Below are 47,444 nucleotides of genomic sequence, written 5' to 3'. Positions count from 1 at the left end.
AAAGTGACCCCACTTACACTGGGGACTGGCGCACTTCGTTGTTGAAACCGCCGCCTCAAAAGTACGGTGACAGGTGCTTGGCCATGCGCTTGTGGGAACGCATGGCCATTCGCACATCACACCTTGTCGAGTGCCTGCGCCAGGTCCGCCCGCAGGTCGTCGATGTGCTCGATGCCGACCGACAGGCGCACCATGCCTTCGCTCACGCCCGCCTTGGCCAGCTCTTCAGGATTGAGCTGGCGATGGGTGGTGGACGCTGGGTGGGTGGCCAGCGACTTCGCATCGCCGATGTTCACGAGGCGCGTGAAGAGCTGCAGCGCATCGAGGAAACGGGCGCCTGCCGCACGTGGATCGGCGTCGCTGTTCTTCACGCCAAAGCTCAGGATGCCTGACGCCTTGCCGCCTGACTGGCGCTGCACCAGCGCGTGGTCCGGGTGGTCGGGCAGACCGGCGTAGCGCACCCATTCGACCTTGGGGTGGCTTTGCAGGTACTGGGCAATGGCCAGCGTGTTGTCGCAGATACGGTCCATGCGCAGCGCCAGGGTTTCGATGCCTTGCAGGATCAGGAAGGCATTGAGCGGCGCCAGCGCCGCACCCGTGTTGCGCAGCGGCACCACGCGTGCACGGCCGATGAAGGCGGCGGGGCCCAGCGCCTCGGTGTAGACCACGCCGTGGTAGCTCACGTCGGGCTCGTTCAGGCGCGGGAAGCGTGTCTTGTGCTGCGCCCACGGGAATTTGCCACTGTCCACAATCGCGCCGCCCACGCTGTTGCCGTGGCCGCCCAGGTACTTGGTGAGCGAGTGCACCACGATGTCGGCGCCGTGCTCGATGGGGCGCAGCAGGTAGGGGCTGGGCACGGTGTTATCCACGATCAGCGGCACGCCGTGGTCATGCGCCACCTTGGCGATGGCCGCGATGTCGGTCACGTTGCCCAGCGGGTTGCCGATGGACTCGATGAAGATCGCCTTGGTGCGCGCATCGATGTGCTGCGCAAAGCTGGCCGGGTCACGCGGGTCGGCAAAGCGGGTGGTGATGCCCTGCTGGGGCAGCGTGTGGGCAAACAGGTTGTAGGTGCCGCCATACAGCGTGCTGGCTGACACGATGTTGTCGCCCGCCTCGGCAATGGTCTGGATGGCGTAGGTGATGGCTGCCATGCCCGAGGCCACGGCCAGCGCGGCGATGCCGCCTTCGAGCGCCGCGACGCGCTTTTCGAGCACGTCGGTCGTCGGGTTCATGATGCGGGTGTAGATGTTGCCCGGCACCTTCAGGTCGAACAGGTCGGCGCCATGTTGGGCGCTGTCAAATGCATAGGCTACCGTCTGGTAGATGGGCACGGCCACGGCCTTGGTGGTGGGGTCGGGGCTGTAGCCTGCGTGGACGGCCAGGGTCTCGATTTTCATGCAGCTTGTCTCTTTCGTTGAAGGGAAGGGAGTTGGGGCAACCGGCCTCCACCCATGCTGGGGCGGAGCCGAATGTGCCGATGGCGCGGGCCATTCTGGCACCGCTGGCCCACGGCGTCATCGAATCGTTGGCTATGTGCTTATGACGTTCTTGCGTGCCGGGAGTGCCCTCAGGTCGCAGGCTCGTCCAGGGCGCTGTCGCTGGACTCTGGCGTGGTGCGCCGCTGTGGGTGGCTGCGTCGCCAGGCCTTCTCGATCTCGACCACCACCAGCACCACCAGCGCGGCGCCGATGCACAGCGCCAGCTCGCCCAGGCTCAGCGGCTCGGTGCGGAAGATGGGGTTGAGCCAGGGCACATAGATGGTGGCCATCTGCAGCGCAAAGGTGAGCAGCACGGCACCCAGCAGCGGGCGGTTGCTCAGCAGGCCCAGGCGCCAGATGGGTTCGGATTCGGAGCGAATGGCGATCACATGCGCCATCTGCGCCAGCGTGAGCACGGTGAACACCATGGTCTGCCAGTGTGTGTGGCCGGTGTGCAGGGCCCAGGCCTGCACCGCCAGGCACAGCCCGCCGATGAGCAGGCCCACACCCAGGATGTGCTGCCACATGCCGTGGGCAAACAGGCTTTCGCGCGGCGCGCGGGGCGGGCGCTGCATGATGCCGCGCTCGGCCGGTTCGGCCGCCAGCGCCAGGCCGGGCAGGCCGTCTGTGACGAGGTTGACCCACAGGATGTGGATGGGCAGCAAAGGGATGGGCAACAGCAACAGCGGCGCCAGGAAGATGGTCCAGATCTCGCCCGAGTTGCCCGTCATCGCGTAGCGCACAAACTTGCGGATGTTGTCGTAGATGCGGCGGCCCTCACGCACCGCTGCGACGATGGTGGCGAAGTTGTCGTCCAGCAGCACCAGGCTGGACGCCTCGCGCGCCACGTCGGTGCCGCCCTGGCCCATGGCCACGCCGATGTCGGCGCGCTTGAGCGCCGGGGCATCGTTCACGCCATCGCCCGTCATGGCCACGAAGTGGCCCTGGGCCTGCAGCGCTTCGACGATGCGGATCTTCTGCGCCGGGTCCACGCGGGCGTAGACCTGCACCTGCTCCACGCGGGCGCGCAGGGCAGCATCGTCCAGTGTGGCCAGGTCGGCGCCGGTAAGCACCGGGGCATCGCTGCTCTTCACAATGCCCAGGCGGTGCGCAATCGCGCGCGCAGTCGCAGGATGGTCGCCTGTGATCATGACCGGAGTGATGCCCGCGCTGATGCAGTCGCGCACTGCGGCCTGGGCCTCGGCGCGGGGTGGGTCGATGAGGGCGATCAGGCCCAGCAGCTCCAGCTCGTTTTCTACTGCGTCGATGTCGTTGGTGTCGGGCAGGCGGGCGTGGCTGCGGCGGGCGAGGGCCAGCACCCGCAGGCCCTGGGCGGCGAGTTGCTGGGCGGTGGCGAGGACCTTGGCGGTGTCGAGCGCGGCAGCGCCTTCAGGCGTCCAGTGGGCGGTGCAGCGGGGCAGCACGGATTCGGGCGCGCCTTTGGTGTAGGCCACAAAGCCTGCGGCCGCGCGGTGGAAGGTCGTCATGCGCTTGCGGTCGGAGTCAAACGGTTGCTCCTGCACGCGGGGGCTGGCGGCGTCGAGTTGGGCCTTGTCCAGCCCGCCCGCGTGGGCGGCCAGCACCAGCGCGGTTTCGGTGGGGTCGCCCAGCCACTGGGTGCCTGACGGACCCTCTTCGGCCTTTGCCTGTAGCGTGGCGTCGTTGCACAGCGCGGCAGCGCGCAGGGCCTCGGCGTGGGCGGGGCCGGGCAGGGGGTCGCCGGGCACCCAACGCACGCCGTGGGCCAGCAGCAGCTCGGCGTGCATGCGGTTTTGGGTCAGGGTGCCGGTCTTGTCCGAGCAGATGGTGGTGACCGAGCCCAGAGTCTCCACCGACGGCAGGCGCCGCACCAGCGCATGCACGGCCACCATGCGGCGCGCGCCCAGGGCCAGCAGCACCGTGACTACGGTGGGCAGGGCCTCGGGGATGGCGGCCACGGCCAGGCTGATGGCGGTGAGCGCCATGAGCAGCGGCGCCTCGCCACGCAGCACCCCCACCACAAAGATCACCGCGCAGATGCCCAATACCGCAATCGCCAGGCGCTTGCCAAACGCGGCCAGGCGCAGTTGCAGCGGTGTGCTGCGGTCGCCGGTGTCGAGCAGCGTGGCCACCTTGCCCAGCTCGGTGTGCATGCCGGTGGCTACGACCAACCCGCGCGCCCGGCCATGGGTAGCCGTGGTGCCCTTGAAGGCCATGTTGGTACGGTCGCCCAGCGCGCCCACGTCTTCGGCCGCCAGGGCCTCGGTCTGCTTGGCCACGGTGACGGACTCGCCCGTGAGGGCCGATTCATCCACCTGCAGCTGTGCAATCTCGATGAGCCGCAGGTCGGCCGGGATCTGGTTGCCAGCCTCCAGCAGCACGATGTCGCCGGGCACCAGCTCAGTAGCGGGCAGGACCTGTACCATGCCGCCGCGCAGCACGGTGGCGTGCGCCGCCGCCAGTTGCCGCAATGCAGCCATGGCGTGGTCGGCGCGCCAAGCCTGCACAAAGCCGATGACGGCGTTGAGCACCACGATGACGAGGATCACCAGCGTGTCGGTGACCTCACCCACCAGCCCCGAGATGACGGCCGCGCCCAGCAGCACCAGCACCATGAAGTCTTTGAACTGGTCGGTCAGCAGACGCCACCAGGGGCGGTCTTGCGATACGGCCAACTCGTTGGCGCCGTGGGTGGCGCTGCGGCGCAGGGCTTCGTCGGCATGCAGACCCTCGTTCAGATCAACGGAGTGCTCGCGTGCAACGTCCTGAGCTTCGCGCAGGTGCGGGTGGTGGTGTTTTACGGCATCAGCTTCCATGCAGAAAGACCACGTAAGTGTTGATCAGGTACACCGCCGCCATCCCGATGCTGACCATGCCCACGGCACGCAGCACGCGGCTGCGCGGGCGAAAGAACAGACCCACCACTGCCAGCCCGGTCATCACCACGGCCGATGCGGCGGTGATGGCATGCACCGGCGACACCTGGGCCAGCAGATCACCGGGGCGGTAGAACAGGTCGTCAATGGCCACGATGGCCACGTTGAACAGGTTGCTGCCCAGCAGGTTGCCAATGGCCATGTCCAACGCTCCGAGGCGCAGGGCGGACAAGGTGACCGCCAGTTCAGGCAAGGTGGTGACCAAGGCCACAAACAGGCTGCCCACAAAGCTGCGGTTCCAGCCCATGGTGGTGGCCAGGTTGGCGGCCAAAAAGGGCAGCCACATGCCCGCCCCCACCACGATGGCCGCGGCGATGGAAAAGCGCACGACCGCTTGCCGGAGGCTGGGCAAAGACCTTGGCGCTTCTTTGGTGGAGGGGGGCAAGTCTGCCTGTGGTGCGGCGGGGTGGTTTCGTTCGTACGCAAAGACGGTTCGCATCGCTACCAGATACAGCAGCAGGATGACGGGCGTGAGCAGACCCACCCCGTGCTGAGAGGCGTTGCCAAGGCTGGTGGAGGTGTTGGCCACGGTGCCCAGCTGACCCATCAGCAGCCCCAGCAGCAAAAAGCCGAGCAGCACCACGCCAAATGCGCCTGCCAGCACATGGCCATGGGCGGCGCGCGTCCATACCGGTGCGGGTCGGTGCAGCAGGTCGATCACTACCAGAAACACCAGGTTGAGCACGCAGCTGCCCAAAGCGTTGCCCACGGCGAGATTGGGGGTGTTGGCGATGGTGACGCTGGTGATGCCGGTGGCGAGTTCAGGAAGCGATGTCACGCTGGCCACCAAGGTCAGACCGATCCAGCTGCCCGACAGCCCAGTGCGCAGGGCAATGGCATCGCCATGGCGTGACAGTTGATAGCCCGCAGCGCCAATCAGCACTGCGCAGGCCGCAAATTGCAGCCACACGAGCAATGTGGCCGTCATGGTGCCCGCCCCCTGGGCGGATATGAAAACGTGTCAGTGTGCATGAGGCAGTGCAGGTAAGCATGCCGCATGCAGGTGCATCAATGTGCTTTGTGCGGCCGGGCTTTGTAGAACTGGAGCGGGGCTTCTGGCACCTGGTTCAGCACCTGGCGCTTGATCTTGCCCACCACGTGCATTTCACAGGGCTTGCAGTCAAAGCGCAAGGTCAGCTTTTCCTTGCCGTTGATCAACATCAAGGGTTCGGCCTTGATGGTGCCCTGCACGCCCGTCACGCCCTTGGCCTGCTTGGGGCACAGGCTCATGGAAAAGCGCACGCAGTGCTTGGTGATCATGAGGCTGACTTCGCCTTCTTCTTCATGCGCCTCGTAGGCCGCAGCGATCACCTTCACGCCGTGGCGCACGTAAAAATCGTGGGCCTTGTGGTTGAACACATTGCCCAGGAAGGAGAGCGTGTCCTCAGGGTAGGGCACAGGCGGCTCCACCGGTGTCGCACGCGGCAGGCGGGCAAAGTTGCGGGCCCGGTTGGCTTCCAGGTCGGCCACGGCATCGCGGCGCAGGGCGTTGAGCACCGAGGCGGGCACAAACCACGGCTGCGAGAGCTGCAGCGCAATGTCGTGCACCGCAAACACCGTGGCGCCAAAGCGGCCCAGTTGCTCGCGCAGGCTGGCTTCGGCCTTGGCCGCATCGGTGGCGGGTTGGTGAGGCTGCTGCACGTCGGCACTGCCCACGTTGCCATCCTCGTCCGTCAGCATCAGGCTGAAGCCGGTGGGCGTTTCGCTCAGGTGCGCCCACAGGCCGATGCGGCGGTCGCTGGATTTTTTCTCCAGCGTGCGCACCCAGTCCATGTCGCGGTTGCGGTTGACTTCGGTGCCCTTGCGCAGGTCCTTGAAGCCTTCCATAGGGTCCTTGGGGTACACGCGCCACTGGCCCACGGACCGTGCCGACACCGGCTCGGCCACGTTGATGGCCATGCCCACCAGCTCCTTGTGCAGGTCGTAGTAGCACAGGCCATCGCCGTTGTGCAGCACGGTGGCGGGGTCGCTCATTTCCAGCTCCACATAGTCGGGGCCCACCTTGGTCACCCAGCCGATGGCCTGGCCGGGGTTCTTGGGGGTGTCGAAGGCGCCGATGTCTTCCTTGCGGCCGGTGACAAAGTAGTCGGTGAACTCGCGGTTGAAGTTTTGCAGCGGGTCGGGTTTGAATGTGAAAGTGGTGCGCCCGCTGGACGAGCGCGACAGCGGGCGGCCCTGCGCTTCGCGCTCTTCGATGATTTCGTCCAGCAGCGTGCGGTAGTGGGCCGTGATGTTCTTCACATAGCCCATGTCCTTGTAGCGCCCTTCGATCTTGAAGCTGCGCACGCCCGCGTCGATGAGGGCGCGCAGGTTGTCGCTCTGGTTGTTGTCCTTCATGCTCAGCACGTGCTTGTCGTGCGCGATGAAGCGGCCCTGTGCGTCCGTCACCTGGTAGGGCAGGCGGCAGGCCTGGCTGCAGTCGCCCCGGTTGGCGCTGCGGCCCGTTTGCGCATGGCTGATGTTGCACTGGCCGCTGTAGGCCACACACAGCGCTCCGTGGATGAAGAATTCAATGTTGGCGCGGCCGGGGGCATCCACCGGGCCCAGCGCCTTGTGCACGGCGGCAATCTGCTGCACCGTGAGCTCGCGCGCCAGCACGATTTGCGACAGGCCTGCGTCTTGCAGAAAACGCGCCTTTTCAGGCGTGCGGATGTCGGTTTGGGTGCTGGCGTGCAGCTGGATGGGGGGCAGGTCGATTTCGAGCAGGCCCATGTCCTGGATGATCAATGCATCCGCGCCCGCCTCGTACACCTGCCAGGCCATCTGGCGCGCGGCTTCCAGCTCATCGTCGCGCAGGATGGTGTTGAGTGTGATGAAGATGCGGCTGTTGAAGCGGTGCGCGTGCTTGACCAGGCGCTCGATGTCCCGGATGTCGTTGCCCGCGCTGGCCCGGGCGCCGAAGGCCGGGCCGCCGATGTAGACGGCATCGGCGCCGTGGTTGATGGCTTCGATGCCAATGTCTGCGTCGCGCGCAGGCGAGAGCAGTTCGAGCTGGTGGGGCAGGAGGGACATGGGGCGTGATTATCCCAGCGTGCCTTGCCGGGCGGTGGGCGCCGGACTCATTAGCGTGGTTAATGCCGGAGCAAATTACTAAGTTTGCTTAGTAATTTTCCAGAAATGAGGGTTCGGGTGGCTACGATGCAGGGTTTGTTGTGTACAAGTTCGGTGCACAACAGGATGCTTTGACCGACCCAGGAGACTTTGTACTGTGCTGCGCCCCGTTTTCGCTTCTTCGCCCCTGTTCCGTATTTCTGCCCTGACCGCCCTTGCGCTGGCGGCCAACCTGGCCTCCGCCCAGGACGTGCAAACCGTCAAGATCGGCCACGCAGGCCCGGTGTCGGGCGGCATTGCCCACATCGGCAAGGACACGGAAAACGGCGTGCGTCTGGCCATTGACGACCTGAACGCCCAGAACCTCGTCATCGGCGGCAAGAAGATCAAGTTTGAAATCGCGGCCGAAGACGACGCGGGCGACCCACGCCAGGCCACCGCCGTGGCGCAGAAGCTGTGCGACCAGAAGGTGGCAGGCGTGGTGGGCCACCTGCAGTCGGGCACGTCCATTCCTGCGTCGGCCGTCTACGCCAAGTGCGACCTGCCCCACATCACGGCCTCGGCCTCCAACCCCGACTTGACCAAGCCCGGCCACAAGACCACCTTCCGCCTCATCGCCAACGACAACGCGCTGGGCGCTGCGCTGGCGCTGTTTGGCGCGGACCACCTCAAGCTCAAGAACGTGGCCATCATCGACGACCGCACGGCCTACGGCCAGGGCGTGGCCTCGGTCTTCAAGGCCACGGCGCAACAAAAGGGCCTGAAGGTGGTGGCCGAGGAGTTCACCAACGACAAGGCCACCGACTTCATGGCCATCCTCACCGCCATCAAGAACAAAAAGCCCGACGCGATCTTCTACGGCGGCCTGGACGCGCAGGCGGGCCCCATGCTGCGCCAGATGGAGCAGCTGGGCCTGGGCAACGTGAAGTTCTTTGGCGGCGATGCCCTGTGCACCGAGAAACTGCCCGAACTGTCGGGCAAGACGCCCGCGCTGAAAAACGTGACCTGCGCCACGGGCGGCGCCTCGGTGGACAAGATGCAAGGCGGCTCGGACTGGAAGAAGCGCTACGACGCCAAGTTCCCCGGCCAGTTCCAGATCTACAGCCCCTACGCCTATGACGCTGCCATGGTGTTGGCCGACGCGATGAAGCGCGCCAACTCGGTGGACCCCAAGGTGTTCACGCCTTTCCTGGCCAAGACCGAATACAAGGGCGTGACCGCCAACATCGCCTTCACCGCCAAGGGCGAGCTGACGACGCCCGCCGTGACGCTCTATACCTTCAAGGACGGCAGCCGCGTGGCGTTGAACTGAGGCCGTTGGCTTCGGCGGCTCGACCGACTCTTGCCCCAGCGGCCGCTTTGTGCGGCCGTTTTTGCATTCGGCGTTCATGCAGCGTTTGGCTTTACAGTCAGGCCCCATCGCAAGAACCCGCGGGCCGCCGGTGCCCGCCAAGGAGCCCAGGTATGCGCGCACTGTTTGGATTGGTTGGACTGGTGGTGGTGCTGGCCATCGTGGGCCTGCTGGCCAAGAAGCAACTCGCGGCCACGCGTGCCCCCGTGCCTGCGCTACAGACCGCCACGGGTGCGGCGGCCCCTGCTTCGGCACCCAGCGGCACGGTGCGTGAGCAGAGCCAGCAGGTGCAGCAACAGGTCAAGCAGCAGGTGGAAGGCCTGATGCAACAGGCACGCCCCATGCCCGAAGACGAGAAAAAGTGAGCCAGATTGCTTCTAAGCGCTCATATTTCAAGCCTTGGCTGCTATTGAAAATATAGTAATGAAGATGGCCGACGACGCGCACTGGATGCGACTGGCCCTGGCCGAGGCGCAAGCCGCAGCCAGCGCGGGCGAGGTGCCTGTGGGCGCCATCGTGGTCAAGGACGGCCAGGTCATCGCCACTGGCCGCAATGCCCCGGTGCAAGACCATGACCCCACGGCCCATGCTGAGATCGCGGCCCTGCGCGCTGCGGCCCAGCGCCTAGGCAACTACCGGCTTGACGGCTGCAGCCTGTATGTGACGCTGGAGCCCTGCGCCATGTGCAGTGGCGCCATGCTGCACGCGCGGCTGGCGCGGGTGGTGTATGGCGCGCCGGAGCCCAAGACCGGGGCGGCAGGCTCGGTGCTCAACCTGTTTGGGCATGCCGAGATCAACCACCAGACCGAGGTGCAGGGCGGAGTGCTGGCCGAAGAATGTGGTGGCCTGCTGAGCCACTTTTTTGCGCAGCGCCGCCGTCAGCAGCGCGCCGAGGCATTGGCCCGCCACCCCCTGCGTGACGACGCCCTGCGAACGCCCGATGCGGCGTTTGCCCACCTCCCTGGCTACCCCTGGGCTCCCCACTACCTCAGCGACCTGCCGAGTCTGGCGGGCCTGCGTCTGCACTACCTGGATGAAGGCCCGCGCGATGCCCGCCGCACCTGGCTGTGCCTGCATGGGAACCCGGCCTGGAGCTACCTCTATCGCCGCATGCTGCCCGCCTTTCTGGCTGTGGGCGACCGCGTGGTGGCGCCCGACCTGATCGGCTTTGGCAAAAGCGACAAGCCCAAGAAGGAGGGGGCGCACCAGTTCGAATGGCACCGCCAGGTGCTGCTGGAGCTGGTCGAGCGGCTGGATCTGCGCAATGTCGTGCTGGTGGTGCAGGACTGGGGCGGCATCCTGGGCCTCACGCTGCCCATGGCGATGCCTGATCGGTTTGGCGGCCTGCTGGTGATGAACACGCTGCTGGCCACGGGCGACGCGCCGTTGCCGCAGGGCTTTGTGGACTGGCGCGCGATGTGCCGCGACAAGCCTCTGTACGGGGTGGGGCGCCTGTTGGCACGCGGCAATCCGCACCTCAGCCCTGCTGAGTGCGCGGCCTACGATGCACCTTTCCCCGACAAGGGTTACCGTGCCGCGCTGCGGGCGTTTCCCGAACGTGTCCCCGCCGCTTTGGACGACGCCGGCGCGGCGCTATCGCGTGCAGCCCGCGATTTCTGGCACCACCAGTGGCAAGGCCGCAGCCTGATGGTGGTGGGTGCGCAAGACCCGGTGCTGGGGTTGCCCACCATGCGGGCGCTGCAACACCACATCCGTGGATGCCCCGAGCCGGTGGTGCTGCCCCATGCGGGCCACTTTGTTCAGGAGCATGGCGAGGCCATCGCCGCACAGGCTGTGGAATACTTCAGCCATTGATGTGTCCGCTGCCGCCGCCTGACTGCATGGGGCGCCGGGCATTCCCCCTGTTTACGGAGCAGACCCCATCGGGGCCTGAGCGCTTTGCACGACCACCATCACGACCACTCCCAGTGCGACCACGACCACGGTCCCAAGCACATCTACATTTATTCGCCTTCCAGCGCTGTGCGCGACAAGCCGGCCTTCAAGCGGGGCATTGCCCGGCTCAAGGCCCAGGGCCATGAGGTGGAGGTGGATGTGGACGCGCTGGCCACGCACACGCGTTTTGCGGGTGACGACGCCACCCGGCTGGCTGCCATCCACCGTGCAGCGGCCAGCGGCGCCGATGTGGCGCTGATCTCGCGCGGGGGCTATGGCCTCACGCGCATCCTGCCGGGCATCCGCTACAAGGCGGTGGCCAAGGCCATCGAAAAGGGTACGCACTTTGTGGGCGTGAGCGACTTCACCGCCTTCCAGCTCGCCGTGCTAGCCAGAACCGGGGCCACCACCTGGGCGGGGCCCTCACTGGGGGCCGATTTCGGGGTGGAGGGCGAGCCCGACGACATCATGGAAGCCTGCTTTGACGACCTGCTGACCGGTCACGGCGAGGGTACCGGCTGGCGCATGCACAAGGAAAAGCCCCATGCCACCACTGGCAAGCCGGCTGTGCCCAACGTGTATGTGAAAAGCGCCACCCTGTGGGGCGGCAACCTCGCAGTGCTGGCATCGCTGGTGGGTACGCCGTATTTCCCGCAGGTGAAGGGCGGAGTGCTGTTTGTAGAGGATGTGCACGAGCATCCCTACCGCATTGAACGCATGCTGACCCAGCTGCTGCACGCCGGTGTGCTGGCCCAGCAAAAGGCCGTGGTGCTGGGCCAGTTCACCAATTTCAAGCTGGCGCCGCACGACAAGGGCTACAAGCTGCAGTCGGTGGTGGACTGGCTGCGCACCCAGATCAAGGCCCCCGTGCTGACCAACCTGCCGTTCGGGCATGTCGAGACCAAGGTGTTGCTGCCCGTGGGCGCTACGGTGTCGTTGTCAGTGGAAGAGCGGGATGCGCTGATCTATTGGGGGCACCAGCACTGAGGGGGTAGGGCCTCCGCTGGGGCGGCCCTGACCGTGGTGCCAAACGTGAACGGGCCCAGACGCTCAGGGCCGCAATTTCAGAATGTCAGAGGTGCGCGCGGGGTGCGTGCGGCATTTGCGGCACCCGCAGCGACAGGGGCAACTGTCCCTGGAACATCGGCGTGATCCGGTCCAGCACCGTCTGCGCGATGGCCTCGCCGCGCAGCAGGGTGAGTGTGTCGAGCAAATCGCTGCGCAGGTACCACAGCGCTTCAATATCGCCCGCGTAGCGCAGGCGCATGTTCATGCGCGCCACTTCGCACCCGGTCAGCCCCATCAGGCTGTGCAGCATGGCACGCCGCACCTCTTCCAGACCCTGGTCGCGCACCCACGCCGTCGAAGACGGCTTGTCACGGCCCAGCAGGTCGTGCAGGTTGTTGCGGAGATTGGGCTTGTTCCAGCGCATATGCGGAGGGAAGTGCGGTTTTTGTAACAGGGTCGATCAAAGTAAGCGGGACTCAGGATTGACGCAAGGGTGGCGCTCCTGTTTTTGCATAAAGACAACACGATGCCCCGGTTTGTTGCGAACTTTTACGCATTCCGCACGAATGTTCGCGGGGTCCAAGTGTGGCTGGGGCGGCCGAGCCGTTGTGCAGCCAAAGACGAGGGTGGGAGCGCTGGAAGGTGGCCGCTCCGGCGCCCTCATGGAGCGCCTCCGAACCGATGGCCGGGTCGCGGCGGCAGGCCTCTCACGCTTGCAAAGACCCTGGCAAAGGATTGTTGACGCTTTGTTAGGTGCGTCTTCGTTGAGCTTGCACTAAACTGATTCACATGATGTTACTTATCGGCCATCGTTCATGAGTGTGTTGTCGACGGTGGTCTTCGCAGACATCTCGGGCAGCACCTCGTTGTATGAAACGCTGGGCAACGAGCGTGCCACCGAGGCAGTGACCCAGGTCACGCAGTGGATCAGTGACACCATCGAGGCGCATGCGGGCCGCGTCGTCAAAAAGCTGGGCGACGGGGTGCTGTGCGTGTTTGGTGACGCGGCCAGTGCCGTCACCGCCACCACCCACATGCTGCGCCAGCACCAGACGCGTCTGGACCGGTGGCCGCAGCCGTTGCGCATGGACATCCGTGTGGGGGTGGCCAGTGGCGAGGTGGTGGATGTGGACGGCGACTGCTATGGCGATGCCGTCAATGTGGCCTCCCGCCTGTGTGAGCGCGCGGGCCCGGCTGAAATCTGGGCCACCGAGACAGCGGTGCTGCTGGCAGGGGCGGCGGCCGATGTGTGGTACCGCAAGCTCGGCCTGATGGAGATCCGTGGCAAGGCCGAGTTGCAGATGCTTTACCAGGTGGAATGGCGCGAGAACGAAGAGCCTGACTCACTCACCATGCAGGCGGCGCTGGTCAGCAGTTTTGCGCCGGCCGATTCCATCCTGGGGCAGATCCAGTTTTCCTGGCATGGCGTGGACATGTCGTTCACCTCGTCGGACGCGCCCGTGCATGTGGGGCGTGCCACCCATGCCCAGCTGTGCATCAACGACCCCCGCGTCTCACGACTGCATGCGCGCATCGACTGGCGCAACAGCGGCTTTGTGCTGACCGACATGAGCAGCTTTGGCACCTGGGTGCGGTTTGACGGCAGCGACTCGCCCGTGCGGCTGCGCCGCGATGCCTGCATCCTGCATGGCACGGGGCAGATTGCGCTGGGGGTTCCTTTCACCGAGTCCAGTGCCCCGGTCATGAACTTTCAGGTGTCCGGCACCAGCGTTCATCTGGGCTGAGGCCTTGGGCCGGGGCCGCTGGCTGTTGCTGTGCGGCGGGCTTCTGGTCAGCGTGCAGCCCTTCTCACTTCCCAACCAATACAAACAACCCAGAACAATCAGGAGACACGAGACATGGCGTGGATGAAGCGAACGGCCGTCGGGCTGGTGGTGGCGGCCTTGCTGGCTGGCACGGGGGCTGCCGTGTATGTGCAGCGCAGCTTTGCGACGCTGGATGGCAAGTTGGTCGTGAAGGGCCTGCGCCAGGCCGTACAGGTGCAGCGCGATGGCGCCGATGTGACCCACATCCGCGCGCAGAGCCCGCAGGATGCCTGGTTTGCCATGGGCTACGTGCACGCGCAGGAGCGCACTTGGCAGCTGGAGTTCAACCGCCGCGTGATGCATGGCGAGCTGTCCGAGGTGTTCGGGCCCGCCACGCTGGAGACCGACAAGCTCATGCGCACGCTGGACATCATGGGCACGGCCAAGCGGCAGTACGCAGGCCTGCCGTTGTATGCCCGGGAGGCCCTGCAGGCCTACAGCCAGGGCATCCATGCCTTTCACCGGAACCGCCCCCAGGCGCTGCCGCCGGAGTTCCATATCCTGGGCGTTCAGCCCGGTGGGGCCACCGGTGCCGTGTGGGAGCCTGAAGACAGCGTGGGCTGGGCGCTGATGATGGCGCTGGACCTGGGCGGCAACTGGGGCAACGAGTTTGCGCGGCTGTCCATCGCCAAAACGCTGGATACCGAGCGCCTGTGGCAGCTGATGCCGCCGTACCCGGGCGAGCGCCCCGCAGCCTCGGCCGACCTGGCCGCGTTGTACCGGCAACTGGGGGTGTACCGCGCCACCGATGCCAACGCTTCTGCTGTACCGTCCGCGGCCACAGCGTCGGCCGATCGGGAGGCTGCAACTGCCGCGCTGGGTGAAGGGCCTTTGTCCCGCCAGATCAGTGCCGGCATGCTGGCCTGGGCCGACGAGCTGACCCGCAATGCGGGCACCAACGAGGGCAAGGGCAGCAACAACTGGGTGCTGGCGGGCACCCGCACCGTGAGTGGCAAACCGCTGCTGGCCAACGATCCGCACCTGGGCCTGTCGGCACCCGCCATCTGGTACTTTGCGGGCTTGCAGGCACCGGCAGGCCAGGCGTCTGACGGCACCCCCATGGGCGCCATCGATGCGGTGGGTGCCACCTTGCCCGGCATGCCTTTCGTGGTGCTGGGCCGCACGGACAAAGTGGCCTGGGGCTTTACCAACACGGGCCCGGACGTGCAGGACCTGTACCTGGAGCAGATCAACCCCGCCGACGCGTCGCAGTACCGCACGCCCGAGGGCTGGGCGCCCTTCACGGTGCGTAACGAAACCATCCGCGTGAAAGGGCAGGCCGATGTTGCCCTGAAGGTGCGCAGCACGCGGCACGGCCCCGTGTTGAGCGACGCGCAGAAGTCGCATGCCGACGTGCTGGACCTCGGCAAATACGTGCTGGCGCTGCGCTGGAGCGCGCTCGATGCCGACAACCAGACGGTGCTGGCGGGCCTGCAGACCAACCAGGCGAAATCGGTGGACGCGTTGTTCGCGGCCCTGTCGCACTACCACTCGCCGATGCAGAACGTGGTGGCGGCCGATGACCAGGGCAACATCCGCTTCAAGGCCGCAGGCCGCGCGCCCGTGCGAGACCCTGCCAACGACATCCGGGGCGTGGCGCCGTCACCGGGCTGGGACGCCCGGTACGACTGGAAGGGCTGGCTGCCGTACGACCAGACGCCGGAGGACAACGGAGCCCGGGGCTGGATAGCCACCGCCAACCAGCGGGTGACGGCGCCCGACTATCCCCACTACCTGACCCAAGACTGGGCCTTGCCTTACCGCTACGAACGCATTGCGCAGCTGATAGAGGCCACCGACAAGCACGATGCCGCAAGCATGCAGGCGATCCACCGCGATGTGACCTCACTGGCCACGCGCAAGCTGCTGCCCTACCTCCAGCAGGCCAAGTCATCGCACCCGCTGGCAGCGGCTGCGCAAGAGCAGCTCAAGGGCTTTGACGGCGTGATGGATGCAGGCAAGGCAGCGCCCCTGGTGTTTGCCGCGTGGACCGACGAGTTGGCGCGTGGCCTGATCGTGCCGCGCATCGGCGAGGCGCGGTTCACCGCCACCTATGGCAAACGCGACTACCGGGCCGCGCTGGAGGGCATTCTGGAGCGCAACGACTCCTGGTGGTGCCAGCCTTCCTCGTGCGCAGAGCAGTCGGCCGCAGCCCTGGGCCGTGCGCTCGATCGGCTGCAGGCCGCCTACGGCGCCGATCCCGCGCAATGGCGCTGGGGCGCGGCGCACCCGGCACTCAGCGTGCACCGGCCGTTCGGCAATGTGCCTGCGCTGGCCCGCTTTTTTGACGTGAGCGAACCATCGCATGGCGATTCCTACACGGTCAATGTGGGGCAATACAACGCGGGCGAAGCCAAGGGCCCGTTTGTGAACCGCCATGCCGCATCGCTGCGCGCTGTGTACGACTTGGCCGACCTGGAGCAGTCGCGCTTCATTTATCAGACCGGGCAAAGCGGTCTGGTGTTTTCGCCACGTTACCGCGACATGAGCAGTACCTGGGCGCAGACGGGCTACCGCGCGTTGCAGCGCCAGCCTGCAAGCTGGGCCCATGAGTTGACGCTGGCCCCCGCACCGGCAGCGCCTTAACCACGCTGGAGATCACCATGGGTTTTGTTCCATTGATCGAGGTGACCCGGGGCCACCTCGCCGAATGCCAGCATTGGGGCGCCGTGGCGGTAGCCGACCGCAACGGCCGTGTGCTGGCGCAGGTGGGCGACCCGTACACGGTCACGTTCACGCGCTCCGCCATCAAGGCATTTCAGGCCCTGCCATTCATGCAGTCCGGCGACGCCCAGGCGCTGGGCTGGGGCGCGGATGAACTGGCGCTGCTGTGTGCCAGCCACAACGGCGAGGCCATGCATGTCGAGCAGGTCGAGCGCATGCTGGGCAGTGTGGGGCAGAACTACCGCGCCCTGCGCTGCGGCTGCCACCGGCCGCTGTTTGCCGAGCTGGGGCTGGGTTCGCTGCCAGACGGCTTTGTGCCGGACGAACGCCACAACAACTGCAGCGGCAAACACGCAGGTTTTGTCGCCCATTGCGTGCAGCAGGGCTGGCCACTCGACAACCATCTGGACCCTGCGCACCCGGTGCAGCGGGCGATTCGTGAGCATGTGGCGCAGGCTGTCGGGCTGGAGCCCGAGCAACTGGCCATGGGCATCGATGGATGCTCCGCCCCCAACTACGCCATGCCGCTCGCGCACCTGGCGCGGGGCTATGCGCGCCTGGCGGGTGGGGCGCCCGACACGGATCTGGACCAGAGCCTGACCGCACTGGCCGACGCCATGGTGCAACGCCCGGAGCTGGGCTCCGGCACCGGGCGGCATGATCTGGATTTCATGCGGGCAGGGCGGGGGGACTGGGTCTCGAAGACCGGAGCCGACGGGGTGCAGGTGGTGGGCAGCCGCAGCCGTGGCGAGGCCTTTGCCCTCAAGATCATGGACGGCAACATGGTGGCGCAGGTGGCGGCGGCCGTGGAGGTGATGGACCAGTTGGGATGGCTGGATGCAGCCCAGCAGGAGGCCCTGGCGCCTCGCAGAAACGCCGTCATTCGCAATGCAAAGGGGCTGGCGGTAGGCGGCCGCCGGCCTGTCTTTGGCCTGCAGCGCGCAACAGCTTGAGCCGGGGTGGCATATGCGTGGCTACTGCCGGAAGCGCCAGCGCATGAGCCCAAGCCGTATTGGGCAAGAATATTGAGTCAAATGGGTCGGTAGCGCACTATTCATATGCGCTAGCTGCTTCAAAAAATGTAGCAAAAGGCTCGGTGTCCGGCAGCACGTAGACCACCCCGGGTGCCTGCCCGAACCAAGGCGCGATGAACTGGTCGTAGAACGCGGCAGGTGCGTTCACGCAGCCGTAGCTGATGCGTTTGTCCCGCGCGCCGGGGCTCGCCAGGCGCTGCAGGCGGCGCTCAGCGGCGCTCACGCTGCGCACCCGGTGCAGTGAGACGGCAGCGTCGTAGTCGATCCACACAATGTCGTCACCCTGCAGGTTGCGGCCGGGCTCGGTCACAAAGCGGCCTGCGGGGGTGGTGCGTTCGTGCGGGCGGATGTGGGCCAGGGGCTTGGCCCCGATGCCCGGGGCTGAGCGGTCACCCGCAGCGGCCCCCAGCAGCACGGGCGCGCTGCCCAGCCATTGGGCCTGTGCGGAAAACACGTGGATGCGCGCGGCAGGCTTGTCGATCACGGCAAACGGCAAGCCCTGGTGGTCGGCCGTTGCAGTGGACCAGCGCACCAGCTGGCGCACCCGGGCCGATGCGTCGTCGGGCAGCGCCAGGGCAGTCCCCGGTGCGGCTAGCGCACCAGACAGGGTGATCAGGGCAAGTCTGCGGTCCATGAAGAAGAGTGGTGTGTGGGCTGTTCACTTCGCAGCCATTGACCGCCCCCCAGGCAGTGGTCGCGCCTGCCGCTCCCCACGGCTTATTACGGTCAGGGTGAACAAGCTCACAGAAGGTGTCGGTCCAGTTTGCTGCAGAGGCCAATGCCCCCAATAATGCCCGCATCCGTGACTCCCGCGAAGCCTGGGGCTTCGAATTGCCATGTTTGACCGTCTTCGCAAAGCACTGCATCTGCCCGGCGGCCCGAATGCCGCGCGGCCCGTGTCCAACCAGGAGGTGGTGCGTTGGGCGGCCACCCAGCGCCTGGCGGTGGTGCCGCAGGCGGTGGACGGGCATTTTGACCTGGGGGGCGACCTGAACGGCCACCCGTGGCGGCTGGAATGTGGCAACCCCACGCGCGACTACGTACGCAGCCTGGAGTTGCGGGGGCGCGCCGACCTGGGGGTGGATCCGGACGCGGCGGTGATGGTGCTCAACCGCCCCTTGCAGGAGTCGCTGGAGGGCAATGCCTACAACGCCATCACCGACACCCTGCAGACCACAGTCAATGCCAGCCTGCCCGAGGAAATGCGCTGGCTGGCCATGTTTGAAGAGGTGACTTGGCCGGGGCTGCCGGCCTCGTTCCGCCAGCACTTTGCGGTGGTGGCCGAGCGCATCGAGACCGCACAGCGCTGGATCCATGCGCCGGTGGTGTCCCAGTTGCTCAATATCGTGGAAGGCGAGGGTGGGGCGGTGCGGACGCAGTCGCCGCTGCTGTTGATGCTGGTGCGCGGCAAGGTGTACCTGCGCATGGAGCACACGCAGCGCAGCCTGACGGAGATCGCCCAGGCCACGCAATTGCTGCTGGCGGCTGCCCAAGGGGCATTGCAGAACCTGCCGCCCCCTGCGGCCACAGGCGGGCCGATGGAAGGCGCTGAAGACCCGCAGTAGAGCGTCTGCGGGTCCCGTGCCCTGTGCCGTGGAGCGTCAGCTACCGCGCGTCACCGGCACGGCGGCATCGCGGCCGTAGGTGCCGTACTTGCCCAGCTCCCACTTGGCAATGGCATTGCGGTGCACTTCGTCCGGGCCGTCGGCAAAGCGCAGGGTGCGCGCACCGGCGTAGGCATAGGCTAGCGGAAAGTCGTCAGACATGCCGCCACCGCCGTGCACCTGCATGGCCCAGTCGATGACCTGGCAGGCCATGCTGGGGGCCACCACCTTGATCATGGCGATTTCTGTCTTGGCGACCTTGTTGCCGGCCACGTCCATCAGCCAGGCGGCCTTCAGGGTGAGCAGGCGGGCCATGTCGATCTTGCAGCGGGCCTCGGCAATGCGCTCTTGCGTCACCGTCTGCTGCGCCACGGTCTTGCCGAAGGCCACACGCGAGGACGCGCGTTTGCACATCAGTTCCAGGGCGCGCTCGGCGAGGCCAATGAGGCGCATGCAGTGGTGGATGCGTCCGGGGCCCAGGCGGCCTTGGGCGATCTCGAAGCCACGGCCTTCGCCCAGCAGGATGTTGGAGACGGGCACACGCACGTTCTCGAACGTCATCTCGACGTGGCCGTGCGGCGCATCGTCGTAGCCCAGCACGTTCAGCGGGCGGATGATCTTGATGCCGGGGGTGTCAGCGGGTACCAGCACCATGCTTTGCTGCGAGTGGCGGGGTGCGTCGGGGTCGGTCTTGCCCATGGTGATGAACACGGCGCAGCGGGGGTCGGCGGCGCCGGAGATCCACCACTTGCGGCCGTTGATCACGTACTCGTCGCCCTGGCGCTCGATGCGCGTCTCGATGTTGGTGGCGTCGCTCGATGCCACATCGGGCTCGGTCATGGCGAAGGCCGAGCGGATCTTGCCTTCGAGCAGTGGCTTGAGCCAGCGGGCCTTGTTGGCCTCGTCACCGTAGCGGGCAATGGTTTCCATGTTGCCGGTGTCGGGTGCGGAGCAGTTGAACACCTCGCTGGCCCATGGCACGCGGCCCATGATTTCGGCCAGCGGTGCATATTCCTGGTTGGTGAGACCCGCACCCGAATAGCCCGAGGCTGCAGCGCTGTCGACGGGCAGGAACAGGTTCCACAACCCGGCCGCCTGGGCCTTGGGCTTGAGGTTTTCGATGGTGTTCAGCGCGCTCCAGCGCTTGCCTGCGGCGGTGTTGGCGGCCAGTTCATCCTTGTAAGCGGACTCGTTCGGATAGATGTGGTCATCCATGAACTGGAGCAGCTTGGCCTGCAGTTCCTTGGTTTTGGGCGAGTAGTCAAAGTCCATGGGTTTCTTCTCCGTTGGTAATCGTGGGACGGCGCTGGGGTTGCGTCGTGTGTTCAGCCGCGCTGTGCAAACGACCAGGCCAGCTGGGCCATGGGCCGTGCGGTGTCGCCCGAGGCCTTGGCCTGGGCGCTGGAGGCTGTGCCGGCCTCTACCCGCTTGGCAATGCCCTGCAGAATCGCGGCGATGCGGAACATGTTGTAGGCGAGGTAGAAGTTCCAGTCCGCGCGCAAGGCTTCGGGCGTGGCGATGCCAGTGCGCTCGCAGTAGCGGCGGATGTAGGTGTCTTCGTCGGGAATACCCAGTGCGCCCAGGTCCAGCCCCGCAATGCCACGCCCGAGTGATGCGGGAATGTGCCAGCTCATGCAGTGGTAGCTGAAGTCCGCCAGAGGGTGGCCCAGCGTGGACAGCTCCCAGTCCAGCACGGCAATCACGCGGGGCTCGGTGGGGTGGAACATCAGGTTGTCCAGACGAAAGTCGCCGTGCACGATGGATACGTGACCCTCATCCCGCGCGCTGGCGGGCATGTTGGCGGGCAGCCATTCCATCAGGCGGTCCATCTCTTCGATGGGTTGCGTGATGGACGCCACGTACTGCTTGCTCCAGCGGCCGATCTGGCGGTCAAAGTAATTGCCAGGCTTGCCGTAGTTGGCCAGGCCACGGTCCGCAAACTTCACGGTGTGCAGCGCTGCGATCACCCGGTTCATCTCGTTGTAGATGTCACCGCGTTCAGCAGGCGTCATGCCCGGCAGGGATTGGTCCCACAGCACGCGGCCCTGCATGCACTCCATCACGTAGAAGGCACGCCCGATCACCGACTCGTCCTCGCACAGCACAAACATGCGGGGCACGGGTACGTCGGTGCCGTACAGGCCACTCATTACCGCAAACTCGCGCTCGATGGCATGGGCCGACGGCAGCAGTTTGGCCACGGGCCCGGGCTTGGCGCGCATGACGTAGCTGGCGCCGGGTGTGATGAGCTTGTAGGTGGGGTTGGACTGCCCGCCCTTGAACATCTGCACCGTCAGCGGGCCCGCAAAGCCCTCCATGTTCTTGGAGAGCCATGCGGTCAGTGCTTCGATGTCAAAAGCATGCTGATCAGAAACAGGGCGGGTGCCGACGAAATGGTCAAAGTTGCTCATGGAGGCGGATGAAAGGTCGTGCAGTCAGTGATGGAGTTGTTGGCTCAGTTGTCGGCTTCTGCGATGCGCATGAGGGCTTCGCGGTCACGCACCACCAGGCCGCCCGGCTCGATGCGGATCGCGTCTTCGCGTTCCATGGCCTTGAGCTCCTGGTTCACGCGTTGGCGTGATGCGCCCAGCAGTTGGGCCAGTTCTTCCTGCGCCAGTTGCAGGCTGATGCGCATCTCGCTGCCGTCCGATAGGCTGGGTACCCCATAGCTGCGCACCAGATGCACCAGCTGTTTGGCCAGGCGTGAGCGCAGGGGCAAAGTGTTGAGGTCTTCCACCAGCCCGAACAGCTGGCGAATGCGACGCGCATGCAAGCGCAGCATGGCCTCGTACAGCTCGGTGTGCACGGCCAGGATCTTGCGAAAGTCGGCCTTGGCCACGCACAGGATCGTGGTGTCGCCATGCGCGTAGGCGTCGTGTGTGCGCCGGTCCCCGTCGAAGATCGCCACGTCGCCAAACCAGATGCCCGGCTCCACGTACGTCAGCGTGATCTGCTTGCCCGAGATGGAGGTGGAGCTCACCCTCACCGCACCCCGTGCGCAGGCAATCCACTCCTCGGGTGGATCCCCACGTGCGGCAATGAGGCCGCCGTCCTTGAAGCGTTTGACGTATGCACATCGGAGGATGTCGTGGCGTAGCGAAGGTGAGAGTGATGAAAACCAGCGACCGGAGTTGATCGCTTCACGTTCTTCGATAGTAAGAATCGGGTCGTCCATGGCCTGTCTTTTGGGTGACTAGAAACAGGCCCATTGTCGCGTCAGGGACCTGCGCAATGCGTCAGGGTTGTCACCTGCGTGTCTGCGCGTAAGCGCGCGTTGGCGGGTCACTGCGAGATCACAAACACGTTATGGGGCAATAAAAAACCCCCGGCGCTGGGTGGCAGCGTGCCGGGGGTTGATGTGCCTGTGACGGTGGATCGGCCGAGGCGTTTGAGGCGCAGCGCTATTCGTAGCGCGGCACGCGCTTTTCCAGGAACGCAGAGATGCCTGCGCCGCCATTGGCGTGGTGCAGGTTCTTCACGAAGTGGTCGCGCTCCTGGCCCAGGTGGTGCGTGAGCTGGGCCTGCGGGGCTTCGTTCAGCAGTTCCTTGATGCTGGCCAGCGCATTCGGAGCATGGGCGTTGAGCTGCTCGGCCAGCGCGAGGGCTGTATCGAGTGCGCTGCCTGCTTCGGCAACGCGGTTGACCAGGCCCATTGCATGCAGGCGCTCTGCGCCGATGCGGTCGCCACACATGAGGATTTCGCTGGCCAGCTGGCGCGGCAGCGCCTGGGCCAGGCTCCAGCTGGCGCCGCCATCGGGCGACAGGGCCACATTACTGTAGGCCATCACAAACACGGCATTGCGCGCCGCCACGATGAAGTCGCAGGCCAACGCCAGCGAAAACCCGGCCCCGGCCGCAGCACCTTCCACGGCCGCAATCACCGGCTTGGGATAGGTGCGGATGGTCTCGATCCAGTTGTGCAGGCCTTCGATGCTCTGCGCCTGCACCTCGGGCGGCTGTTGCCGGTTGGCCAGCAGCCGCTGCAGGTTGCCGCCCGAGCAGAACATGCCGTCCGAGCCGGTGATGACCACGCTGCGGATGTCAGGGCTGCTTTCGGCCACACCCAGCGCTTCCACGCCGGCGGCGTACATCACCGGGTCGATAGCGTTGCGCCGCTCGGGGTTGCGGAGGGTCAGGATCAGGGTCTGTCCCTGGCTGGTGCTCTGGAGTTCTGCGGGCATGGCGGTCTTGGGTGAGGTGGCCGTGGTGCTGGGCGATCAGGCTTCTTCGACGTGGCTCAGGCTCAGGCCGATGGCTCCGCGCCGGCGCAACCAGGGGCTGGGGCGGTAGCGCGTGTCGCCGTACACGGTCTGCATGTTGAACAGCACCTCCAGGATGTTGGTGGGGCCCCAGCGGTCGCCCATGGCCAGCGGGCCCAGCGGGTAGCCCAGGCCCAGGGTCACGGCGGTCTCCAGGTCCTTGGGGGTGCAGATGCCTTGCTGGCAGATGTCGCTGGCGATATTGACGATGGTGGCCACCACGCGCTGCGTGACAAAACCGCCGCTGTCACGGATCACGCTGACGGCCTTGCCATCGCGCGCAAACAGCGCATGCGCCGCGTTGCGGATGTCGACGCGTGTGGCGGGGTTGGTGGCCAGCACGCGGCGCTTGGTGGCGGCGTCATCGATCAGCATGTCGATGCCGATGGTGCGGGCCGGGTCCAGCCGCTCCACCACCGCCACGGTGGTCACGTCAAAGCCCAGCGGGGCCACCAGCGTGATGGCCTGGGGGGAGGGCGATTGACCGGTTTCGATGGTGGCCCCCAGGTCCTTGAGCAACTGGTACAGCTCGGCCCGGCGTGCAGCGCGCGGGGACACCCACACCGGCGGAATGTCGTTGACGACGGGGACGGGTGCCTCGGCGGGCACCTGGGCCACGCCGTCCACGTAGCGGTAGAAGCCTTCGCCCACCTTCTTACCCACCACGCCCCCTGCCAAGCGCTGGGCCGTGATCACGCTGGGGCGGAAACGGGGTTCGTCGTAATACTGGCGGTAGATGGATTCCATGACCGGATGCGACACGTCCAGCGCCGTCAGGTCCATCAATTCGAAGGGCCCGAGCTTGAAGCCGACCTGGTCGCGCAGGATGCGGTCGATGGTGGCGAAGTCGGCCACACCTTCGCCCACGATGCGCAGGGCCTCCGTGCCAAAGCCGCGCCCGGCGTGGTTCACGATAAAGCCTGGGGTGTCCTGTGCCTGCACCGGGGTGTGGCCCATGGCCTTGGCATAGGCAGCCAGCGCCGTGCAGATGGAAGGATCGGTCTTGAGGCCCGCAATGACCTCCACCACCTTCATCAGCGGAACGGGGTTGAAGAAGTGGAACCCCGCCAGGCGTTCCGGGCGCTTGAGGGATGCGCCAATCGCCGTCACGGACAGGGAGGATGTGTTGGTCGCCAGCACCGCATCGGCGCGCACCACCCCCTCCAGTTCAACGAAGAGGGCCTGTTTGGCATCCAGCCGCTCCACGATGGCCTCCACCACCAGGTCGCAGGCCGCCAAGTCCGCCACCGTTGTGACGGGGTGCAGCCGTGCAGTCAGCGCGGTGGCTTGGTCAGCTTCGATCCGGCCCTTGGCGACCAGCTTGTTCCATTGTTCCTGCAAGGCGGCCCTGGCGGCGTCGGCGGCCCCGGGGTTGGCGTCCAGCAGAAAAACCTGGCTGCCAGCCTGGGCAGCAATTTGCGCAATGCCCCGGCCCATGGCGCCGGTGCCCACGATGGCGATGTTGGGAAACTGAATTTTCATAGCGGCATTATGGCTCTGGCCTTATCTGGGACTTATGTGCAAGAATCCTTCGGACCGAAAAACAGAATTGATTGTGAAAATCCGTAACACCATTTTTGGACCGGGATTGTGGGCGCTTGCAGCCGGTGCTTCGGCGCTGTCCCTGGGCAATGGTAGTGGTACGGTGGTGTTGGGCTCCCCGGTCGATCTCTCGTTCGAGTTGCAGCCCGACCCTGGCACCGATGTCGCGTCGTCCTGCGTCACGGCCAAGCTGGTGGCCGGCGACAACGCCATCAGCGACAGCAAGGTGCGCGTGATCCCATTGCCCGAGGTGCGTGGGCGTCCGTCGGGCGTTCGCGTGCTGGCCTCGGTATCGCTGGATGAACCTGTGCTGACCGTCACCCTGTCTGCAGGGTGCAATGGCAAGACCACGCGCAGCTACACCTTCCTTTCGGACTTGCCGACCACCGTGACCCGATCTGCCTCCGCGTCGCCGGTGGATGTGACGCGGCTTCCCTCCGCCGCCACCCGCACAGGCGCGGAGTCACAGAGTTCTCCTGCCGTGGGTGGTGGCAGTTCCGCCGCATCTGCAGCAGCCACCAGCATGGCGCAGGCTACCCGGCCCAGCGACAAGGCGGCGGCACCGGCAAGGACTGTGCGTCCGCAGTCGGCGGACCGCAGCGCGCCAGGGGCTGCAACCGCCCCACGGCCTTCAGCGCGCGTAGGCGCGGCGGCTCCCGGTAAATCAGCGGTAGGTGCTGCACCGGCCGTGCGTTCCCGTCTGGTGGTGGAGCCGCTGGACACCTGGCTGGACAGCCCGGTGGCACTGCGCTCCACCAGGCAACTGCCCACTGCGCCGTCCGAGGAAACATCGGCTTTGCGAGCCCAGGCCGCTGCGTTGTGGAAGTCGCTGAACACCGCGCCCGAAGATCTGCAAAAGGACAGCGAACGGCTCAAGGCCCTGGAAACAGACACAGCCGCGCTGCGTGCACAGGCCGCCAAGGACCGCGCCACGGCCGGTCAGTTGCAGCAGCAGCTGGAGCTGATGGAGCAGGAGCGGTTCCCTGCAACAGTGGTGTATGCCCTCGGAGGCCTCTTGGCCCTGGCGCTGCTGGGTGTGGCATGGATGTGGTCGCGGATGCGCAGCGCGTCGGACAAGGCGGTGCGGTCATGGCGCGATTCCGTGGCCCTGGGCGCGCGCGCCGAGGCCACATCGGCCCATGACGAGGCGCTGGGTCTGACGCCCCATCCTGGCGATACCTGGCTGCCGTCAGAAACCCAGCCCCACGCTGTCGCTGCCGGCCCCGAGCCTGGTGCAAGCCCCCTGGGCAAAGCCGCCCCGGTGGCGGTGGAGCCACGCTTTGTGGCAACCAGCCCAGCGGCCAGTGCGCCTGCCCCGTTGCAGGCCAAGGCTGCTGCCCCGTCCCCGGCGCCCTCCGTGGCAGCCCACATCGTCAACCCTGAAGAGCTGTTTGACATTCAGCAGCAGGCCGAATTCTTTGTCTCGGTGGGCGAGCACCAGCAGGCCATCGAGGTGCTGAAGCACCACATCGCCGAGCACCGCGAGACCTCGCCGCTGGCCTACCTGGAGCTGTTGCGGCTGTATCACACCCTCAGCCGTGTGGACGAGTTTGCGCAGTTGCGCAGCCAGTTCATGCAGTTCTTCAACGCACAGGTGCCGGAGTTTGCGGGCTTTCACCGCACAGGCCGCATGCTGTACCACTACACCGACGCGCTGGCCGAGATCGAGGCCGAGTGGACAACGCCTGCGGTGCTGGGCTTGCTGGAGAAATTCCTGTTCCGTCGTTCGGGCGCCGAAGCGGTGGAGCCGTTTGATCTGGCAGCTTATGACGATCTGCTGCTGCTCTTGGCGGTGGCGCAGACCACGCCTGCCAGTGCACGGGGTGCGCCGCCGCCTCGCAAGCGGACGACCCCGCTCGCACCTCCCCGGTCTGAAACGCTGGTCGCTCCCTCGGGTCCTGCCCCCGCTGCGGCGGCGCTGCACGACGACTTGCCGCTCGATTCGCTGGCCGCCAGTCTGGAGTTCGAATTTGCGATGAAGGCCCAGCAGGAGCCGGCACCTGCGCCCGCTCCGGTTGCGCCCTCCAGGCCCTCAGCGTCTGTGGGCGAGGACTCGCGGGGCATTCCACTGGATCTGGATCTGTCGGACCCTCCCCACCTTACGCTGAGCGATCTGCCTCCGGTGCCCGTGACGGCGCCGCCACCCGCAGGCCAGCCGGTCGGCTTTGGCATGGAGAACGATCTCATGGAGCTTCGCCTTGAGCTGGAACAGATGAAAAAGCCTGACCGCAAATAGCGGGTTGCCGTCCCATCGACCGCCCCGGCGGTGGTCAAGCGGCGCGGCAATTGCTGCAGCCCCAGCCGCTGCGCTGGAGCCATTCAGCCATCACCGCATCACTGCATCAGGGCCATCAGCGCTGCTGCCGATGCTTCAGGGTCTGGTGCGTTGACCAAGGCCCGCACCACCGCCACGGAACCCACGCCAGTGGCCAGCACCGTGGGGAACTGCTCGGCGCTGATCCCACCAATCGCCACCTGCGGGTAGTGCCGCATCAGCCGCGCATACACCCCCAGCTTGCCCACGCCTTGGGGTGCGGTGGCCATCTTTTTCAGGGTCGTAGGGAACACGGCACCCATCGCGATATAGCTGGGCCCCACGGCGTCGGCACGAACCATTTCGGCATACCCATGGGTGCTCACGCCCAGGCGCAGGCCGGAGCGGTGGAGCGTCTGCAGCTCGTCGGCGGTGAGTGCGTCCAGGTCTTCCTGGCCCAGGTGGATGCCGTAGGCGCCCGCATCGATGGCATCCCGCCAGTGGTCGTTGATGAACAACAGCGCGCCCGTACCTTGCACTGCCTCGACGGCGGCCTGGACTTCGGCCCGGATGGCGCGGGCGTCGTCCGATTTGAAGCGCAACTGCACCGTGGGCACTCCGGCGCGTGCCATGCGGCCCACCCACTGGGCGTCAGGCAGTACGGCATACAGGCCCAGGCGCTCGGGGCACGCGGCAAACTGCTGGGCGCGTGGAAGGCGCTGCAGGCCAAAGTCCTGGGGTTCGTCGGGCCACTGCTCGGGCTGTGCGCTGCCGGTGCGCAGCGCGCGCGCCTGCCAGGCGCGGGCCAGGCATTCGGCGTCGTGGGCAATGAAACCCAGCTGGCTGCAGGCCTGAAGCGCGGCCAGGTAGACAGGGTCCTGCGACGTGGGTGTGGGCACGGGCTCGGGCGCAAACCCTGCAAAGGTGGCCGCGTGGCGGCTCAGGATGGCGTTCGCCAGGGCGGTGGTGTCATGCATGGGCGTGGTGCCAGAAAGGGGTGCCCAGCACGGGGGTGCTGGGCTGGGCGGCGTCTTGTGCGGCCATGGCACCCGCCAGGCGGGCTGCACGCCCGGCGCTCACGGCATCGGCGAAGGCGCCAGCCATGGCCACCGGGTCTTGGGCCAGGGCCACGGCGGTGTTCAGCAGCACGCCGTCATAGCCCCATTCCATGACCTGGCAGGCGTGCGAGGGCAGGCCCAGCCCGGCATCGACCAGCATGGGCACATTCAGGCGCTCGCGCAGTGTCTGCAGCGCGTAGGGGTTAACCGGGCCGCGCCCGGTGCCGATGGGGGCGGCCCAGGGCATCACGGCCTGGCAGCCCACATCGACCAAGCGCTGACACAGCACCAGGTCTTCGGTGCAGTAGGGCAGCACCTGAAAGCCTTCCTTGACGAGGTGCTCGGCCACGCTCACCAGGTTCAGCGTGTCGGGCTGCAGGGTGTAGTCGTCGCCGATCAGCTCCAGCTTGATCCACGGGGTGCTGAACACCTCGCGCGCCATCTGCGCGGTGGTGATGGCCTCTTGCGCGCTGTGGCAGCCGGCGGTGTTGGGCAGCACGGGCACGTTGAGCTTGCGCAGCAGCTCCCAGAAGCTGCTGCCGCTCTCGGCCGGGTTGCTGCCCTGGCGGCGCAGCGAGGCCGTGACCATGGCGGGCCGGGCGCGCAGCACGGCGGCTTCGAGCACGGCGGGCGAGGGGTAGCGCGAGGTGCCCAGCAGCAGGCGGCTGGCGAACGTCTGGCCGTACAGCACCAGCGGGTCTTGGGGCGTCGGAGTGGTCATTGGATTACTATGATTTTGATAGCTGTTGGCGCATGCTTTGTATGCACTAGCAGCCATTTTGATTGAGTTCCTGTTACCTCAGCCGCCGGTGACCGGCGAGATGATCTCCACCCGGTCGCCAGACTGCAACGCATGGGCGGCGTAGCGGGTGTTGGGCACAAAGGTGGTGTTCACGGCCACGGCAAACGGGGGGCGCGCTTCGATGGCGGCCACAGCATCGGCCACGGTGGCGCCTTCGGGCAGTTCGTGCGGGACTTGGTTGATCGAGATGTTCATGCAAATGCGGGGGCGGCAACGCCGGTCGGGGCGGGTGCGGTGGGCTCCAGTTCCAGCCGGAGGTCAAAACGTTCGGACAGGGTCGATTGTCCCGTGTTCAGCACCTCCAGGGTCACGTCCAGCATGGCGGGCGAGATCATGAAGCCGTGGCGGTACAGGCCGTTGATCTCCAGCACGCCCCGGCGGGTCTGGCGGATGGCGGGCAGGTTATCGGGCAGCGTGGGGCGGCACTGCGTGGCCAGTTCCAGAATCCGCCCTTCGCCAAAGCCGGGGTGCACGGCGTAGGCGGCGCTCAGCAGCTCCAGGGTGGAGCGCACGCTCGCAGGGGAGCGGTCGTCGGACTCGATCTCGGTCGCGCCGATGACGAACAGATGGTCTTCCTTGGGCGCGATGTAAATGGGGTAGCGGGGGTGCACCAGTCGGGTGGGGCGCTGCAGCGTCACGTCGGGTGCGTGGATGCGCGCCACTTCACCGCGCACGCCGCGCAGCGCGCTCCACTCGCCCCTGGCGCCCAGGCCCCGGCAGTCCAGCACTCGGTCGGGCTGTCCGGGTGCGCCGGGCGTGAAAGCATCGGGCGACTGGGGCGTGTGCCAGTGCGCCCGCACTCCCAGGCGCTCCATTTCCACCACCAGGGCGGCCAGCAACTGGCGGTTGTCCAGCTGGCCCTCGCCGGGCAGGTACAGGCCCTGGTTGAAGCGGTGCGCAAGGGCAGGCTCCACCTGCTCCAGGGCGCCGCTGTCGAGCTTTTGCAGGGCGGGCAGCTCGGGCAGGCTGCGCTGGTTGTTTTCCAGCTGGCGGGTGAAGCGCTGGGCTTCGGCCACGTCCTGGCGGTGCCACACGATCAGCGTGCCAGCCTGCTGAAAAAAAACGGGTTCTGACAGGGCTGCCAGCAGCTCGGGCCAGCGGGTCAGCGCGTGATGGCCCATGCGGACCACGCCGGGTTCGGTGATCGCGGACTCTGCCAGCGGGGCCAGCATGGCCGCAGCCACCGTAGCCGCCGAGTTCTCGGCGGCGGTGCCGCCCGCGTCATAGATGTCCACGCGATGCCCCTGGCGCGCCAGCTCCACGGCCAGCAGACGGCCCATCAGGCCTGCGCCCAGGATGGCAAAGGAAGAAGGTTGAAGTGACATAGATCCGTCAGTGTGTCCGTGGTGTGGCAAGCGGCCATGGACAAAACGGGGTCACCGTTGATGGAAACTCCCCACGCCAGCATGACCTGGATCGGGTAGCGGGGCTCCTGCTGCGGTCGCAGTGCACAGGGTTCTGTACAGGCCCCAGGGTATTTCTCAGTCGCACGCCCAAGAACAGCATCTTGATGGCAGGACACCCCTGTTTCGTCCGGAAAATGAATTACAGCACATCCCCCATGTGCCCCGTTTTGACGTGGCGCATAGGCCATAATTTTTGCCATGATTTCACCGACGACCTCCTTGCCCTCGACGGGCCACCGCTACGCACGCGTGCTCTCCATCGCAGGGTCTGACAGCGGCGGCGGCGCGGGCATCCAGGCCGACCTCAAGACCTTCAGTGCGCTGGGCTGCTACGGCATGACGGCCATCACCGCCATCACGGCCCAGAACACCTGCGGGGTGACGGGCATCCACGGCATTCCGCCCGAGATGCTCAAGGCCCAGATCGATGCGGTGGTGCAGGACATTGGCGTGGACGCCGTCAAGATCGGCATGCTGCACTCGCCCGACGTGGTGCATGTGGTGGCAGACGCCATTCGGACCTACCAGCTGCCGCACGTGGTGCTGGACCCGGTGATGGTGGCCACCAGTGGCGACCGGCTGATTGCGCAGGAGACGGTGGCCGTGCTGGTCCGAGAGCTGTTTCCGCTGGCCGAGGTGGTCACGCCCAACCTGGACGAGGCCGGTTGGCTGCTGGGGCGCCGTATCGAAGGCGTGGAGGCGCTGGAGCTGGCCGCGCAAGACCTGCTGCGGCTGGGCGCCCGCGCCGCATTGCTCAAAGGCGGGCACTTGCCGGGCGACTGGGTGGTGGATGTGCTGGCCGTGCAGGGTGGTGCTCAGGGTCACCGGTTGCAGTCACAACGCATTGCCACCCACAACGGGCATGGCACGGGCTGCACCCTGTCGTCTGCGATCGCGGCCCACCTGGCGCTGGGCCTACCGCTGGAGCAGGCCGTGGAGCAGGCACGGGCCTACATCCTGGGGGCCATTGCTGCCGGAGCAAATGTCACCACCGGCCGGGGCCACGGCCCCCTCAACCACGGCTACGCGCCGGTGGCGCAGCGGGTGTTTCAGGCGCTGTAGAGCGATTTTTAGGTGTTTTGAGGCGCAAGCGCTAGTCAACCATGCGCCAAATGCTCATCTTTTAATAGTGTCTTGGCGGCGACTCAGCGTGCCTTCGGCCGTGTCGCCCAGGCCAGCACAAAGCTGAACGCCAGCGCGGGCAGGGCAGAGCCCGCATCAGGCAGCACCTTGGGCGCCAGGTGGTACACCGCGATGCCGGCCAGCCAGATGGCTACGGGCGCCACATTCACCTTGCGCGCTGTCGCCAGCAGGGCGGGTGCATCGGTGCCAAAGGCCAGGCGTCCGAGGATCACGCCAAACAGCGGCACAAACACCGAGCTGAGCAGCAGCAGGAACGGTTCCAGGCTGTGCATGGGCAGCACCAGCGCCAGCCCGGTGCACAGCGCGGCCACCAGCAGGCCCCAGGCGCGCACACCCCAGCGCGGCAGCAGGCTATGGGCCGACACGGCGCCTGAATACGCATCGCCATAGGCGTTGTCCACCTCGTCGATCAGGATCAGCGACAGCGCAATCAGCCCGCCCTGGGCCAGCAGCAGCGCCTGCACCAGGTCCTGGCTGGGCAAGGTCAGTGCCACCAGCACACCCAGGCTGTAGCACCAGATGTTGGCCAGCGCATAGCCCAGCCAAGTGCCGCGCAGTGCAGAGCCACCGTTCTTGCCATGGCGGGCGTAGTCGGCCACCAGTGGCAGCCACGAAATGGGCATGGCGATCACCAGGTCCAGCGCGGGCAGCACGCCCATGCCGCCTTCGCCCTTGCGCGTCCACAGCGCTTCAAAGCCTTGCGTTTGTGCCAGCGACAGAAACTGCCACGATAGCCACAGCAGCGACAACACCACCAGCGGCAGCGCGATGCGCGCAATCAGCTTGCGCACCAGCTGCACCATCGATCCGCTGATCAGCAGCATCACCACGCCGCCCCACAGCAGCGTGGCCAGCACGGGCCAGTGGGCTCCCGCCATGGCGCCCGACTGCTGGCCAATCGCCACGGTGGCGTCACGCATTACCACCAGCTCGAACGTGCCCCAGCCCACCAGCTGCACGATGTTCAGGATGATGGGCAGGCTGGCAAACGTGCGGCCATACACCGCGTGCATCAGCCCCGCACTGGCCAGGCCGCTGTCGCAGCCCAGCTTGGCCACCCAGCCCAGCAGGCCCGCACCCACGATGGAACCGGCCACGATGGCGATCAGGGCCTCTTTGGTACCCAGTGCAGGCATCAGATAAGCACCCACCTGCATGACCAGCAGTCCCACGCCCAGGCTGAACCAGAGCGAGGCATGGTCATGCCACTGGAAGACGCGGCGGTCGGGGGAGACAGGGGCCAGCGCTTCGTTGGCGGCGTGCGTTGCGGGCGATGAGGACATGGAATGGCTCCGTAAGCAGATACAGAGCAGGGGCGGCCCGCCGGTGCGCCCTGACGTCTTCAGAGCCATGCCGTGGCGGACTTGCTTCCCTGCGCGAGGATGATCTCAATCAGGTTCAAAGGGACTCTCTCAGTCGAGGCGGGCGGGCCCACATCGACACCCCTAGCGGTAGCGCTTGCTAAAGCAGCGCGCTGCGGATTGTAGTGGTGTGCGGCCGTCGCGCGCCCAGTCAGGCAGCGGTGGCCGGGGCCACACCCAGCAACTGGTGCAGGCGCGGGCTGGTGGTGGTGTATTGCAGTGCCACCTTGTCGCCCTTGAGCGCTTCGGCCGCGCCAAAGGCGGCCAGCGTGGCCTCGTGGAAGCCACACAGAATGAGCTTGCGCTTGCCGGGGTAGGTGTTGATGTCGCCCACGGCGTAGATCCCGGGCACGCTGGTGCGGAAGGCCTCGGTGTCCACCACTAGCTGTTTGCGATCCATGGCCAAACCCCAGTCCGCAATGGGCCCGAGGCGGGGCGAGATACCCAGCACGGCCACCAGCAGGTCCAGCGCCAGGGCGCGGGTGCTGCCATCGGCGTCCACCACCTGCAAGGCCGTCAGCTGGTCGCCAGCGGTTTCAATGCCGGTGATCTGTGCGGCCTCGACGTGGATGCGGCCCGCATCGCGCAATTGCTGCAGGCGTTGCAGCAGGGCTTCAGGCGCCTGGAACACGTCGCGGCGGTGCAGCAGGCTGACGCGTGCAGCCTGGCCTTGTTCGGCCAGTTCCACGGCGCGGGCCACGGCGGGCTCGTCGCCGCCGTGCACGACCACGTGGCGCCCGGTCACATCCACCGTCGCGGGCAGGCTTTGGTAGTGGACCTGGGTGCCGACAAACCGCTCGATGCCGTCCACCTTGAGCGTGCGCGGCACAAAGGCGCCCACGCCTGCGGCAATGAACACGCTGCGGGCCAGCAGTTGCGCACCTTGCGAGGTTTCGACCAGCAGGCGTCCATCGGCCTGCACGGTGAGTGCGGACACCAGCGCGTTCAGGTGCCACTGGGTCTTGAACGGCGCAATCTGCTGAAGCAGCAAAGCGGCCAGCTCACGCCCTGTGCACACCGGGATGCCCGGGATGTCGTAGATGGGTTTGTCGCCGTACAGCTCGACGCACTGGCCGCCCGCATGGGGCAGGGCGTCGATCAAGTGGGCGGTGATGCCTTGCAGGCCCAGCTGGAAGACCTGGAACAGGCCCACGGGACCTGCGCCGATGACAACGGCGTCGGTCTCGACCACGGTGGGCGCTTGCAAAGTCTCGGTCACCAGTGGGGCGTGCGGCGGGTTACTTGATCAGTTCGTTGACCTTGCCCGGCTTGCCGTTCCACTCGTCGGCGTCGGGCAGTGCGGGCTTGCGCTTGGTGATGCTCTTCCAGCCGTCGGCAAAGGCCAGGTCGGCGTTGAGCTTGATGAAGGCGATCTGGTCGGCCGGCAGGTCTTCTTCGGCAAAGATGGCGTTGGCCGGGCACTCGGGGATGCAGACGGCGCAGTCGATGCATTCGTCAGGATCGATGACGAGCATGTTCGGGCCTTCGCGGAAGCAGTCCACGGGGCACACGTCCACACAATCGGTGTACTTGCACTTGATGCAGTTTTCGGAAACGACGTGGGTCATGACAGGAGTTGTGTGGGTCGGTGAAAACCCTCGATTTTAGAAGCTTTCACCGACCTTTGGTTACAGGGCCCCTTGCTGCGAAGGGGTGTCTCGGGCGTGCGGAGGCTGATCTGGGTCAGTGGCCCATCAGTTGACCAGCACGGCGCCCGCAGTTTTGTGGCTGGCGGTGTCCACCAGGATCAGCGATCCGAGCACGCGGGCCTGGGTGAACGGCGCAGCGGGAATCGCCTCTTGCAGCAGCAGTTCCACATGGCCGATGGCGTTGGGGTCGAGCTGCGTGGCAGCTTCTTCGGCCAGCGTGTTGATGTTGAGCTTGTGCACCACGGCCTTGACCTTGGCCTTGACCCAGCGGTGGCCATGCAGCGCCCAGTACACGCGGCCAGCGACCAGGGGCTCGTCGTCCATCCAGGCGATGGTGGTGCGCAGCTCGCGGCTGGCGGGCCAGGCCGGGGCGGCAGCGGGCGTGTCGCCAAAGTCGTCGTCGGCAACCGGCGCTGCAGCAGCTGTGGGCGCGGCCAGAATCCAGTCACCGCGCGATACGTCCACCTCGCGGTCCAGGATGATCCCGGCGCTGGTGCCTGCGGGCACGTCCTTGGGGCGGCGGGCGTGGTCCAGCACCTGGGCCACGGTGGCCAGCTGGCCGCTGGGGAAGATCTGTACGGCCGTGCCGGGCGCGAAGGTGCCTGCAGCCACACGGCCCCAGAACACGCGGCGGCCTTGGCTGGTGTCTGACGAGGACGAGAACTTTTCGACCCACTGCACCGGGAAGGCCGGTGCCAGTGCTGTGTCGGCGGGGGTGTTGGGCAACTCTTCCAGCACTTGCAGCAGTGTGGGGCCGGTGTAGCCGCACCAGCCGGCGTGGGCATCGACCACGTTCCAGCCCTTCAATGCAGACACGGGCACCGTGGCGCGCACGGTGATGCCAGCGGCCTGGGCAAAGGCTTGCAACGCGCCCTGGATGTGCTTCCAGGCCAGTGCGGGGTCTTCCACGGCGTCGAGCTTGTTCACGGCAAAGACCAGCGAATGCACGCGCAGCAGGTGCACCAGCAGGCTGTGGCGGCGGGTCTGCGGCAGCAGGGCCAGGCTGGGGTTCTTCCAGTCGAGCTTGGTCGCATCGACCAGCACCACGGCGGCGTCGGCGCTGCTGGCAGCCGTCACCATGTTGCGGGTGTACTGCTCGTGGCCGGGCGCGTCGCCAATGATGAACTTGCGCTCTTCGGTGGCGAAGTAGCGGTAGGCCACGTCGATGGTGATGCCCTGTTCGCGCTCGGCGGAAAGGCCGTCGGTCAGCAGGGCCAGGTCGGTCTCACCCTGGCGCTGAACGCCGGCCAGGTGGTCTTGCAGCACGGCCTTGCTGTCCACCAGCAGGCGGCCGATCAGCGTGCTCTTGCCGTCATCGACGGAGCCGCAAGTGATGAACTTGAGGGCGGAAATATGGTCGTTTTGGCCGGTAGCGCCAGTGTTGTTTGTGCTAGTAGCTATTGAATTGATAGCGGTCATCAGAAATACCCGTCCTTCTTGCGCTTCTCCATCGAAGCATCCGATGTCTTGTCGTCCATGCGCGTGGCGCCACGCTCGCTCACGTCGGCGGCCAGTGTCTCGATGACGATCTCGGCCGGGGTGGCTGCGGTGCTTTCCACGGGGGCGGTGCAGGTGATGTCGCCCACAGTGCGGAAGCGCACATCGCGCGTTTCCACCACATCGCCCTCACGCGGCGGGGTCAGCTCGGTCACGGGCATCAGCAGGCCCTTCTTGTCCACCACCTGGCGCTTGTGCGTGTAGTAGATGCTGGGCAGGCCGATCTGCTCGCGGTCGATGTACTGCCACACGTCCAGCTCGGTCCAGTTGCTGATGGGGAACACGCGGAAGTGTTCGCCGGGCTGCAGGCGGGTGTTGAACAGGGTCCACAGCTCGGGGCGCTGGGCCTTGGGCTGCCATTGGCCAAAGCTGTCGCGGTGGCTGAAGATGCGCTCCTTGGCGCGCGCCTTTTCCTCGTCGCGGCGGGCGCCGCCGATCAGCGCGTCGAAGCGGAATTCCTCGATGGCCTCGAGCAGAGTGACCGACTGGTGCACGTTGCGCGACTCGCCGGGGTGGGCCAGGCGCACGGTGCCACGCGCCATCGAATCTTCCACGCTGCGCACGATGAGTTCGGCGCCCAGTTCCTTGGCCCGGAAGTCGCGGAAGTCCGTCACTTCAGGGAAGTTGTGGCCCGTGTCGATCATCAAGAGCGGGTAAGGGATGCGGCCCGCGCCAAAGGCCTTCTCTGCGCACTTGAGCATGACCAGCGAATCCTTGCCGCCCGAAAACAGCAGGGCGGGGCGCTCGAAGGCGGCGGCGACTTCGCGCAGGATGAAGATGGTTTCTTCTTCCAGGGCGTCGAGGTGGGAGTTGTTGAGGTGGTAGCTCATGTTGTTGGTTTTCTCAAGCAGCGCTGAGTCGGTGCGGGCGTTCATCGTCGGACCTGGGGTCAGTGGGCAATGTGCAGGCCACACTCGCGGTTGTCTTCCCCCTTGGTGGGGTCCACGTAGTCGAAGTTGTTGGGCAGGCCGTGTTTCACGCAGTACTCGTGCAGGTCTTTGGACGACCAGTGCAGCAGTGGAGCCACTTTGATGAGGCCGTCGGGGTTGATGCTCACCGGGTCCATCTGCGCGCGCACGGTGGTATCAGTGGCGCGCAGCGCAGTGAACCAGACTTGCGGCGCGGTCTCGCGCAGGGCGCGGGCAAAGGGTTCCAGCTTCACCTCTTCGGTGAAGGCGGCGTGGCGTGGGTCGTCCAGCGCGGGCGTAGGGCCGTCCACCGCTTCGCGGTGGGCGCGCGAGCGCAGGGGCAGGTAGATCTTCAGCTTCAACCCCAGCTGCTGGGTCACTTCGTCGGCAAAGCGGTAGGTGGTTTCGGTGTTGTAGCCGTTGTCCATCCAGACCACGGGCACGTCAGGATTCACCTGCGTGACCATGTGCAGGATCACGGCTTCGAAGGGGCGGAAGTTGGTGGTGACGATGCTGGTCTTGCCCAGGCCCAGGGCCCATTCCACCAGGGCGGGTGCGTTGCGTCCCAGGTCGGTGTTGATGCGTGCGAGATCGATTTGGCTCATGGTGAGGGGACTCGTGTTTTGGTGCAGCGGGCGCGCGGGCAGTGCGCCTGTCAGGCGGCCTGGGCGGCAAACAGGGGTTGGGGGTTCACGGCGTCGCCCTGGTAGAAGCCAGGGAAGCGTTCAAACTGGCGCTGCGCATCGGCAGCGTCCACGCCCTCGCGCAACACAGCGCTGGAAAAACCCGTGCGCTGCATCTGCACCAGCTGGTCGATCAGCACATCGCCGGTGGCGCGGATTTCGCCCTTGAAGCCACGGCGGCGGCGCAGCAGGAAGGCCTGGCTGAACGCGCGGCCGTCGGTGAAGTTGGGGAAGTGCAGGTCCACACGCTCCACGCCGTCAAGCGTGAGGGCCAGGGCGTCGGCATCGTTGGCCAGCGCCACCGCGCGGGCGTCGCCTTCTGCCGGGGGCTGGTGTTCGTGGGATGCGAGAAGTTTCAGGTTCATCATCGTTCCGGGATCGGGGGAGCGGAGTAGCTCGGCTTCAGGCCGTGGCCAGGGTTTCGTCTTTGTGGCGGGCCTGCTTGGCGGCTTCCTTGAAGGGGTCCAGGCCGGTGCGGCGCACGGTGTTCTGGAAGGTCTCTCCGCTTTCGCGCAGGTCGCGGTAGGTGTTCAGCACGGCCTCGATCACGTCCGGCACTTCGGCGGCCGAGAACGAGGGGCCGATCACCTTGCCGGCCACGGCAGCGCCCGACAGGTCGGAACCATCCGAGCCGCCCAGCGTGACCTGGTACCACTCCTTGCCGTCTTTATCGACGCCGAGGATGCCGATGTGGCCGCTGTGGTGGTGGCCGCAGCTGTTGATGCAGCCGCTGATGTGCAGGTCGATCTCGCCAATGTCGTCCAGCTCGTCCAGGTCCTGGTAGCGCTGGGTGATGGCCTCGGCAATCGGCAGCGAGCGGGCGTTGGCCAGCGCGCAGAAGTCGCCGCCGGGGCAAGCGATCATGTCGGTGAGCAACTGCACGTTGGCGCTGGCCAAGCCCAGGGCCTTGGCTTCTTGCCACAGGTCGAACAGACGGCTTGCGTGTACCCAGGGCAGCAGCACGTTCTGGTCGTGGGTCACGCGGGCCTCACCGGCGGAATACTTGTCCACCAGGTCGGCCAAGGCGATGAGCTGGTCGCTGGTGGCGTCGCCGGGCGACTGGCCGGGGCGCTTGAACGACAGCGTCACGGCGCGCAGCTGCGGGTTCCGGTGCGGGTGCACATTGCGCTGCAGCCAGCGGCCAAACATCACGTGCTCTGCGGCCTGGGCGTTGAGCTGTACTTGCAGGGCCTCTGGCGCCACGTCGGCAATGTCAGCCAGCTTCGGTGCCACAAAGCAGGCGGCCACGCGGTCGAACTCGGCCTGCGGGATGGTGTGGGGGCCACCGTCGATCTCCAGAATCTGGCGGTATTCGGCTTCCACATCGTCGATGTACTGCTGGCCTTCAGATTTCACCAGAATCTTGATACGGGCCTTGTACTTGTTGTCGCGGCGGCCGTGCTCGTTGTACACGCGCACGATGGCCTCGATGTAATTCATGATCTGGTTCCAGGGCAGGAACTCACGGATCACGGTGCCAATCACCGGCGTGCGGCCCATGCCACCGCCCACAAACACCTTGAAGCCGATCTCACCCGCATCGTTCTTGACCAGGTGCAGGCCCACGTCGTGCCAACCGGTGGCTGCGCGGTCGTCCTTGGCGCCGGTGATTGCGATCTTGAACTTGCGGGGCAAAAATGCGAACTCGGGGTGCAGCGTGGACCACTGGCGGATCAGCTCCGCATAGGGGCGGGGGTCCACGATCTCGTCCACAGCGATGCCTGCCAGCGCGTCGGTGGTGGTGTTGCGGATGCAGTTGCCGCTGGTCTGGATGCCGTGCAGGTTGACGCTGGCGAGCAGGTCCATCACGTCCGCGCTCTTGGACAGCGGAATCCAGTTGAACTGCACATTGGTGCGGGTGGTGAAGTGGGCGCAGTTCTTGGGCAGGAACGTGGTGCCCAGCTTGCCCTGGCCTTCCATGGCGGCCTTGAAGACGGCGGCTTCGGGCTCGTCATATTCGCGGGCAATCTGCGCCAGCACGCGCAGCTGGCGGCTGGCGATTTCGCCATAAGGCACGGCCACGCGCAGCATGGGGGCGTAGCGCTGCACATACCAGCCGTTTTGCAGGCGCAGGGGGCGGAAGTCGTCCTCGCTCAGCTTGCCCGTCTGCCAGCGCGTGAGCTGGTCACGGAACTGCGCGGCACGCTGTTGCACGAACTGGGTGTCGAAAGCGGTGTATTGGTACATAGGGGACTCAGATCAGAATCAGTTTGAAGCCTGCCCAGGCCAGCAAGAGGGACAAGGCGGAGCGAATCAGGCGCTCAGGCGTGCGGGTGACCAGGCGGGAGCCCAGCCAGATGCCCGGCAGCGAGCCAGCCAGCAATTGTGCAAGCAAAGGCCAGTCCACCGAGCCCAGCGAGGCATGGCCGAGGCCTGCCACCAGGGTCAGCGGAACGGCGTAGGCGATGTCGGCGCCAATGATGCGCGGCAGCGGCAGCAGGGGGTAGACCAGCAGCAGCACCGTGACGCCGATGGCGCCCGCGCCCACGGAGGTGAACGTGACCAGCGTACCGATGACGGCGCCCAGCAGCACGGGCAGGCTCCAGTGGCGGGGGCGGGTGGCGTCGCCGGTATGGGTCCTGCGGGCGGCTGCTTCGGCTGCCTGGCGCTGGGCAGAGAAAACAATGGCCTTGTAGAGCGTGGCTGCCGCCGTGAGCAGCAGGGCAAAACCCAGCGTGGTGGTCATGATGCGCTGGGCGGTGGCGCTGGCCGGGCCCAGGGTGTGCAGCGTCCACAGCGCCAGCAGCGCCGCTGGAATGCTGCCCGCGCACAGCTGGCCCACCACTTTCCAGGGCACCAGGCGCTGGCGCGCCAAGCTGACGGTGCCCCCCATCTTGGTGAAGGCGGCAAACAGCAGATCGGTGCCCACGGCCATGTGGGGTTTGATTCCGAAGAAGAAGATCAGGATCGGCGTCATGAGCGAGCCGCCGCCCACACCGGTCAGGCCTACGATGAGCCCAACGGCAAAGCCCGCAAAAACAAACGCCAATTCATGCATGGCGAGGAATGTAGAGGGCCTTCTTATGGATGCAAACTATTGTTTTGCTTTGCCAATATGTCATTTTGTTTATAAGCAAGGATTGGCGCTGGTTCGTGGGGGCTGCCGCGCCCCGTCACGGCAGTCGCTCGGTGCCCAGCGCCTTGGCCAGCCGTGTGTCGATGGGCAAGGGCTCACCTTGCAGCCGGGCCGCGAGCAGTTCGCCGCACAAGAGCGCCAGCGTGAGCCCGCGTGCGCCCATGGCGGTGCTGGTCCACAGGCCCGGCAGCTGGGCTGCATCCACCGGGCCCACGATGGGCAGGCGGTCGGGGGCGGTGCAGCGCACGGCAGCCCAGGTATGCAGCGCGGAGGGCTCCCCGGCGGCGGGCTGTAGAGCCGGGGCGTTCAGTGCCTGGGCGAACAAGGGTTCCAGCTGGGGGGCGATGCCGGGCAGCAGGCCCTGCAGCTTGGCCCAGTTGGTGGCGTGGGCGGCGTGGATGTCGGCATCGGCCGGCGGCAGGACCTGCACATCGCGCTCGAACGTGGAGCCCATCACCCAGCCCTGGTCGCCATCGGCTTGATCGCCCAGCGGGAACCGGGGCACCAGGTTGCCATTGCCGTTGGCCGGGAACGGAATCCATGGCCGCAGGAGCGCTGCCGGGTCGGCATGTTGGCCCCACGACACCTGCCCGCGCACCGGCTGCAGGGGCCAGCGGTGGTTCAGCAGGGCCAGGCTGCCTGCGCCTGCAGCAATGACCACCGTGGCGGCCTCGGCCAGCACCTGGCCCTGGGCATCGAGCGCCTGCCAGGTGGTGGTTGCGGGGCCGTGGGCAGTGGCGGGTATCTCCACACGCCGCAGCTGGGCCACTGCGCAATTCCCCCGCCAATGAATGCCTGGCTGACCCAGCAAGGCCCTGGCTAGGCGCGCCGGGCGCACCCAGCCCGCCTGGTGGTGCCAGCAGGCGGTCGCGTCAGGCGGCAATTGGGCGGCGGCCAGGGCGGCGGGGGACGCTGGCTCGCTCCAGGCGGCGCCCGGCCCTTGGGGCCAATCGGGCGACACGCCGGGGCTGCCGTCAGTGCGGTGCTCCAGCACGCCGCAATGCGCCCAGTCCAGCCCCTCGTTCAGCAGCCAGCGGGCCTGCTCCAGGGTGGTGCGGATGCCGCTGCGCGACAGGCGCGACAGCACGCTGTCGTCGGGCGACACATGGGGGGCGAACACCCCGGCGGGCAGGGCCGATGCGCCTGCGGCGGGCTCGGGGGCCTGGTCCAGCACCGTGACCTGCCAGCCGCGCTGGGCCAGGCTGGCAGCGGCGGCTGCGCCCGCAATACCGCCACCGATTACGATGCAGGGGCCGCGCGGGGAGGGGGGCGCCGCCGCCTCTGCTTGGCGCGAGGTGCGCGGTTCCCAGCGCGGATTGAAGGTGGCATGCAGGTTGTCGCGCTTGGGTGGCACGCCGGGCACGCGGGTCACTTCAAAACCACATTGCGTTAGCGCATCACGCACAGCGCGGGCGATGGTCCAGGTGGCCAAGCGGGTGCCGCGCCGGCAACAGCGCGCCACGGCCTTCAGGGTGTGCGGGTCCCAGCTGTCGGGGTTGCGCTGGGGACTGAAGCCGTCGAGGTAGACGGAGTCCACCGTCAGGTTCTGCTGGCGCAGCATGGCCTGGGTGTCGCCCACGTACAAGGTGAGCAGCACGCGGCCCTCGTCAAAACGCAGCCGGTGCACGCCCGGCAGCAGGCCCCACCATTGCTGATGGAGTGCTTCGGCCAGCGGCGCCAGCTCGGGGTGGACCGAGGTGGCCCGGAGCAGGTCGGCCGCGCTTATGGGCCAGGCCTCGGTCGATACAAAGTGCAGCAGCGTGGGGCGCTGCGGGTCGGCCCGCCAGGCCGCCCAGGTCACCAGGAAGTTCAGGCCAAAGCCAAAACCGGTTTCCAGAATGCGCCACTGCGGCTGCCCGGCCCAGGCCTCGGGCAGGCCGCAGCCGTGCAGAAATACGCGGCGGGCCTGGGTGAGGCCGCCGTTTTCACTGTGGTAGCGGTCGCCGAAGCGGGGGCTGTAGGGGGTGCCGTCTGGCAGCCACTCGACGGGTTCAGTCATGGGAACGGCAAAAGGCCGGCGTGGCGCCGGCCTGTTGGGAAGGAAAAGCGGCTTTTTACCGCGAACCGCTCCAGGGTGCGTTGCGCTGCGTCACGCACTGGGCGGGACGTAACCCGCAGCAGCGTCCGCACCGCCGCCAAAGAAATGATTTTGGTGAAACCATTTCTTGCAGCGCTGCACTGCGCTTTGCTCCGTTACGCGCTGGGCGGGACGTAGCCCGCTGCGGCATCTGTGCCGCCACCAAAGAAATGGTTTTGGCGAAACCACTTTTTGCAGCGCTGCACTTCGCGTCGCTCCGTTACGCGCTGGGCGGGACGTAGCCCGCTGCGGCGTCTGCGCCGCCACCAAAAAAGTGGTTTTCCATCTGGCGTGCTAGGTACTGGCGGGCGCGCGCATCGGCCAGGTTCAGGCGGTTTTCATTGACCAGCATGGTCTGGTGCTTGAGCCAGCCCGCCCAGGCTTCCTTGCTCACGCTTTCCCAGATGCGTTTGCCCAGCTCGCCGGGGTAGGGCGGAAAGTCGAGGCCTTCGGCTTCCTTGCCGAGCTTGATGCATTGAACGGTGCGTGCCATGGGAATTCCTTGTAGTGGGGGCGAGCGAAAAAAGGCTTCGCTCAGATGATTTGGATATTAAGAACTGAAATCTCAGTAGTTCCAGTTTTGAAGAGGGCCTTCCAGAATGCGTTCCATCGGTGTTTTGCACCGCAACACATTCATAAAAGAGGCCCTTCCATGAACTTTCGCCGCGACTTTATCAAGTTTCCCTTCGCCGCCGCCCTGGTGGGCAGTTTGGCCCTGACGGCATTGCCGTCGTTTGCGCAGTCGGTGACGCTGCTCAATGTGTCGTACGACCCGACGCGCGAGCTGTATGTGGACTTCAACCAGGCCTTTGCCAAGCACTGGAAGGCCAAGACCGGCCAGGACGTGACCATCAAACAAAGCCACGGCGGCTCGGGCAAGCAGGCCCGCTCCATCATTGACGGGCTCGAGGCCGACGTGGCCACCCTGGCACTGGCGGGCGACACCGATGCGCTGCACACCAACGGCGGCTGGATCCCCAAAGACTGGCAAAAGCGCCTGCCACACAACAGCTCGCCCTACACCTCCACCATCGTGCTGGTGGTGCGCCAAGGCAATCCCAAGGGCATCAAGGACTGGGACGACCTGGTGCGCCCCGATGTGAAGGTGATCACGCCCAACCCCAAGACCTCGGGTGGCGCGCGCTGGAACTACCTGGCTGCCTGGGAATTTGCCAAGCGCAAATACGGCGGTCCAAACCGTGATGAAAGCAAGGCCAAGGACTTCGTGGCCAAGCTGTATGGCAACGTGCCCGTGCTGGACACCGGCGCGCGCGGCTCCACCATCACCTTTGCGCAGCGCAACCAGGGCGACGTGCTGATCGCCTGGGAGAACGAGGCCTACCTGCTCGAAAAAGAGTTCGGCGCCAAGTTCGATGTGATTGCCCCGTCCATCTCCATCCTGGCCGAGCCCGCCGTGTCGGTGGTGGACAAGAACGTGGACAAGAAGGGCACCCGCGCTGTGGCCGAGGCCTATCTGCAGTACCTCTACACCGAAGAAGGCCAGGACATTGCGGGCAAGCATTTCTACCGCCCCGCTGTGTCTGAAAAGGCAAAGGCCAAGTACGCCAAGCAGTTCCCCAAGCTGAACCTGTTCACCATCAATGACGCATTCGGTGGCTGGGACAAGGCGGCCAAGGACCACTTTGCGGACAACGCCAGTTTTGACCAGATCTACACCCGCAAGTAAGTAAGCCAGTCAGTCCACCCGCCTTTCGTGTGCGGGGGGATGGCGCCCTGTCTCTGTGCAACAAGCCACGCCCCAGAGGGCGGGGCGGGGCGTTGCTCGCCCTTTTTGAATGAAAACAAGCCCAAGCGCCAGTCAAACATGCGCTGACAGCTATCAAAACCATAGTATTCAAGGAATCCACACCATGTCCGCCTTGCTCATCGCCGGCAGCCCCTCGGAGCGCTCCCGCTCCGCCGCCTTGCTCGACGCCGTGGCCCAGCGCCTCTCGGTGCGCGGTGCGTTGGTGGACCGCATCCACATCCGCGACCTCTCGCCCCAGGCGCTGCTGCTGGCCGACTTTGGGCACCCCACGGTGGTCAGCGCCATCGACCAGGTGGCCGATGCCAGCGTGCTGGTGGTGGCCACCCCCGTCTACAAGGCGGCCTACAGCGGCGTGCTCAAGGTGTTTCTGGACCTGCTGCCGCAAACCGCCCTCAAGGGCAAGACCGTGCTGCCCCTGGCCACGGGCGGTAGCCCGCACCACATGCTGGCGCTCGACTACGCGTTGCGGCCCGTGCTGCAGTCGCTGGGCGCCAAGAGCATCCTGCCGGGCATCTACGCCACCGACTCGCAGGTCACGCTGACGCCCGAGGGCACCTACCACGTGCAGGCCGACATTGCCGCCCGGCTGGACGATGCGGTGAACGTGCTGGTGACCGAAACCCTGCGCCCATCACCCGCCCAGGCCACGCGGTTTGCGCCGGTCAACTTCGCTGACGTGCGATGTAGCGTCTGACGCAGGCCCGGCGCTGCGGCAGTCCCGCAGTGCCAGCGCCACCTTCCGTCCCCCTTCATTTCCATTTTTGATTTTTTGCTGCGCCGGGTGCGCGGGCAGGGCGGTGTGCCGCCTGCTGTCAGCCCGCCCGGTGCTCCTCCCACCCGATTTGCTGCTGGAACCTGCACCATGAACGAACTGAACCGCTTCTCCCTGCAACGCCGCCACCTGCTGGCCGCCAGTGCTGCCACTGCCGCTGCGGCAGCGCTACCCGCCCCTTCTTGGGCCCAGGCCTCTGGCGCGCCCCGCGTGCTGCGCGTGGGCCACCAAAAGGGCTGGCTCTCCATCCTGAAAGGCCGTGGCACGCTCGAAAAACGCCTGGCCCCGCTGGGCGTCAAGGTCACCTGGACGGAATTCAACGCCGGCCCCGTGCAGCTTGAAGCGCTCAACGTCGGCTCCATCGACTTTGGCGACGTGGGCGAAGCCCCGCCCATCTTTGCCCAGGCCGCCGGTGCGCCACTGGTGTACGCCGGTGCCACCGTGCCGCGCCCCGCGCTGGAGGCCGTGATCGTGCCCAAGGACTCGTCCATCCGCAGCGTGGCAGATTTGAAGGGCAAGCGCGTGGCCTACAACAAGGGCTCCAACGTGCAGTACTTCCTAGTCAAGCTGCTGGAGAAGAACGGTCTGAAATACGGCGATGTGCAGTCCGTCTTCCTGGCCCCGGCCGATGCGCGGGCCGCGTTCGAGCGCGGCGCGGTCGATGCCTGGATCATCTGGGACCCGTTCCTGGCCGCCGCGCAAAAGACGCTCGATGCCCGCCTGCTGGCCGACGCTACGGGCGTGGTCAACAACCGCGCCTACTACTTCACCTCGCGCGACTTCGCGACCCGGAACACCGATGTGCTGCGCATCGCGATCGAAGAGGTCAACGCCATCGATACCTGGGCGTCCAAGAACAAGGAAGCCGCCGCCGCCGAGCTATCCGCCGTGCTGGGCCTCGACAAATCCATCACCGAGCTGTACCTGAACCGCGCCCGTTTCGGCACGGCCCCGGTCACGCGCGAGATCCTGGCCGAGCAGCAATCGATTGCCGACACCTTCTTCGACCTGAAGCTGATTCCCAAAAAGCTCAACCTGCTGCACGCCGCGCCGGTCGATCTGCTGTAACCGCCTTTGCCCAAGGAGCTGCCCATGCCTGCCCCCATGCCTTTCCCGTTGCACGCCCAACTGCGGCGCGTGCTGTGCGTCACGGCCGCCGCCTGGGGGCTGAACCTGCAGCAGCGACGCGGGGCCCTGCGCGCGCCCCAGTTCGGCTTTGCCATCTCCTACTGACCCCGTACGGACCTCGTTGAGATACCGCTTTGAAAAGACCTGTGCCATGCAAATTTTCTGGTTCATTCCCACCCACGGCGACAGCCGCTACCTTGGCACTGCCAAAGGCGCACGCCAGCTCAGCCATGACTACCTCCAGCAGGTGGCGGTTGCCGCCGACAGCCTGGGCTACGAGGGCGTTTTGATCCCCACCGGGCGCTCTTGCGAAGACCCGTGGGTGGTTGCATCCAGCCTGATCGCCGTGACCAAGAAACTCAAGTTCCTGGTGGCCGTGCGCCCCGGCCTTCACCAGCCCGCGCTGGCTGCGCGCATGGCGGCCACGTTCGACCGGCTCTCGGGCGGACGACTGCTTATCAACCTGGTCACCGGTGGCGACCAGACCGAGCTGGAGGGGGACGGCGTGTTTCTGGACCACGCCACGCGCTACGAGCAGTCCGCCGAGTTCATCCGCATCTGGCGCGAGATCCTCGCGCGCAGCCACAGCGGTGAATCGTTCGACTATGACGGCCAGCACCTCAGCGTGAAGGGCGCCAAGCTGCTGTTTCCGCCCCTGCAGCAGCCGCACCCGCCGGTGTACTTTGGGGGTTCGTCCGACGCCGCCCACGACCTCGCCGCCGAGCAGGTCGAGACCTACCTGACCTGGGGCGAGCCACCGGCTGAAGTCGCCAAGAAGGTGGCCGACGTGCGCGCCCGTGCTGCAAAGCATGGGCGCACCGTGAAGTTCGGCATCCGCCTGCACGTTATCGTGCGCGAGACCGAAGACCAGGCCTGGCAGGCGGCCGAAGAACTTATCAGCCATGTGGACGACGTGACCGTGGCGCGTGCCCAGGCCGTGTTTGCGCGCATGGATTCTGAAGGCCAGCGCCGCATGGCGCGGCTGCATGCCGGCGCCAGGAATAAGGCCCCCACGCTCGGCACTGGCGTGTCCTCGCTGCCCCCCGAGGGGGCGCAATCGCCTAGGGGCGGCCCGTCGGCGATTGGGCGCACGCGGGCCGACCTGGAGATCAGCCCCAACCTCTGGGCCGGTGTGGGCCTGGTGCGTGGCGGCGCGGGCACCGCGCTGGTGGGCGACCCGCAGACCGTGGCCACGCGCATCGAGGAATACGCCGCGCTGGGGCTCGACACC

41 protein-coding genes and 1 riboswitch (1 of these 42 running past the window's edge) are annotated in these 47,444 nt (G+C 66.4%); of the genes, 15 read left to right on the top strand and 26 right to left on the bottom strand.

Going from position 1 to position 47,444, the window contains the following annotated elements; translation table 11 throughout:
- Positions 1-116: 116 nt before the first annotated feature.
- The 4 genes from ACODSU_RS20915 to ACODSU_RS20900 all read right to left on the bottom strand — a co-directional run bounded on the left by ACODSU_RS20915 (position 117) and on the right by ACODSU_RS20900 (position 7,408).
- Positions 117-1,400: an O-acetylhomoserine aminocarboxypropyltransferase/cysteine synthase family protein gene (locus ACODSU_RS20915; RefSeq protein WP_488844483.1), complete on the bottom strand. Its 1,284-nt coding sequence runs from the start codon at positions 1,398-1,400 to the stop codon at positions 117-119.
- 170 nt (positions 1,401-1,570) lie between these two features.
- A complete protein-coding gene (locus ACODSU_RS20910) occupies positions 1,571-4,276 on the bottom strand; it encodes a cation-translocating P-type ATPase (RefSeq protein ID WP_488844481.1) in 2,706 nt (901 codons plus the stop codon).
- Positions 4,266-5,324, bottom strand: coding sequence for a sodium:calcium antiporter (locus ACODSU_RS20905; RefSeq protein ID WP_488844479.1), 1,059 nt, complete (start codon positions 5,322-5,324; stop codon positions 4,266-4,268). The genes ACODSU_RS20910 and ACODSU_RS20905 overlap by 11 nt, the downstream gene beginning before the upstream one ends.
- Before the next feature lie 80 nt (positions 5,325-5,404).
- Positions 5,405-7,408 (bottom strand): peptidase U32 family protein, encoded by a 2,004-nt coding sequence (locus ACODSU_RS20900; RefSeq protein ID WP_488844477.1) that lies wholly within the window; start codon positions 7,406-7,408, stop codon positions 5,405-5,407.
- Positions 7,409-7,604: 196 nt separating this feature from the next.
- Between ACODSU_RS20900 and ACODSU_RS20895 the strand changes: the two genes are divergently transcribed.
- The 4 genes from ACODSU_RS20895 (at position 7,605) to ACODSU_RS20880 (ending at position 11,681) form a co-directional block, all read left to right on the top strand.
- A complete protein-coding gene (locus ACODSU_RS20895; protein ID WP_488844475.1) occupies positions 7,605-8,759 on the top strand; it encodes a branched-chain amino acid ABC transporter substrate-binding protein in 1,155 nt (384 codons plus the stop codon).
- A gap of 152 nt (positions 8,760-8,911) precedes the next feature.
- Positions 8,912-9,163, top strand: a complete 252-nt coding sequence (locus tag ACODSU_RS20890) for a hypothetical protein (protein WP_488844473.1) — start codon at positions 8,912-8,914, stop codon at positions 9,161-9,163.
- A gap of 58 nt (positions 9,164-9,221) precedes the next feature.
- Positions 9,222-10,613, top strand: a complete 1,392-nt coding sequence (gene tadA / locus ACODSU_RS20885) for a tRNA adenosine(34) deaminase TadA (RefSeq protein WP_488844472.1) — start codon at positions 9,222-9,224, stop codon at positions 10,611-10,613.
- Positions 10,614-10,697: 84 nt separating this feature from the next.
- Complete coding sequence (locus ACODSU_RS20880; protein WP_488844470.1) at positions 10,698-11,681, top strand: LD-carboxypeptidase; 984 nt, start codon at positions 10,698-10,700, stop codon at positions 11,679-11,681.
- 85 nt (positions 11,682-11,766) lie between these two features.
- Here the strand turns inward: ACODSU_RS20880 and ACODSU_RS20875 are convergent, their stop codons facing one another.
- Entirely contained in the window at positions 11,767-12,126 is a 360-nt protein-coding gene (locus ACODSU_RS20875) for a hypothetical protein (protein WP_060985201.1), read from the bottom strand.
- A 391-nt stretch (positions 12,127-12,517) separates the two neighbouring features.
- On the opposite strand from ACODSU_RS20875, the gene ACODSU_RS20870 reads away from it, so the two are divergent.
- The 3 genes from ACODSU_RS20870 (at position 12,518) to ACODSU_RS20860 (ending at position 17,145) form a co-directional block, all read left to right on the top strand.
- Positions 12,518-13,447, top strand: a complete 930-nt coding sequence (locus tag ACODSU_RS20870; RefSeq protein WP_203422184.1) for an adenylate/guanylate cyclase domain-containing protein — start codon at positions 12,518-12,520, stop codon at positions 13,445-13,447.
- Positions 13,448-13,561: 114 nt separating this feature from the next.
- Positions 13,562-16,114: a penicillin acylase family protein gene (locus ACODSU_RS20865; protein ID WP_488844467.1), complete on the top strand. Its 2,553-nt coding sequence runs from the start codon at positions 13,562-13,564 to the stop codon at positions 16,112-16,114.
- A gap of 17 nt (positions 16,115-16,131) precedes the next feature.
- Positions 16,132-17,145 (top strand): asparaginase, encoded by a 1,014-nt coding sequence (locus ACODSU_RS20860; protein ID WP_488844465.1) that lies wholly within the window; start codon positions 16,132-16,134, stop codon positions 17,143-17,145.
- Positions 17,146-17,242: 97 nt separating this feature from the next.
- Here ACODSU_RS20860 and ACODSU_RS20855 read toward each other — a convergent pair whose 3' ends face one another.
- The gene (locus ACODSU_RS20855) at positions 17,243-17,860 is read right to left on the bottom strand and encodes a hypothetical protein (protein ID WP_488844463.1); all 618 of its coding nucleotides are present in this window, start codon (positions 17,858-17,860) and stop codon (positions 17,243-17,245) included.
- Between the two features lie 202 nt (positions 17,861-18,062).
- Between ACODSU_RS20855 and ACODSU_RS20850 the strand changes: the two genes are divergently transcribed.
- Entirely contained in the window at positions 18,063-18,791 is a 729-nt protein-coding gene (locus ACODSU_RS20850; protein WP_488844461.1) for a hypothetical protein, read from the top strand.
- A gap of 36 nt (positions 18,792-18,827) precedes the next feature.
- Here the strand turns inward: ACODSU_RS20850 and ACODSU_RS20845 are convergent, their stop codons facing one another.
- The 5 genes from ACODSU_RS20845 to ACODSU_RS20825 form a co-directional block, all read right to left on the bottom strand.
- Positions 18,828-20,102, bottom strand: a complete 1,275-nt coding sequence (locus ACODSU_RS20845; RefSeq protein ID WP_015013745.1) for an acyl-CoA dehydrogenase family protein — start codon at positions 20,100-20,102, stop codon at positions 18,828-18,830.
- A gap of 53 nt (positions 20,103-20,155) precedes the next feature.
- Entirely contained in the window at positions 20,156-21,241 is a 1,086-nt protein-coding gene (locus ACODSU_RS20840) for a phosphotransferase (protein ID WP_488844459.1), read from the bottom strand.
- A gap of 44 nt (positions 21,242-21,285) precedes the next feature.
- Positions 21,286-22,005, bottom strand: coding sequence for a Crp/Fnr family transcriptional regulator (locus ACODSU_RS20835; protein WP_015013747.1), 720 nt, complete (start codon positions 22,003-22,005; stop codon positions 21,286-21,288).
- Positions 22,006-22,231: 226 nt separating this feature from the next.
- Complete coding sequence (locus ACODSU_RS20830; RefSeq protein ID WP_488844456.1) at positions 22,232-23,011, bottom strand: oxepin-CoA hydrolase, alternative type; 780 nt, start codon at positions 23,009-23,011, stop codon at positions 22,232-22,234.
- A gap of 36 nt (positions 23,012-23,047) precedes the next feature.
- Positions 23,048-24,571, bottom strand: coding sequence for a 3-hydroxyacyl-CoA dehydrogenase (locus ACODSU_RS20825; protein ID WP_309823584.1), 1,524 nt, complete (start codon positions 24,569-24,571; stop codon positions 23,048-23,050).
- A 106-nt stretch (positions 24,572-24,677) separates the two neighbouring features.
- On the opposite strand from ACODSU_RS20825, the gene ACODSU_RS20820 reads away from it, so the two are divergent.
- Positions 24,678-26,867 carry a type IV pilus assembly protein FimV gene (locus ACODSU_RS20820; RefSeq protein ID WP_488844454.1) on the top strand — a complete coding sequence of 730 codons (2,190 nt, stop codon included), beginning with the start codon at positions 24,678-24,680 and terminating at the stop codon, positions 26,865-26,867.
- A 98-nt stretch (positions 26,868-26,965) separates the two neighbouring features.
- Here the strand turns inward: ACODSU_RS20820 and ACODSU_RS20815 are convergent, their stop codons facing one another.
- The 4 genes from ACODSU_RS20815 to thiO all read right to left on the bottom strand — a co-directional run bounded on the left by ACODSU_RS20815 (position 26,966) and on the right by thiO (position 30,070).
- On the bottom strand, positions 26,966-27,862 hold the full coding sequence (locus ACODSU_RS20815; protein WP_488844452.1) for a thiamine phosphate synthase: 897 nt from the start codon (positions 27,860-27,862) through the stop codon (positions 26,966-26,968).
- On the bottom strand, positions 27,855-28,664 hold the full coding sequence (locus ACODSU_RS20810) for a thiazole synthase (RefSeq protein ID WP_488844450.1): 810 nt from the start codon (positions 28,662-28,664) through the stop codon (positions 27,855-27,857). The genes ACODSU_RS20815 and ACODSU_RS20810 overlap by 8 nt, the downstream gene beginning before the upstream one ends.
- 78 nt (positions 28,665-28,742) lie before the next feature.
- On the bottom strand, positions 28,743-28,940 hold the full coding sequence (gene thiS, locus ACODSU_RS20805) for a sulfur carrier protein ThiS (RefSeq protein ID WP_110958973.1): 198 nt from the start codon (positions 28,938-28,940) through the stop codon (positions 28,743-28,745).
- Positions 28,937-30,070: a glycine oxidase ThiO gene (gene thiO / locus ACODSU_RS20800; RefSeq protein ID WP_488844448.1), complete on the bottom strand. Its 1,134-nt coding sequence runs from the start codon at positions 30,068-30,070 to the stop codon at positions 28,937-28,939. The genes thiS and thiO overlap by 4 nt, the downstream gene beginning before the upstream one ends.
- A 279-nt stretch (positions 30,071-30,349) precedes the next feature.
- Between thiO and thiD the strand changes: the two genes are divergently transcribed.
- Positions 30,350-31,213 (top strand): bifunctional hydroxymethylpyrimidine kinase/phosphomethylpyrimidine kinase, encoded by an 864-nt coding sequence (gene thiD, locus ACODSU_RS20795; RefSeq protein ID WP_488844446.1) that lies wholly within the window; start codon positions 30,350-30,352, stop codon positions 31,211-31,213.
- Between the two features lie 83 nt (positions 31,214-31,296).
- Here thiD and ACODSU_RS20790 read toward each other — a convergent pair whose 3' ends face one another.
- The 11 genes from ACODSU_RS20790 to ACODSU_RS20740 form a co-directional block, all read right to left on the bottom strand.
- The gene (locus tag ACODSU_RS20790) at positions 31,297-32,577 is read right to left on the bottom strand and encodes a purine-cytosine permease family protein (RefSeq protein ID WP_488844444.1); all 1,281 of its coding nucleotides are present in this window, start codon (positions 32,575-32,577) and stop codon (positions 31,297-31,299) included.
- A 69-nt stretch (positions 32,578-32,646) separates the two neighbouring features.
- Positions 32,647-32,751, bottom strand: a riboswitch (TPP riboswitch).
- Positions 32,752-32,806: 55 nt separating this feature from the next.
- Positions 32,807-33,847, bottom strand: a complete 1,041-nt coding sequence (locus ACODSU_RS20785) for an NAD(P)/FAD-dependent oxidoreductase (protein ID WP_488844487.1) — start codon at positions 33,845-33,847, stop codon at positions 32,807-32,809.
- 46 nt (positions 33,848-33,893) lie between these two features.
- Positions 33,894-34,223, bottom strand: coding sequence for a ferredoxin FdxA (gene fdxA / locus ACODSU_RS20780; protein ID WP_008904181.1), 330 nt, complete (start codon positions 34,221-34,223; stop codon positions 33,894-33,896).
- 126 nt (positions 34,224-34,349) lie between these two features.
- Positions 34,350-35,723 (bottom strand): sulfate adenylyltransferase subunit 1, encoded by a 1,374-nt coding sequence (locus ACODSU_RS20775; RefSeq protein ID WP_488844442.1) that lies wholly within the window; start codon positions 35,721-35,723, stop codon positions 34,350-34,352.
- On the bottom strand, positions 35,723-36,676 hold the full coding sequence (cysD, locus tag ACODSU_RS20770; protein ID WP_099729969.1) for a sulfate adenylyltransferase subunit CysD: 954 nt from the start codon (positions 36,674-36,676) through the stop codon (positions 35,723-35,725). Before cysD ends, ACODSU_RS20775 begins: the two co-directional genes overlap by 1 nt.
- A 14-nt stretch (positions 36,677-36,690) precedes the next feature.
- On the bottom strand, positions 36,691-37,314 hold the full coding sequence (locus tag ACODSU_RS20765) for a phosphoadenosine phosphosulfate reductase domain-containing protein (RefSeq protein ID WP_488844439.1): 624 nt from the start codon (positions 37,312-37,314) through the stop codon (positions 36,691-36,693).
- Positions 37,315-37,364: 50 nt separating this feature from the next.
- Positions 37,365-37,751 (bottom strand): DUF934 domain-containing protein, encoded by a 387-nt coding sequence (locus ACODSU_RS20760; protein WP_488844485.1) that lies wholly within the window; start codon positions 37,749-37,751, stop codon positions 37,365-37,367.
- A 43-nt stretch (positions 37,752-37,794) separates the two neighbouring features.
- Positions 37,795-39,579: a nitrite/sulfite reductase gene (locus ACODSU_RS20755; protein ID WP_488844437.1), complete on the bottom strand. Its 1,785-nt coding sequence runs from the start codon at positions 39,577-39,579 to the stop codon at positions 37,795-37,797.
- Between the two features lie 7 nt (positions 39,580-39,586).
- Positions 39,587-40,390 (bottom strand): sulfite exporter TauE/SafE family protein, encoded by an 804-nt coding sequence (locus ACODSU_RS20750; RefSeq protein WP_488844435.1) that lies wholly within the window; start codon positions 40,388-40,390, stop codon positions 39,587-39,589.
- A gap of 115 nt (positions 40,391-40,505) precedes the next feature.
- Entirely contained in the window at positions 40,506-42,467 is a 1,962-nt protein-coding gene (gene mnmC, locus ACODSU_RS20745) for a bifunctional tRNA (5-methylaminomethyl-2-thiouridine)(34)-methyltransferase MnmC2/FAD-dependent 5-carboxymethylaminomethyl-2-thiouridine(34) oxidoreductase MnmC1 (RefSeq protein WP_488844433.1), read from the bottom strand.
- A 298-nt stretch (positions 42,468-42,765) separates the two neighbouring features.
- Positions 42,766-43,038: an oxidative damage protection protein gene (locus tag ACODSU_RS20740; RefSeq protein ID WP_010461281.1), complete on the bottom strand. Its 273-nt coding sequence runs from the start codon at positions 43,036-43,038 to the stop codon at positions 42,766-42,768.
- A 159-nt stretch (positions 43,039-43,197) separates the two neighbouring features.
- Between ACODSU_RS20740 and ACODSU_RS20735 the strand changes: the two genes are divergently transcribed.
- The 5 genes from ACODSU_RS20735 to ACODSU_RS20715 all read left to right on the top strand — a co-directional run.
- On the top strand, positions 43,198-44,232 hold the full coding sequence (locus ACODSU_RS20735; RefSeq protein WP_488844431.1) for a sulfate ABC transporter substrate-binding protein: 1,035 nt from the start codon (positions 43,198-43,200) through the stop codon (positions 44,230-44,232).
- Between the two features lie 184 nt (positions 44,233-44,416).
- Positions 44,417-45,007: an NADPH-dependent FMN reductase gene (ssuE, locus tag ACODSU_RS20730; protein ID WP_015013767.1), complete on the top strand. Its 591-nt coding sequence runs from the start codon at positions 44,417-44,419 to the stop codon at positions 45,005-45,007.
- Between the two features lie 168 nt (positions 45,008-45,175).
- Positions 45,176-46,153: a sulfonate ABC transporter substrate-binding protein gene (locus ACODSU_RS20725; protein WP_488844429.1), complete on the top strand. Its 978-nt coding sequence runs from the start codon at positions 45,176-45,178 to the stop codon at positions 46,151-46,153.
- Between the two features lie 24 nt (positions 46,154-46,177).
- Positions 46,178-46,318: a hypothetical protein gene (locus ACODSU_RS20720; protein WP_172727574.1), complete on the top strand. Its 141-nt coding sequence runs from the start codon at positions 46,178-46,180 to the stop codon at positions 46,316-46,318.
- Between the two features lie 46 nt (positions 46,319-46,364).
- A protein-coding gene (locus ACODSU_RS20715) for an FMNH2-dependent alkanesulfonate monooxygenase (RefSeq protein WP_488844427.1) crosses the window boundary here: on the top strand, positions 46,365-47,444 show its 5' portion. Its footprint extends 168 nt past the window's final position; 1,080 of the gene's 1,248 nt are visible here — the first part of the coding sequence; its start codon is at positions 46,365-46,367; its stop codon lies off the right edge, out of view.

The sequence above is a fragment of the Acidovorax sp. FG48 genome (genome assembly GCF_057809085.1).
The sequence above is the reverse complement of the archived record's forward strand: the minus strand, read 5'-3'. Positions and strand labels throughout refer to the sequence as shown.

What these genes read in the sequence shown, in the direction of transcription:
- ACODSU_RS20865 (WP_488844467.1), top strand. Translation starts at nt 13,562, where the DNA reads ATGGCGTGGATGAAGCGAACGGCCGTCGGGCTGGTGGTGGCGGCCTTG.
- ACODSU_RS20905 (WP_488844479.1), bottom strand. Translation starts at nt 5,324, where the DNA reads ATGACGGCCACATTGCTCGTGTGGCTGCAATTTGCGGCCTGCGCAGTG.
- ACODSU_RS20900 (WP_488844477.1), bottom strand. Translation starts at nt 7,408, where the DNA reads ATGTCCCTCCTGCCCCACCAGCTCGAACTGCTCTCGCCTGCGCGCGAC.
- ACODSU_RS20890 (WP_488844473.1), top strand. Translation starts at nt 8,912, where the DNA reads ATGCGCGCACTGTTTGGATTGGTTGGACTGGTGGTGGTGCTGGCCATC.
- cysD (WP_099729969.1), bottom strand. Translation starts at nt 36,676, where the DNA reads ATGAACGCCCGCACCGACTCAGCGCTGCTTGAGAAAACCAACAACATG.
- ACODSU_RS20765 (WP_488844439.1), bottom strand. Translation starts at nt 37,314, where the DNA reads ATGAGCCAAATCGATCTCGCACGCATCAACACCGACCTGGGACGCAAC.
- ACODSU_RS20740 (WP_010461281.1), bottom strand. Translation starts at nt 43,038, where the DNA reads ATGGCACGCACCGTTCAATGCATCAAGCTCGGCAAGGAAGCCGAAGGC.
- ACODSU_RS20825 (WP_309823584.1), bottom strand. Translation starts at nt 24,571, where the DNA reads ATGAAAATTCAGTTTCCCAACATCGCCATCGTGGGCACCGGCGCCATG.
- mnmC (WP_488844433.1), bottom strand. Translation starts at nt 42,467, where the DNA reads ATGACTGAACCCGTCGAGTGGCTGCCAGACGGCACCCCCTACAGCCCC.
- ACODSU_RS20860 (WP_488844465.1), top strand. Translation starts at nt 16,132, where the DNA reads ATGGGTTTTGTTCCATTGATCGAGGTGACCCGGGGCCACCTCGCCGAA.
- ACODSU_RS20910 (WP_488844481.1), bottom strand. Translation starts at nt 4,276, where the DNA reads ATGGAAGCTGATGCCGTAAAACACCACCACCCGCACCTGCGCGAAGCT.
- thiO (WP_488844448.1), bottom strand. Translation starts at nt 30,070, where the DNA reads ATGTCACTTCAACCTTCTTCCTTTGCCATCCTGGGCGCAGGCCTGATG.
- thiS (WP_110958973.1), bottom strand. Translation starts at nt 28,940, where the DNA reads ATGAACATCTCGATCAACCAAGTCCCGCACGAACTGCCCGAAGGCGCC.
- ACODSU_RS20830 (WP_488844456.1), bottom strand. Translation starts at nt 23,011, where the DNA reads ATGCCCGCAGAACTCCAGAGCACCAGCCAGGGACAGACCCTGATCCTG.
- ACODSU_RS20790 (WP_488844444.1), bottom strand. Translation starts at nt 32,577, where the DNA reads ATGTCCTCATCGCCCGCAACGCACGCCGCCAACGAAGCGCTGGCCCCT.
- ACODSU_RS20855 (WP_488844463.1), bottom strand. Translation starts at nt 17,860, where the DNA reads ATGGACCGCAGACTTGCCCTGATCACCCTGTCTGGTGCGCTAGCCGCA.
- ACODSU_RS20870 (WP_203422184.1), top strand. Translation starts at nt 12,518, where the DNA reads ATGAGTGTGTTGTCGACGGTGGTCTTCGCAGACATCTCGGGCAGCACC.
- ACODSU_RS20720 (WP_172727574.1), top strand. Translation starts at nt 46,178, where the DNA reads ATGCCTGCCCCCATGCCTTTCCCGTTGCACGCCCAACTGCGGCGCGTG.
- ACODSU_RS20875 (WP_060985201.1), bottom strand. Translation starts at nt 12,126, where the DNA reads ATGCGCTGGAACAAGCCCAATCTCCGCAACAACCTGCACGACCTGCTG.
- ACODSU_RS20915 (WP_488844483.1), bottom strand. Translation starts at nt 1,400, where the DNA reads ATGAAAATCGAGACCCTGGCCGTCCACGCAGGCTACAGCCCCGACCCC.
- fdxA (WP_008904181.1), bottom strand. Translation starts at nt 34,223, where the DNA reads ATGACCCACGTCGTTTCCGAAAACTGCATCAAGTGCAAGTACACCGAT.
- ACODSU_RS20835 (WP_015013747.1), bottom strand. Translation starts at nt 22,005, where the DNA reads ATGGACGACCCGATTCTTACTATCGAAGAACGTGAAGCGATCAACTCC.
- ACODSU_RS20725 (WP_488844429.1), top strand. Translation starts at nt 45,176, where the DNA reads ATGAACGAACTGAACCGCTTCTCCCTGCAACGCCGCCACCTGCTGGCC.
- ssuE (WP_015013767.1), top strand. Translation starts at nt 44,417, where the DNA reads ATGTCCGCCTTGCTCATCGCCGGCAGCCCCTCGGAGCGCTCCCGCTCC.
- ACODSU_RS20845 (WP_015013745.1), bottom strand. Translation starts at nt 20,102, where the DNA reads ATGGACTTTGACTACTCGCCCAAAACCAAGGAACTGCAGGCCAAGCTG.
- ACODSU_RS20775 (WP_488844442.1), bottom strand. Translation starts at nt 35,723, where the DNA reads ATGACCGCTATCAATTCAATAGCTACTAGCACAAACAACACTGGCGCT.
- thiD (WP_488844446.1), top strand. Translation starts at nt 30,350, where the DNA reads ATGATTTCACCGACGACCTCCTTGCCCTCGACGGGCCACCGCTACGCA.
- tadA (WP_488844472.1), top strand. Translation starts at nt 9,222, where the DNA reads ATGAAGATGGCCGACGACGCGCACTGGATGCGACTGGCCCTGGCCGAG.
- ACODSU_RS20815 (WP_488844452.1), bottom strand. Translation starts at nt 27,862, where the DNA reads ATGCATGACACCACCGCCCTGGCGAACGCCATCCTGAGCCGCCACGCG.
- ACODSU_RS20810 (WP_488844450.1), bottom strand. Translation starts at nt 28,664, where the DNA reads ATGACCACTCCGACGCCCCAAGACCCGCTGGTGCTGTACGGCCAGACG.
- ACODSU_RS20755 (WP_488844437.1), bottom strand. Translation starts at nt 39,579, where the DNA reads ATGTACCAATACACCGCTTTCGACACCCAGTTCGTGCAACAGCGTGCC.
- ACODSU_RS20750 (WP_488844435.1), bottom strand. Translation starts at nt 40,390, where the DNA reads ATGCATGAATTGGCGTTTGTTTTTGCGGGCTTTGCCGTTGGGCTCATC.
- ACODSU_RS20850 (WP_488844461.1), top strand. Translation starts at nt 18,063, where the DNA reads ATGTTTGACCGTCTTCGCAAAGCACTGCATCTGCCCGGCGGCCCGAAT.
- ACODSU_RS20840 (WP_488844459.1), bottom strand. Translation starts at nt 21,241, where the DNA reads ATGAGCAACTTTGACCATTTCGTCGGCACCCGCCCTGTTTCTGATCAG.
- ACODSU_RS20735 (WP_488844431.1), top strand. Translation starts at nt 43,198, where the DNA reads ATGAACTTTCGCCGCGACTTTATCAAGTTTCCCTTCGCCGCCGCCCTG.